The sequence below is a fragment of the Kitasatospora sp. NPDC001664 genome (assembly GCF_053596675.1).
This window is the reverse complement of sequence record NZ_JBSFGS010000007.1, coordinates 273,780-318,447: the sequence shown is the minus strand read 5'-3', so window position 1 is coordinate 318,447 and position 44,668 is coordinate 273,780. Positions and strand designations below refer to the sequence as shown.

Below are 44,668 nucleotides of genomic sequence, written 5' to 3'. Positions count from 1 at the left end.
GACCACCACGAAGACCGAGATGAAGCCCTCCTCGCCGAGGATCCGACGGTCCTTCAGCGAGGCCTCGGCCCCGCCGCACCCCGGCCCCCATCACCGAGGAACCCCTGATGACCACCGTCACCGAACAGCCCGCCCGGCAGGTCCTCCCCGCCGAGGAGAAGCACGCCGAGGAGCTGGCCTTCCTGGCCGCCCACGACAGCGGCCCGCGCCCGCCCGGCTGGGCGCTCACCCCGAGCGCCGTCGTCACCTTCGTCTGCGGCAGCGACGGCGCGCTGACCCTCGCCCCCGCCCGCCGCAAGGGCACGAAGCTGCCCGCCTCGCTGACCGTCAGCCGCAAGTTCGTCGGCGACCGCGCGCTGGTCGAGCGCTGCGTGGTCACCCTGGCCGGGGAGCGCGGACTGCTGCTGGTCGGCGAGCCCGGCACCGCCAAGTCGATGCTCTCCGAGCTGCTCTCCGCCGCCGTCAGCGGCACCAGCGAGCTGACCGTCCAGGGCACCGCCGGCACCACCGAGGACGCCTTCCGCTACGGCTGGAACTACGCGCTGCTGCTGGCCCAGGGACCCACCCCGCAGGCGCTGGTCGCCTCGCCGGTGCTGACCGCGATGCGCAGCGGGAAGGTCGCCCGGATCGAGGAGGTCACGCGCTGCCTCCCCGAGGTCCAGGACGCGCTGGTCTCGATCCTCTCCGACCGGCGGGTCTCCGTCCCCGAGCTGGCCGGAACGCCGGACGCCACCGTGCCGGCCGCGCCCGGCTTCACCGTGATCGCCACCGCCAACCTGCGGGACCGGGGCGTCTCGGAGATGTCGGCCGCGCTCAAGCGCCGCTTCAACTTCGAGACCGTGGAGCCCATCGCGGACGCGGCCGCCGAGACCGCCCTGGTGCGGGAGCGCGCGGGCTCCGCCGTCGAGCGGGCCGGGGCCGCCTTCGGCGTGGACGACGCGGTGCTGGACGCCCTGGTGACGGTCTTCCGCGACCTGCGCAGCGGCCGCTCCGCCGAGGGCTGGGACGTGGAGCGCCCCGGCACCGTGATGTCCACCGCCGAGGCCGTCCAGGTCGCCTCCTCCCTCGGCCTGGCCCGCGCCTACCTCCCCGGCACCTCCGCCGACGCCCTCGACCTGATGCCCGGTCACCTCCTGGGCGCCGTCCGCAAGGACGACCCCGCCGACCACGCGCGCCTCCTCGGCTACTGGGACGGCCCCGTCCGCCGCCGCGCCGAGGACGGCTCGGCCCTGTGGCGCCGCCTCTGGGACCTGCGGGAGAACCTCCGGTGACGACGCCTCAGACCTCCGCCCCCGGGGCCCCGGCGCACCCGGGCGCGGCCGGCGGCCGTGCCGACGCCGCCCTGCGCGGCGCGGCCACCACTCCCGCCCCGCCCTCCACCGCCGCAGGCCCGGGCAGCGGCGCCGCGGCAGCCGACCCGCGGGCGGCGATGGCCGAACTGGCCGACGGCGACGGGCCGCTCCTGATCGGGGTGCGGCACCACAGCCCGGCGCTGGCCGCCGTCCTGCCCGAGCTGCTGGCGGCGGCCGCACCGCAGGTGCTCTGCGTGGAGCTGCCCGCCGACTTCGACCGCTGGCTGCCGCACCTGGCCGACCCCGGCACCGTCGCCCCCGTGGCGCTGGCCGGTGCCGGAGCGGACGGGCGGCTCGGGTTCTACCCGTTCGCGGACTTCTCCCCCGAGCTGGCCGCGATCCGCTGGGCACACCACAACGGGGTCGAAGTACGCTGCTGCGACCTGCCGTTGGGCGATGCCGGCTGGTCCGCCTCCGGGCCGTCCGAGGCCGAGGCCGAACGCCCAGGGCCGTCCTGGGCCGACGGCCTCGTCGCCGGGAACACCGGCCGGGCCGGTGACGACCTGTGGGACCGCACCGTCGAGGTCAGGGCCCCCGGCAGCACGCCCGAGGCCGTCCGCCGCGCCGCCCTGGCCGTCGGCTGGGCGCTGCGCCAGGACTCCGCCGAACGCGGCGGCGTCCCCGCCGTGGACCTCGCCCGCGAGGCCCACATGCGCCGGGTCGTCGCGGCCGCCGCCGAGGGCGGCCGCCGGGTCGCCGTCCTGGTCGGCTCCTTCCACGCCGCCGCGCTCACCCCTTCGGCCTTCCGTGCCGCGCAGGCGGGGTCCGACGCGGACGGTCCGGTCGGTCTCACCTCCGAGCCCGCAACCGGCACCGAGGCCGAGGCCGGCTCCGGCGCGGGCAGCGCCGCACGGCAGCCCGCCGCCCTCCCGCCCGTGCCGTCCGTGCCGTCCGTGCCGTCCGACGGGCCTGAGGTGACGACCTCTCTGGTGCCGTACACCTTCGGCCTGTTGGACGCCCGCTCCGGCTATCCCGCCGGCATCCGGGACCCGCGCTGGCAGCAGGCCGTCCTCACCGCGGGCGGCTCCCCCGAGCTGGTCCAGGAGGCCGCCGCCCGGACCGTCACCGAGGTCTGCCGGGAGCTGCGCGCCGCCGGCCACCCCGCCGGCACCGGCGAGGCCGCCGAGACGCTCCGCCTGGCCGGCGACCTGGCCCGGCTGCGCGGTCTGCCCGCCCCCGGCCGGGGCGAGCTGCTGGAGTCCGTCACCACCGTGCTCGGCCAGGGTGAACTCCTCGGCCGGGGAAGGGCCCTGGCCCGCGCCCTGGAGACGGTGATGGTCGGCACCGACCGCGGCCGGACGGCCCCCGGCACCCCCCGCTCGGGCCTCGGCCCGGCCGTCGAGGCCGAGCTCGCCGAGCTGCGCCTGCCGCACCCGGAGGACCCGGACTCCCGGGAGCTGCGGCTGGACCCGCTGCGCTCCGCCCTCGACCACCGCCGCGAGACCCTGCTCCAGCGCCTGGAGGTCTGCGGCGCCGGCTACGCCGACCGCGTCGAGGTCTCCGGCACCGGGGACGGCTCCGCCCTCACCACCCGCTGGCGGGCGGCCTGGACGCCGGGCGTCCCGGCCCGGCTCGACCTCGCGGGCGTGCGCGGCGTGACGGTCGAACAGGCCGCCACCGGAACCCTGCGCGAACGGGCCAGGCAGCAGGCCGCCGACGGCGGCCCGAGCTGCGCGCAGCTGCTCGACGGACTGCGCGCCGCTGCCCTCTGCGACCTGCCCGCCCTGGTGGCGGAGCGGCTCGCCGAGGCGGCCGAGGCGCTGCCGGCCGCCGCCTCGCTGCCCGAACTCCTCTCCGCCCTCGACCTGTTGGAGGCCCTGCGCCGCAGCCACCTGCCCGGCGCCACCGACACCACCCGCGCCGAGGCCGCCGCCCTCGCCGAGGTCCTGCTGGACGCCGCCGTGCGCGGCCTGCCCGGTCTGGCCGGGAGCGAGGACCTCGCCGACGCCGCCGCGCTCACCGCCCTGGCCACCCGTGCCGCCGAGCACCGCCTGGGCCTGCGCCTGGACGGCGCCCTGGCCGAACTCGCCGCCACCGGTTCGCCGTTGGTGCAGGGCGCGGCGCTGGCCGCCCGGGTGCTGCTGGACCTGGACGGTCCGGAGCTGGTCGGCACCCGCACCGCCGGGTGGATCGACACCGCCACCCACCCGGACGCCCGGCGGCGGCTGGCCAGGCACCTCGCCGGGCTGCTCACCGCGGGCGGCCCGCTGCTCCAGTACGCCCCGACCGCCCTCACCCCGCTGCTGGACCGCGTCGACCAACTCCCCGACCAGGGCTTCCTGGACCGGCTGCCCGCCCTGCGGGCCGGGTTCGACGCGCTCAGCCCGGCCGCGCGCGGGCGCCTGCTGGGCGAGGTCACCGACCGGCTCGGCGAACGGCCCGACCTCACCCTGGCGGCCGCGCCGGAGCTGCTCGCCCTCTGGACCGCCGCCGACACCGCGGCCGCCGCGGCGCTCGCCGGGATCGGGCTCGCGGGCACCGCCGGGGCGCCCGAACTCACCTCCGCCGCACGGGAGTCGACCGACCTGCGGCCGGACCTTTCACTGCCGGCCGGCGCGCAGCCGGCCGCGCGGGGAACCGCCGACGAGAAGGCCCTGCTGGCCCCCGCCGACCGCTGGCGACTGCTGCTCGGCCGCGAGCCGGAGAAGCTGCCGGACGGCGCCCGCCGCTACGCCAACGCCCTGGACCAGCTCTACGGCGCCGGCCGCGGCGAGGGTGCGGACGACCTGCCGGCGGGCGACGGCGGCGGGAACGACCCCTCCTTCCCCACCGCGCGCGAGTGGTCCGAGGAGCTGGCGGCGCTGTTCGGCGCGGAGGTCCGCGAGGAGGTGCTCGGCAGTGCGGCCGAGGCCGGACGGACCGACGTGCTGGCCGAGTTGGACCCGGCCTCGGTCCGGCCCTCGGTGGAGCTGCTGAGCTCGGTGCTCAACCTGGCCGGCGGGATGCCCGAGGCCAGGCTCGCCGCGCTCCGGCCGCTGGTGCGCCGTCTGGTGGAGGAGCTCGCCAAGGAGCTGGCCACCCGGCTGCGCCCCGCGCTGCACGGTCTGGCCAACCCCCGCCCGACCCACCGCCCCGGCGGCAGGCTCGACCTGCCGCGCACGCTGCGCGCCAACCTGGCGCACACCCAGCGGCTGGCCGACGGCCGCACCGTCGTCCTCCCCGAGCGGCCGGTCTTCTCCACCCGGGCCCGCAAGGAGGCCGACTGGCGGCTGGTGCTGGTGGTGGACGTCTCCGGCTCGATGGAGGCCTCCGTCATCTGGTCCGCCCTGACCGCCGCCGTGCTGGGCGGGGTGCCGACGCTCTCCACCCACTTCCTGGCCTTCTCCACCGAGATCGCCGACCTCACCGAGCGGGTGGACGACCCGCTCTCCCTCCTGCTGGAGGTCAAGGTCGGCGGCGGCACCCACATCGCCAAGGCGCTGGCCCACGCCCGCTCCCTGGTGACCGTGCCCAGCCGCACCCTGGTGGTCGTGGTCAGCGACTTCGAGGAGGGCGGCTCGGTCGGCGGCCTGCTGGCCGAGGTCCGGGCCCTGGCCTCCTCCGGCGTGCACCTGATGGGCTGTGCGGCGCTGGACGACACCGGCGCCCCGCGCTACTCGGTGCCGATCGCCCGGCAGCTCGTCGCCGCCGGGATGCCGGTGGCCGCCCTCAGTCCCCTCGCCCTGGCCCGCTGGGTCGGCGACCGTCTCCGCGGGGAGCACCGATGACCGCAGCCGACACCACCGCCCTGCCGCCCGCGGCACCGGAGTTGACGGCCTCCGCCGTGGGCGCCCTCACCTCCCGCCTGACCAAGAAGCTCGACGCCACCGTGGAGCAGTACGCGAAGCTCCCGGTGGAGCCGGCCGAGGGCGGTGGGGTGACGGTCCGCTGCGGCGAGGACGCGGTGGTGACCCTGGCCCCCGGCCCGGACGGGGTGCTCCGCACGGAGGAGCAGGCGAGCTGCGGCTGCCTGCTCGCGCCGCGCTGCCTGCACCGGGCCGCGCTGCTCCAGCTCTGCCCGCTGGCCGACTCCGCGGCTCCCGCGGCGGCCGAGGCTGCCGCCGGGGCGGAGATCCCCGCCCCGGGGAGCTCCGCGGCGGGGACCGGACCGGCCGCCGACTCGGCACGACCGTCCACCGAAACCGCGGCACCGGCCAAGCCCGAGGCGCCCGCCCTGGCAACCGCCGCGCAGATCAAGGCGGCTGACTCCCTGTGGGCCGCCGCCGCGGCGGTCCTCGCCGCCGGACTGCCGTCCGCCGGGGCCGTGCCGCAGGCCGAGCTCCTGCGCGCCGCCCACACCGCCCGCCTCGCCGGACTGCTCCGGGCCGAGGCGGCGGCCCTGCGGGTGGTGCGGGGCCTGCGCGGCGCGCGGGCCCGCACCGTCAGCCGGCCGCTGGCCGACCTGACCGCGGCGCTGCGCGAACTCCTGCTCACCACCGCCCTGGTGCGCACCGGCCGGGGCGACGCGGCGCTGCTCGGCACCGCCCGCCGGGCGTACCAGCCGGGCGGCGCGCTCCGGGTGACCGGGGTGTTCCGCGAGCCGGTGCTGACCGCCACCGGGTACGGCGGCGTGGTCACCCACCTGGTGGACCCGGACGGCCGGTGGTACTCGGTCGCCGACGTCCGCCCGGGCGGACCGGGCCGGGCCCGGGGCGCGGCCACCGCGCCGGTGGCGATCGGAGCGGCCGCCGTGGACCACCGACAGCTCTCCCACGGCGGCCTGCTGATCTCGGGCGCCACCGTCTCCGCGGACGGCCGGCTCGGCTCCGGCAAGGGAGTCAAGGCCAACGCGGTGCCCGGACTCCCGTGGACGGCGGGCCCGTTGGCCGCCCTCTTCACCCGCCCGCTGTCCGAGGCCGCCGCCGAACGCCTCGGCGACGGCCCGCTCGCCGACCCGGCCGACGACTCCCGCCAGCGCCGGCCCGTCGGCTGCGACGTGATCCTCCTCGGAGCCGTCGGCGACACCGTCCTGGCCCGCGCGCTGGCCCCTGCCGCCGCGGCCCTCGCGGACGGAACCGGCCACGGCACAGTGGCTCCCGAAGGTGCCACCCGCTCCGCCCCCGGGACGGCCGGACCCGCTCTGAGCCCGATCGGCTCCGACCCGGCAGGGCCCTCCGCAGGCGACGCCACCACCGGAAGGGGGGAAACGGACGAGCGGTCCCCCGGCTCGCCGGGCGCGCCCGGCTCCGCCCCGCCGGAGGCAGCCGCGGACGGTGCCACCGTCCCCCCGGCCGACCCCACCACGGGCGGCCCTGTTCCCGTCGCGGCGGAGCCCGCCGCAGGCGACCGTGCGTACGGCCCGGTGCTGCGCCTGGCCGCCGCGCACGGGCACCCGGAGTTGTCCCACGTCGAGAACCTGCGCCAACTGGCCGCCCACCCCGGCACCTTGGTCCGGGTCCTCGGCCGGGTCGACCCCGACCGGGTGGCCACCCTGCGGGTACTGGCGGTGGCCCCGGTACCGGGCGAGGGGCCGGAGCTGACGCTCCGTCTGCCCGCGGCCTGGAACGGCCGGGCCGACCTCGGCTACGACCGCCTGGTCGGTGCGCACTTCCCGCCGTCGGCCGGGGCACCGGTCCCCGCCACCGGCCCCGACCCGCTCGGCGACTCGCCGCTCTGGCGGCTGCGCCGCCTGGTCGAGCTCGGGGTGGCCGGCGGCCGCCGGGCCGTCGCGGAGTCCGCCAGGACCGGCGGGGCCCGGACCGACGCCGCCGCCCTCACCCGCTCCGGGTTCGCGCGGGCGGCCGCCCTGGGCACGGCGCTGGCCGAGGCGGCGGACCGCCGCGGACGGGACGTCTTCGGCCGGCTGACGGACGACGCGGGCGACGCGTACGCGGAGGGATGGCTGGCCGCCGCCCTCCATCTGACGCTCGCCGAACGGGAGTTGGTCCGCAGCTCCTGGCACGCCCCGGAGCACTGAAACCCCCCGCGGAGGGGGGCACTCACCCGGGGGTGTCCCCCTTCGCCGCACGCTCTGGTGGGCGAAGGGCGGTGCTCGCCGCCACAGACCGGGTCGGCCGGGCGGTGCGCGAGGCCATCGGCACCCACGTCGCCCCGATCAGCACCATGCCCGTTGGCGCCGGGTTTCCAGTGGTCGGCGGGGCGGTTGCGGTGGCCGTCACGTTGCTTGCCGTCGGTGGTTTCCTCGGCTGCGGCAGCGGTGGGCTGCCGATCACCGGTCGGGGTCACCGCACGGAGGGGGGTGTCGGGCGCACCGCCGCCTTGGGCCCGGCGAACCTGCTCAGCCGCCATCGGCCGGCGACCTCTGCGGCGGAACGGTGTCACGGGGGGCCACGGAGCCCGCACCACCGGGCCTCGGCAGCCGGTACGACGCCGCTCCCGGGGTCGTCCCGGCGCAGGCTCCGCGGAGCAGCGCGGCCCCCAGGGGTGTCAGGGTGTGCAGCACCAGGCTGCGGTGCCGGTCCGAACTGATCAGCCCCGCTTTCCGCAGCACAGCGGTGTGCTGACTGATGCACGCGGCGGACACCTCGAGCAGCCGGGCCAGCTCGGTGGTCGCCCGGCTGCCGTCCTCGATGGTGCAGAGCACGGCCGCCCTGGTCCGCCCCAGCAGCGGCTCCAGTCGTCGGGCGGCCCCCGCCGCGCCCGGACGCTCCTCCCGCGGGATCGGATAGGTGAGGATCGGCGGGAGCGCCGGGTCCAGCAGGGAGACCGGTGTGCGGCTGCGGAACATCGTCGGCACGAGCAGCAGGCCGCGTCCGTTCAGGTGCAGCTCCTGGTCCACCGAGTAGTCGACCTCCAGCACCGGTGACTCCCACCGCATGCTCGGGTGCAGACCGGCGAGCATGGCCTCGATCCCCGACTCGTCCATGACCCGCATCCGGGTGGCGCGCTCCACCCGCACCCGGGTCCGCATCGCCTCCTCGACCGGGGCCACCGCTCCTCGGTAGTACCCGTGCAGCGCGGCACCCAGCCGGTCCAGCGCGGCCGGCCGCCCGTCGGCCAAGTCCCTTGCCCAGGAAGGGAGTTTCGTTTCCGACCCGAGGACCGCGAAGTCCCGGCCGAGGCGGGGTTTGGCGGTGTGCAGCAGCGCCTCCAGCCCCTCGTCGAAACCGAGGGCGCCTTCGGGAGGGGTGAGGAAATCCGGAAAGTAGCCCTTCCGGCGGACCAGGGGAAGAAGCATGCGCAATTCGTCCGCATGCCGCAGCACGATTCCGCGCCGCCGCTCGTCGGCATCCGGCCACCCCGTCCGGCACTGCAGCGCACGCAGGCTCAGAACCGTTTCCCACAGTGGATCGGGACGGTCCGCGACCCTCGTCCGCACCAGATCGGCCCCCGTGAAATGAATGCGCAGAACGCCCAACCCGTACCCCACCCGCCCCGTATTCGTCCCTCGCCGGCCATGCGCGACCCCATTCCCTCCCCGGCCGCGCCGACCCAGCATAGGCGCCATGTCCATGGCGTACGAAGCCCTTTCGTCCGGCCCGACCGGTGGCCGGAACCAGCACATACGGGGGAAGTTCCCACCCATTCAGCACCGGAATCGAAATATCGGGCATCCGGCGCATCGGCACCGATCCCGGTCGGCCGGCCGCCCCGGCCCCACCGCGTGCAGCTGGGTCTTTCAGGCCTGGCTTAAAGGCGTGGAGGATGCTCGACCGCACCTGGAACGCTGGCCCCGAAAGCACCGGAGTTCCGGCCCGACGGCCGGAAACCGGTCCGGAACCGAGCCAGTTCGAGCGGGAGGTGAGTGGCGTTGCGGCCCCGACTCAAGACCGTGCTGTGGGAACGCGCCGGCGAATCGCTGCGGGTGGCCCACGACCGGCGCGACCAGTTGCTGGTGGAGGACCCGACCGGTCAGGTCGAGAAGCTGTTGGAACTGCTGCGCGAAGGCACGCGCACCGTCGAGGAGTTGGCGGTCGAGATGGGCCTCTCCCCCACGGACCTGTCCGAGGCGGTGGCCGAGTTCGACTCCTGCGGACTGCTGGAGGACGCCGACCGGCTCGGCCGGCTCACCAGCGGAGCGGCCGAACGGCACCACTCCAACCTGGCCTTCTTCGAATCCTTCGCCACGCTCGCCCGTAGCCGCGAGGACTTCCAGCTGGCGCTGCGTCAGGCCCACGTCCTGGTCCTGGGCGCCGGCGGGTTGAACGCCAACACCGTCCCGCACTTCTGCGGACTCGGCATCGGACGGCTCACCCTGACGGACCGTGACACGGTCGAGCCGAGGAACTTCGCCCGCCAGTACCTGAACCGCTGGGAGGACATCGGCGCCTCCAAGGTCGAGCGCGCTCGGGCCTGGGTGCGGGCCTACGACCCCGAGGTGGAGGTCACCTCGGTGACCGCCGACGTCGACGGCCCGGAGACGGTGGCACGGCTGCTCGACGAGCACCGGCCGGACGTGGTGATGGCCGGCATCGACCAGCCCGCAGCGGTCGACCTCTGGGTCAACGCGGCCTGCGCCGCACGCCGGATCCCGTTCGTGCGCGCCGGGATGCTGGTCACCGAGGGCCTCGTGTACTCGGTCGTCCCCGGGGTCAGCGCCTGCCTCGCCTGCGGTCCCCGTTCCATCGCCGGGGCGGCGCCCCCGGAGGCCGGGGCGGCCCGGCATCCCTTGGACGGCGCGCCCGCGCTCAACCGGTCCATCGGCCCGGTGGCCGGCCTGCTCGGAGCCCTCGCCGCCTTCGAGGTGCTGCGGCTGCTGACCGGATTCGAGCCGCCGGCCCACGCCGGCCGCCCGCTCTCCGTCGACTTCGCCTCCGGGTGCTCGATGACCCGGGGTGCGTGGACCAGGGACCCCGCCTGCGGGGTCTGCGGTTCCGGGGCGCCCGGCGGTGGCGCCCCCGTTCCCGACCGGAGAGGAGGTGACGAACAGTGAAGCTCAAGATCCAGCGGATCGAGAACACCCGGCTGACCCAGGTGTGCATCCCCGAGGCCCTCGCCACGTGCTGCTGACGTGACGTGAGCCGGTAGCGAACGACGCACATGTCGCGAGGCCGCGCCCCGGCCCCACCCGGGGTGCGGCCTCGCACCAGATCTTCCGGAGCGGACATGGAGACCAACCACAGTGCCGGACTGCGCGAGCGCGTGTCGCCGGTGACCGTGGCCCACGACGGGACCGACCACGTGCTCGGCCGGCCCGACCTCGGCCTGTACGTCGCGGTACCGGAGCCCGGCGCGGCCTTCGTCCTCGCCCTCCAGGCCGGCGCGTCGCTCCAGGCGGCCACCGCACGGGCCGGCGAGGTGGCCGGCGAGGAGGTCGACGGAGCCGACTTCCTCGCGGAGCTCACCGAGATCGGGCTGCTCGACCCGGTGGGCAACGCGTCCGAGCGGGCCGACGGGCGCGAGATCAGATGGATCGAGGGCATCAGCCCGAAGGCCGCCACCTGGTTCTTCGGCCCGGTCACCTGGACCTTCTACGCGAGCTGCGCGCTGCTGTCGGCCGTACTCCTGACCTTCGAGGCGGACCTGCGGCCCTCGTGGGAGAGTCCGTGGATCCTGGCCGATCCGACACTCTCCCTGCTGGTGTTCGTCCTGCTGCGGCTGGCGCTCGGCGCGGTCCACGAGGCGTGGCACTGGATGGCCGCGCGGGCGGAGGGGGTGCCCGCCGCCTTCCGCCTAAGCCACCGCGGCGTCTTCCTGGTCTTCGAGACCGACATCAGCCAGATCGTGTCCGTCCCGCGCCGACGGCGCTACGGACCGATCCTGGCCGGCATGGCCTTCGACGCGGTGGTGCTGGCCGTGGCGCTGGGGCTGCGGCTGCTCCACCACCGGGAGCTGATCCAACTGACGGGCCTGACCGACCGCCTGCTCGGCCTGGTGGTCCTCAACCAGCTGACGGCCATCGCCTGGCAGTGGTTCGGCGTCTTCCTGCGCAGCGACGGCTACGCCGTCCTCGCCAACGCCCTGCGCTGCCACAACCTCAACCGGGTCACCTGGCTCACCGTCAAGCGGCGCATGGTCACCCTGGCCGAGCCGGAGGCGCGGGAGCTCGCATCGGCCGGGGACCGCGACCGGCGGGTGGCCTCCTGGTTCGCGCTGGTCTACGCCGTCGGCCTGGCCGCCACCTGCTGGATGGTCTTCCGGCTCGGCCTGCCGTTCGCCATCGGGATCATCGCCTGGGTGATCCCGAACGTGCTGGCCTTCGCGGTCACCACGGTGGCGTTCTGGGAGGCCACCGGCACGGTGCTGCTGGTCGCCGCCCAGGTCCTGCTGCCCCCGCTGCTGGCCCTGCGCGAGCGGCGGCTCCGGATCGCGGGGGTGCTCCGGTGAACCGACGACTCTCGCAGTGGCTCTGGCGCGCCCTCGTCCTCGCCGTGCTGCTCGCCGCCGCCGTGCCGTTCGCCGTGAACCAGTGGCGCGACCTGGTGGGCGGTGCACGGGGATCCGCCGCCCGGCCGGTGGCCGAGAACAGGGAGGCACCGTGCCTTCCCGGCCGGGCGGTCCCGCTGCTGACCAGCCCTCACATCCCGGAGAGCGAGGCCGATCTCGCGCAGTACAACTCGCTGCCGCCGACCTCGGGACCGCACTTCGCCTTCAGCGTGGCCCCCGGCGTCTACGACTCGCCACTGCGCGAGGGCCTGACCGTGCACGCGCTCGAACACGGCCACGTGGTGATCCAGTACGCCGCCGACACCCCGGAGGCCACGGTCCGCACGCTGAGCTCGATCGCCCGGCGCCACCCCGCGGACGTGGTGCTCGCGCCCTACCCGAAGCTCGGCCACGGCGTCGCCCTGACCGCCTGGGGGCGGATCGACCTGCTCGACGCCTTCGACGACTCGTCCGAGGACCGGGTCACCCGCTTCGTCCTGGCCCTGCGCGGACGGTACAGCCACGAATGGACCCGACCCGACCCGTGCTGATGCGAACGCTCCGCACCCGGTGAGCCCTTGGGGCCGATCGGATGAAGCCGCGAGAGCAATGCGCGGCTCCGGCCCGGCGGCGTGCTGTCCTTCAAGACATGCGATCACATGGTGGCGAAGGGCGATCACTCTCGGTACCGAGCCTGCTGGTCCTCTCGGCGGTGGCCCTGTCAGCCGTGACCGGATCGGCGACGGCCTCGCCCGGCCGGGCCGGGGCCACCCGCATCGCACCGGCGCGGATCGCCGCCGACTCCGGTGCTCAGGGTCCGGTGCTGCGGACGGCGGAGGTCTCCTGGGATCCGGGCGAGGCCCGTTCCCAGCTCTGCGGCCAGGCCCGGGAGACCGACCCGACTCCGGAGACCGTGCTGCGGCTGTTCCCCGACGTGACCGTCGAGGTGACGGGCGGTCAGGTCCGCTCGGGGCCCGCGGGCGAGGTCGACTGGGCGGCGCGGGTCGCCGGGGATCCGGAGGGGTCCGCCGACTTCCACTTCGATGCCCTGTGCTCGGGCCCCGACGCCTCCGCCGCCCTGATGGCCGGTCAGATCTTCACCGGAGGCCACACCTACACGCTGGCCTCGACCACGGCCGGCAGGGTGCGCGTGCAGGAGCTGGACCCGGCGATGAGCGAGGGCAGGCCGGGCCACCCCGACGACGGGGTGGAGGAGCCGCCGGAGGACCCGGTGGTGCCCGCGCCCTCGGTCGCGAAGCCGTCCCTGCGCGAGGACACGTCAGGAGACTGCCAGGGCGCCAAGGACGTGAACACCATCGACATCGCCGTCTTCTACACCAAGGAGGCCGCGGCCAAGGCCGGTGGCGAGCAGAAGGTCGAGGCCCAGGCGAAGCTCGCCGTGGACCTGACCAACCGGGGCTTCACCAACAGTGCGCTGGCGACGCGCGTGCGGCTGGTGCACACAGGCCCGGCCGAGGACGAGCCCGGGCTCCCGGCCGAGAACCCCGACGAGACCGCGCCCTACCGCACATGGGCCGGCGACAACGAGCTGTGGACCAAGTACGCGGCCGACGACATCGCACTGCTGCAGAGCGTGGGCACCGGCACCGGCTCCTTCGTCCAGGACCCGCGCCCCACCAGCGGCAAGCGGATGTTCTTCATGATGAACGTCACCGCCGTCCCCAACCTCACCTTCGGCCACGAGCTGGGCCACAACCTCGGCCTCGACCACGACTGGGTCGCCGAACCCGAGCCCGGCAAGTACCCCTACGCCCACGGCTGGATCCCGCCCAGCAAGAAGTGGCGCACCATCATGGCCTACCCCGGCGGCTGCGCCGGCTGCGAGCGGATCAACCGCTACTCCGACGCCACCGCCACCTACCAGGGCGAGCCCCTGGGCGCGCCCGACACGGCGGCGCAGCCCTCCGACGCGGTACGGATGATCCGCAGGAACGCGCCGGTCGTCGCCGCGATGCAACCCGAGAAGACCCCCGCCGTCTACTGCCGACTGACCGTCAAGTCCACACCCGACACCGGCGGCAGCGCGACGGCCGACGTCCCCGGCCCCTACACCAAGGGCTCCCTGGTCCACGCCACCGCGACCGCCAACCCCAACCACCGCCTGATCGGCTGGTCCCTCAACGGGACCGCGTTGGCGGACACCGACACCTCGGTGAGCGTCCCGGTCGACGCCGACTCGGTCCTGGAGGCTCGATTCGCCCAGGTCGACTGCGCGCTGACCCTCCGGACACAGCCGGCCGACGGAGGGACGGTCACCGCGGACCGCCCGGCGCCCTACCGGTGCGGCTCCACCGTGACCCTGACGGCCACTCCGACACCGGGCTGGACCTTCACCGGCTGGAACAGCGAGACCGGACCCGCCGGACGCGGCCTGGTCGCGACGACACCGGTGCACCAGCTCACCCTCGACCAGGACACCGCGCTGACCGCGACCTTCACGAAGTCCGACGTGGTCGTGCCCACCCCGACACCGACACCGACACCGACACCGACGCCCACGCCGTCGCCCAGCCCCAGCCCGACCCCGACACCCACGCCCAGCCCCAGCCCCACGCCCACATCCAGCCCGAGCCCGGCACCCACACCGACCTCTTCGCCGACGCCGACCGTCCCCAACCCGCCTGTCCCGCCGAGCCCGGATCAGCAGTCCGTCGTCAACCCGCCGACCCCGCCCGGCCCGCCGGTTCCGGCCCGGCCGACCCCGTCCGCGACGGAGAGCGCCAGGTCCGAGCTGCCGTCGACCGGCCTGCCCGTCCCGCTCGTCGCCACCGCCCTGACCGCAGGCCTGGCCATGACGGCCGGTGGCATCCTCGTGGCCCGGCGGCGCCGCAGGGTTCGCGGCTAGGACACCGACCGCACACCGTCTCCGGGCCCGCCAACTCCGTTGGCGGGCCCGGGGACCTGCGCTGTCACGAGCGCCATCCCGGCAGCGGCGGGCTCAGCGCTCGGCGAGCTCCGTCGGTGCCTCCTGCACCGTCCAGCCGTTGCCGTCCGGGTCGGTGAAGGACAGGAAGGAGTTCCACTCCCCGCCCTTGCCGTCGGCCCAGCCGCTCTCGCCCAGGTGCCGCACCGGGCTCACCTCCACGCCCCGCGCGACGAGTTGGGCGTGGGCGGCCTCGATGTCGGTGACGCAGAGCTGGATCCCCTGAAGGGTGCCCGGCACCATCCCGCCCTCTCCTTCCGCGCCCGGCGGCATGCCGGACATCATCACCACCGAACAGCGCGAACCCGGCGGCGTCAGCTGGATGATCCGCACGCCCGGGGCGACTTCGCTGTCCAGGTCCACCTTGAAGCCGATCTTCTCGGCGTAGAACTCCTTGGCCCGGTCCAGGTCGGTGACCGGGACGGGGACGACCTCGAGCGTCCAGTTCACGGCGGTTCTCCTCCTCGCGCTGACGGTTGGCTCCCACCGTCCCGCAGACCGCATCCCGCCGCACGGCGCAACGCCGCACTCCGCACCCGAGAAAGCGCTCTCAACCCGACAGAAGCCCCCACCGCCGCACCCGAACTGACGGAGATTCAGAGCACAGCAGGTCAGAGCCCTGCGCCTGACATTGCCATGACGACCACCCCTCCGTACCATTCAGGCGAGCAAGGCAAGGCCACGTCATTTCAGAGAGCGCTCTCACCCCACAGAGAGGCCATCCATGGCTGCCACACTCCGCAGGCCCCGCCGCCTGCTCGGCGTCCTGCTGCCCGCACTCGCCGCCGTCCTCACCCTGGCCGGCCCCACCGCGGCCCGCACCGAACCGGCCGCCGTCACCCCTGCCCCGGCCGCCGCGGCGGCGGCCGTCACCACCTGGGCGGACGAGTTCAACGGGCCCTCCGGGGCCGCCCCCGATCCGGGCAAGTGGACGATGGAGACCGGGGGTTCGGGCTTCGGCAACCACGAGCTCCAGTACTACACCGGCGGCAACGCCAACGCCGCCCAGGACGGCCAGGGCAACCTGGTGATCACCGCCCGCCGCAACACCAACACCAACCTCGGCTGCTGGTACGGCACTTGTCAGTACACCTCGGCCCGGATGAACACCGCGCAGACCTTCACCCAGGCCTACGGCCACTTCGAGTCCCGGATCAAGATCCCGCGCGGGCAGGGCATCTGGCCCGCGTTCTGGATGCTCGGCAACGACCTCGGCTCGGTGGGCTGGCCCAACAGCGGCGAGATCGACATCATGGAGAACATCGGCCGCGAGCCCTCCACCGTGCACGGCACCCTGCACGGCCCGGGCTACTCCGGTGCCGCCGGCCTCGGCTCCGCCTACAGCCTCCCGGGCGGCCAGGCCTTCGCCGACGCCTTCCACGTCTTCGCCGTCGACTGGAGCCCGGGCTCCATCACCTGGTCGGTGGACGGCCAGGCCTACCGGACCCGCACCACGGCCGACACCAACGGCAACCGCTGGGTCTTCGACCACCCGTTCTTCCTGATCCTCAACCTGGCCGTCGGCGGCGACTGGCCGGGCAGCCCGGACGGCTCCTCCACCTACCCGCAGACCATGACGGTGGACTACGTCCGCGCCTCCACCTCCAACGGCGGCCCCACCCGCACCGGCCAGATCTCCGGCATCGGCGGCATGTGCGTGGACGTGGCCGGTGCCTCCAGCGCCGACCACACCCCGATCCAGCTGCACAACTGCACCGGCAACGCCGCCCAGCAGTGGACCACCGGCGACGGCACCGTCCGCGCCCTCGGCAAGTGCCTGGACGTCGACGCCGCCAACAGCGCCGACGGCACCGCGATCCAGCTCTACACCTGCAACGGCACCAACGCCCAGCAGTGGAGCATCAACGGCGACGGCACCGTCCGCGCCCTCGGCAAGTGCCTGGACGCCGCCGGCGGCTCCTCCGCCGACGGCACCCGCCTGATCCTGTGGACCTGCAACGGCGGCGCCAACCAGCGCTGGACGCTCGGCTGATCCACCCCACCCCCTCGGGCTCCCTGCCCCGTCCCGTCCCTCTCCGCAGCGTCCACCCTCCGCCCTCTTCACCCCCCCCACGCGAAGAACGGACACCGCCACCCATGACGCACCGTCACCACCGCCCGCCGCTCTCCCGGCGAGGCGTGCTCACCGCCGCCGGCGCGGCCCTCGCCGTCCCCGCCCTGGGCGGTCTGCTCCGCGCCACGTCCGCCGCCAGCGCCGCCACCACCCCCACCCTGGCACTGGACCTGGCCAACACCACCGGAAGCAACACCGTCTACGCCTACGTGGTCGGCCGCGACCCCTCGGCGGGCGGCAGCTGGGCCTTCCTGCGCTCCGACGGCGTCTCGCTGTACCGGCCGCCGAACCCGCCCGCCAACCAGACCCCGCTCGGCGTGGACTGCGCCATCGCGCTGAACGCCTCCGGCGCCGGCCCGCGCCGGATCACCCTGCCCCGGCTGGACAGCGGGCGGATCTACTTCTCGGTCGGCGCCAAGCTCACCTTCCTGATGAACCTCGGCGGCGGGCTGGCCCTGCCCTCGGTCTCCAACCCGAGCGACCCGAACATCGACGTCCGGCACGACTTCTGCGAATTCACGTACAACGCGGACCAGTTGTACGCCAACATCACCTTCGTCGACATGGTCGGCCTGCCGATCTCGTTCCGCCTGGAGACCGGTCAGGGCACCCAGACGGTGGCCGGCCTGCCCGCCGACGGCCTGGCCAGGGTGGCCGCCGCGCTGCGCGGCCAGTCCACCGCCGACGGCAGCGACTGGAGCCGCCTGGTGGTCAACCGCAACGGCGCCGACCTGCGCGTGCTCAGCCCCAACCTGGCCATCCGCGGCAACACCTCGCTCTTCGCCGGGTACTTCGACTCCTACGTGGACCAGGTCTGGAGCAAGTACCGCACCACCGACCTGAGGATCGACACCCAGTTCACCTGGGGCACCGTCACCGGCCGGGTCTCCGGCGAGACCCTGACCTTCCCGGGCGTGGGCAGCTTCGGCCGCCCCTCCACCCTGGCGGTCTTCTCCTGCAGCGACGCGCCGTTCACCACCGGCAACGACCTGATGGGCAATCTGAGCGCCCGCCTGGCCGCCGCGTTCAACCGCACCACCCTCCTGGACAACGCGCTGCAGCCCACCAACGAGAACCCGGCCGCCTTCTACACCAAGCCCCGCACCAACCACTACGCCCGGATCCTGCACTCCACCACCGCCGACCGGCTCGGCTACGCCTTCCCCTACGACGACGTGCACCCCGCGGGCACCGACTTCGAGGGCAAGGTCCAGTCGGGCGACCCACGGCTGTGGACCATCACGGTCGGCGGCACCACCGCCGGCCCCGGCCCCTCCCCCAGCCCGACCCCGACCGGAGGCACCGTCAGCGCCTTCTCCACCGTCCAGGCCGAGTCCTTCCGCGCCCAGAACGGCGCCCAGGTGGAGGCCTGTTCGGACACCGGCGGCGGCTCGGACGTCGGCTGGCTGGCCAACGGCGACTGGCTCCGCTACAGCCTGGACTTCGGCTCCGCCGGCGCCACCCGCTTCTCCGCCCGGGTCGCCTCCGGCGCCGCGGCCGGAGTCAGCGGCCTGATCCAGGTCCGCCTGGGCAGCCCGACCGCCACCCCGGTCGGCAGCCTCGCCCTCGCCTCCACCGGCGGCTGGCAGGCCTGGCGCACCGTCCCGGCCGACATCGCCCGCACCACCGGCGTCCGGGACGTCTACCTGACCTTCGACAGCGGCCAGCCGGCCGACTTCGTCAACCTCAACTGGTTCACCTTCGCCTGACGCCCGCTCACCACCCGACCCAGGACGGACGCCCCGCTCTCCCCCCTCGGAGCGGGGCGTCCCCGTGTCGTGGGCGGCTCAGCCGCAGTGGGTCCAGCCGCTGGTCCAGCTGGTGCCCTGGTAGGAGCCGCCCCACTGGACACAGGTGTCCGGGGCACGCTTGACCACCGGGCCCGCGTAGGAGGCGAAGTTCCCCGGGTTGCTGCCCGAGGCGCCGCCCTTGACCGCCAGCGTCGCGTTCATCGGCACCGGCCCGGCCGGCTTGGTGACCACGGTGGTGACGCAGTTGTCGCCGGTGGCGGACTTGTAGAGCAGGTAGACCGTCGCCGCGCCGAGGCTGTGCTGGTCGATGACGTTGAACCCGCTCCCGCAGATCTCCGTCGGGCTGTAGTACTTGCCGGGGCTCTGGGTCGGCGTCGGGGCCGGCGGCTTCGCCGAGGTGGTGCCGGGGGCGGGCTGGGTGACGGGCGGCTGCGGCCCCGAGGTGCTGCCGGGCTGGGTCGGCTGGCCGGGCGGCGCGGTCGCGGGGCGGCTCGGGCCGCCGGTGGCCCGGCCGGTCGCGGAGGGCCCGGACGAGGCACCCGGCGAGGGCGTGCCCGCCGTGGAGGCGGAGGCCGACCCGGAGGGCGACGCCTCCGCCGGCGCGGTGGCCGAGGGCTCCCCGGTGGGTGACGCGGTGTCGCCCCCGGGGATCGAGGCGGTGTCCTCCCCCGCGGCAACCGGACGGCCGCTCCCGCCACCGCCCGTGCCGTCCGTCGCCGCCTGGCCCTTGCCGCCGCCGGGCAGCGCGAGGGCCACCATGCCGCCGACGGCGGCGGTCGCGACCACGCCGAGCGCCACCGTGCGCAGCTGCTTGCGCCGCCTGCGCTGCTCCTCGTGACGGTCCGCCATGGCCTGCCAGTCGGGCTCCGCCGCCGTGGTCACCACCGGCTCGCCGATGCCGTTCGGCCATGATCCCCGTTGCTCCGTCATGGCCCGAAATAATAGAACACCTGTCAGTTCTCCCAGCTCCCCGGCCCTTTGAAGAGCTTGTGCGGACCTCGTGAACCCGGACCGCACCGCCCCGGGCCTCCCCTGCGGGCCCGGGGCGGCGCGGTCCGGCCCCGGCGGGCGTCAGCTCACCGTGACGGTCCTGCTGTAGAACTGGACGCGGTGACCGGAGCTGCGGAAGTCGGCGCTCGCGTCGCCGGCTCCGTTGGGCGCGGCGCCGAACAGCTCGTACGCGCCGTTGAGGTTGCCGGAGTCGCCGCGGGTGAAGGTGACCGTGCCCTGGTACCGGTTGATGTACAGCACCGTGTTGGGCGTTCCCCACTCCAGCATGTCGTCGGCCCGGCTCCAGGTCTGGTTGCCCACCTGACCGTCGACGCCCACCCCGTACCGGGCCTGCCACTTCCGGGTGGCCGCCTCGGTCCTCGGGCCGAACTGGCCGTCCAGGTCCGACTTCTGCAGCAGCTCGTCGGCGAACAGCACTGCCTGCCACATCAGCACCAGGTCGGTGTTCTTGGAGTGGGCGCAGCCGTTGCAGAGCGAGTGCCCGAGCTCGCCGTAGTGGTCGCCCCAGTCGTCGGTGAGGGCGCCGCCGCCGTCGACGAAGCTGTTTCCGTCGGCGCCGCCGTTGCCCGCGAAGGCGGTCCCGGACAGGCCGGCCGTGCCCAGCACGGCCAGGCCGAGCACGGCGGCCAGTCGCCCGGCCCGGCGGCCGGCGATCCCGCGGAGGTGTGCGCGTCGCATGGTGGTCCTCTCGCTGCGATGTCCCGGAGTACGTCCGCATCCGGGTTCCGATGGCCCTCACGCTGGCCGGGGCCGGTAAATTGACGGTTAATCGGCACGCCGCCGGCCGGTCTCCCCGCACCGCGACCACCCACCACCGTCTCGCCCACGCGTAGGGAAGCATGATCAGGTTCAGGGTCCTGGGTCCGTTGTCCGTGCTCGGCCCCGGCGGGGAGGTCCAGCCACTCTCCTCCGCGATGCAGCGCCGTCTGCTGGCCGTCCTGCTCAGCCGCCCCGACCGGCCGGTGTCGGTCGACCTGATCACCGATCAGCTCTGGCCCGGCCCGCCGCCGCGCACCGCCCGCAAGGCCGTCCAGGTCTACGTGCACCAGCTCCGCCGACTGCTCGGCGACGCCGACCGGATCCGCCACCAGGACGGCCGCTACCGCCTGGCCGCCTCCGCGGAGGAGCTGGACTCGCTCGTCTTCGAAGCCGCCGTCCGCGGCGCCCGCTCCGCGCAGGAGGCCGGCCGGTCCGCCGCGGCGCTGGCCGGCTGGGAGGGCGCGCTGGCGCTCTGGCACGGGACCGAGGCCTTCGCCGACCTGGAGGACTCCTCGCTGGTGCTCGCCGAGCGGCGGCGGCTCGCGGAGCTGCGGCTGGAGGCCCTGACCGGGTGGGCCGCTTCGGCCCTGGCGCTCGGCCGGCACCACGAGCTGACGGTGGCACTCCCGGCTCTGCTCGCCGAGCACCCGTACCAGGAGCGGCTGCACGCCCTCCACCTGCTCGCGCTCTACCGGGACGGGCGGCAGGCCGAGGCGCTGGCGGCCTACCGCGCGCTGCACGAGCGCCTGGTCACCGACCTGGGGGTGGAGCCCACGCCGGAGCTGAGACGGCTGCACGGACGGATGCTCCGTCAGGACCGCACGCTGGAGACCCCGGCCGCCGCCGGCCCCCGGCCGGTCCGTCAGCTGCCGCGCGCCGTCCCCGGTTTCGTCGGCTGCACCGTCGAGCTGGCCCGCCTGGACGAGCTGGCCGGCACGGTCGGCAACACCGTGGTGATCACCGCCGTGGCCGGTGCGGCGGGCATCGGCAAGACCTCGCTCGCCGTGCACTGGTCCCACCTGGCCGCCGAGCGCTTCCCGGACGGCCAGCTCTACCTGGACCTGCACGGCTTCGGCCCGTCCGGCACCGCGCTCGCGCCGGAGGAGGCCCTCCGCGCCCTGCTGGAGGCCCTGGGCACCCCGCCCGAGCAGATGCCCCGCGGACTGCAGGCCCGGGCCGCCCGCTACCGGGACCTGCTGGCCGGGCGGCGGATGCTGATCGTGCTGGACAACGCGCGGGACTCCGAACAGGTCCGCCCGCTGCTCCCCGGTTCCCCGCGCTGCTTCACGCTGGTGACCAGCCGCAACGGTCTCACCGGTCTGGTCGCCGGGGCGGGCGCCCATCCGCTCCTCCTCCCGTTCATGGAGGCCGAGGACGCCCGCCGGCTGCTCTCCTCCCGGCTCGGCTCCGCCCGGCTGGACCAGGATCCGGCCGCGACCGCCGCCGTGATCGCGCACTGCGGCGGCCTCCCGCTGGCCCTGGCGGTGCTGGCGGCCCGGGCCGCCCTGCGCGCCGAGCCCGGACTCGGCCCGCTGGCGGCGGAGTTGGCGGCCACGGCGGGAAGCCTTCGGGCCTTCGCGGTGCCGGAGGACCGGAGCACCGACGTCCAGGCGGTGTTCACCTGGTCCTACCGGGCCCTCAGCCCTTCGGCCGCCCGCCTCTTCCGCCTGCTGGGCCTGCACCCCGGGCCGGACCTGAGCGCCGCCGCGGCGGCGAGCCTGGCCGGCCACCCGGTGGCGGCCGAGCTCGCCGAGCTGGTCGAGACCCACCTGCTGCTCTCCCCCGCCCCCGGCCGGTACGCGCTGCACGACCTGCTGCGCTCCTTCGCCGCCGAACTCACCGACGGCGCCGACGGTTCGCGTCCCGGCGCCGAGGAGGAGGGCCGGGCCGCCGCCCTGCGGATGCTCGACCACCACGTCCAGACCGCGCAGGCCGCCGACCGCCTGCTCGCCCCCACCCGCGACCCGGTCGTACTGCCGGCACCGCTGCCCGGTGTGCGGCCCGAGACCGTGGAGGACCCGCTCGCCTGGTTCGCCACCGAGCACCAGGTGCTGCTCGCCCTGACCGCGTACGCGGAGGCGGCGGGCCTGCCGACGGCGGTGGGGCAGCTGGCCTGGGCGCTCGGCACCTACCTCAACCGGCAGGGCCACTGGCACGACTGGGTGTCGGTCCAGGGCGCGGCGCTGGAGGCGCACCGCCGGCTGGGCGACCTGCGGGGGCAGGCCGTCACCGGGATGAACCTGGCCCGGGCCCGCACCCGGCTCGGCCACTTCGACCTCGCCGAGCCCGAGTACCTGCGGGCCCGGGACCGCTTCCACGCCCTCGACGACGCGGTCGGGCTCGGCCACGTGCACCTCAACCTCGGCTGGATGTGCGACCAGCAGGGCGACCGCCACCCCGAAGCGCTGGCCTTCGCCGAACTCGCGGCGGGCCACTACCGCACCGCCGGCCACGAGGTCGGACGCGCCAACGCCCTCAACGCGGCCGGCTGGTACCACTCCCAACTCGGGGACCACGCCGGAGCGGTGGCCCGCTGCACGGAGGCCCTCACCCTCCAGGAGCGGATCGGCGACCGGCGGGCCCAGGCCAACACCTGGGACAGCCTCGGCTACGCCCACCACCACCTGGCCGACCACGCCGAGGCGGTCCGCTGCTACCGCCGGGCCGTGGAGATCCAGGAGGAGGTCGGCGAGCGCTACCAGATCGCCGACACCCTGGTGCACCTCGCCGACACCCTGGCCGCCCTCGACCGGACGGAGGAGCTCCGCGCGGCCCTGGAGCAGGCCCTGACGATCTGCCAGGAGCTGGACCACCCGGACCGCACCGCGATCGCCACCCGCCTGGCCGGCCTCGCTCCCCTCTCTCCGTAGTCCGCCCCTCCCCCTCCCGTCAGGCCGGGGTCAGGGCCACCGGCAGGGAGTCGTAGGCGGCGACGAAGTTGGAGGCCCTGCGGCTCGGCGGCCCGGTCAGGGTGAACCCCTCCACCCGGGCCAGCAAGGCCTCGAAGACCAGCCGCAGTTGACTGCGCGCCAGGGCCGCACCCATGCAGAAGTGCTTGCCGCTGGTGAACGAGAGGTGCGGATTGACCGCCCGGTCGACGCGGAAGGAGTCCGGGTCCTCGAAGACCTCCTCGTCGCGGTTGGCGGAGGGGATCCAGAGGCAGAGCAGCTCGCCGGGCTCCAGATCGGTGCCGGCCAGGCGGGTGGGCCGCACCACCGTGCGGGTGAGGTGCAGCGGCGGCGTGGTCCAGCGCAGCACCTCCTCGATCGCCCGGTCGAGGTGTTCCGGGTGGCGCCGCAGCCACTGCCACTGCCCGGGGTGGGCGGCGAAGGCGGCGACCCCGGCCGCGATGGTGTTCTTGGTGGTCTCGTTGCCGCCGATCGCCAGGTTGAGGCAGTTCAGCAGCACCTCCGACCGGGTCAGCCGGTCCCCGTCCAGTTCGGCCTCCAGCAGGCGCCGGATCAGGCCGTCCTCGGCCAGCTCGGCGTGGTCCAGCAGCCCGGCCAGGTGCATCAGCAGCTGGCCGTTGGCGGTGGCGGTGGAGCGCCGTCGCACCGTCAGGTCGCCCGCCCCGGGGTCGTGTTCGCCGAGCGAGCCGCAGACGGCCCGGCTGGCCCGGTCGGCCAGGGTGGCCCACTCCCGCTCCGGGAGGCCGAGCAGCATCCCGGCCCCGGCGGAGGGGACCCGGGCGGCCACGGCCCCGACGAAGTCGGTCTCGCCGTCCCGGACCGCCTGCTCGACCCACCCCTGCACCCGGTCGCGGAGCAGCCCGTCCAGGGTGCGGGCGGCCGAGCGGGTCAGCCCGCTGCTGACCAGGCGGCGCAGCCGCTGGTGGTGCGGCGGGTCGGTGAGCTCGATCATCTGGCCGGCCGCCGGGTCGCGTTCGCCGAGCGAGGTGTCCAGGGTCATGCCCCACTCGGAGCTGTAGCCGGTCGCGTCCCGCAGCACGGCGTCGACGTCCTGGTAGCGGGTGACGGAGAGGAAGGGCGGTGCCCCGTGCCGCTCCTGACGGTGCAGCAGTCCGCTGCGGCGCTGCTCGCGCCAGAGCCGGTGGGGCGGGTCGGGCAGGAAGGCCCGGGGGTCGGACAGGTCGGTGACGGGACCGGCCTGGAGGAGCTCAGACACGGACGGCCTCCTCGGCGGGCAGGTCGGCGAGCCGCGCCGACGTCGGGTCGGCGGGCCGGACCGCGGTCGGGTCGGCACCGGGGGCGGGGATGAACCCGGAGGCGTGGAAGTAGCCGAGGTAGGCGTCCAGCAGGGCGGCGTCCACCGGCGGGCAGCTCAGTCCGCTGCCGACCAGGTCCCGTTCGATCCGGGCCCGGTCCATCCGGGGCGAGTACCGGGTGGTGGCCAGCTCCTCGACCGTGGCCCCGCCGCCGGCGGCCTCCGTGGTGAACAGCGGGGCGAACGGCGCGAACGGGTGGTCCGGCCGGTCCGCGAGGTGGTCGAGCAGGGCGTCCACCCACCCGTGGTAGTCGACGGTGCGGACGGGGTGGCCGTGCGCCCGCAGACGCTCGACGAAGTCGGCGAGCAGTGCCTCCCGCGGGTTGGTCAGGTGGTAGGTCTGCCCCTCGGCGGGGTGACGGGTCGCCAGGTGCACCACCGCGCCGGCCGCGAAGTCGATCGGCACCAGGTTGAGCGGCAGGTCGAGCTCGGGGGCGAGGCCCAGCTCGGCGATCACGCGGAAGAACTCGCAGAGCGCGGCCGCGCTGTTCCAGGTGTACGAGGTGGTGTCCCCGGAGAGCTCGTACGGGCGGTGCACCGCCACCGGCAGCCCGGCCCGGCCCGCGCCGCGGACCAGCTCCTCGGCCACCCACTTGCTCTCGGTGTAGCCCATCGAGAGCAGCTCGACGTGGGAGAGCGGGGTGGTCTCGGTGACCTCCCGCACGCCGGCCGCGCCCATGCCGTGCACCACCGCCGCGGTGGACACGTGGTGCAGCGGCACGGCCCGCCGGGCCGCCAGCCGGACGAGCTCCCGGGTGCCCTCGACGTTGGCGGCGCGCAGCTTCTCGTACGGGTAGAGGAAGTTGACCTCGGCTCCGCTGTGCAGGATCAGGTCGGCGCCGTCCGCGTGGTAGTCCCACTCCAGCGAGTTCAGGCCCAGCCGGGGCAGCGCCAGGTCGCCGAGCACCGGGCGGACGCGGTCGGCGGGCAGCGGGCGGTCGATGCCGTAGCGCAGCTGTGCCTCGGCCAACCGCCGGTGGGCGTGGTCGGTGTCGCGGGCCCGGACCAGGACGTGGACCTGGGCCTCGGTGCGGTCGAGCAGCTCGCGCAGCAGGTAGGCGCCGAAGAAGCCGGTGGCCCCGGTGAGCAGCACGTGCTGGGGCCTGCGCCAGACGGGGTGCGGCGAGCCGGTGGTGACCGTCGGCCGCTCCCACACCAGGTCCGGCCGCCAGCGGTCGACCGCCGCCCGCGCGGCTTCGCCCTCCCCTTCCCCGGCCCGCGCCGTGCCGTGCCCCGTGCCGTGGCCTGCGCCCTGCGCCGTGCCCTGCGCCGTGCCCTGTCCCGCGTCCTGCTCGGTGACGGCCCGCTCGACTGCGGCGGCGAACGCGCTCGGCACCGGATCGCCCAGCAGCTCGGTCACCAGCTGGAAGTTGTGGCCGTCGTCGATGCCCAGCTCCTGCTGGACCCGGGCGACGAGCTGCACGGCCAGCAGCGAGCTGCCCCCGGCCGCGAAGAAGTCCACCTCCTCCGAGTCCGCCCCGGCCTCCGCACCCGGCAGCAGCGCGGCCCAGACCCGGGCCACCGTCTCGGCCACCGACTCGCCGTCCGCCTGCTCCCGTTCGGCCTGGGCGGCCGGCGCCGGCAGCGCGGCCCGGTCCACCTTGCCGTTCGGCGCCAGCGGCAGCCGGTCCAGCAGGGTGAGGGTGGCCGGGAGCATGAAGGCGGGCAGCCGCTCGGCCAGGTGCGCGCGCAGCCGGGCGGCCGTGGGCGCGGCTCCGGCCCGGATCGCGACGTAGGCGGCCAGACTGCGGGTGGTGCCGTCCTCGACCGCGACCAGCACGGCGTCGGTGACGTCGGGGTGGGCGGTGAGCGCCCGGCGGACCTCCTCGGGCTCGATCCGGAAGCCGCGCACCTTGACCTGGTCGTCGCGGCGGCCCCGGTACTCCAGCGTCCCGTCCGGCCGCCGCACCACGAAGTCACCGCTGCGGTACAGCCGTTCGGGTTCCCCGCCGTCCGTCCCGCCGAAAGTCAGGAACCGCTTCGCGCTCTCCTGGGGATCGTTCAGGTAGCCGGTGGCGATCCCCGGGCCGCCGATGTAGAGCTCGCCCTCCTCGCCGTCCGCTGCCGGGCCGCCGTCCTCGCGCAGCACGTGGCAGACGGTGTCGGCGATCGGGCGTCCGATCGGCACGCCGCCCGCTCCGTCCGGGACCGCGGTGATCAGCTGGGCGGTCGCCACGCAGGCCGCCTCGGTGGGGCCGTAGGCATTCACCAGGCGCTGCGGGCGGCCGAGTTCGAGCACCCGCCGGGCCGCGTCGGCGCGCAGCGCCTCGCCGCCGGTCAGCACGTGGCGCAGCCCGGCGAAGGTCTCCGGCCGCTCCTGGGCGATGCGGTGGAAGATGCTGGTGGTGAGGAACAGCGCGGTGATTCCGCGCTCGCGCACCACCCGCTGCAACTCCGGCGCCGAGAGCAGGACTTCGGAATCGACGGGCACCAGGCAGGCGCCGTTGAGCAGGGTCGGCCAGAACTCCAGTACCGAGGCGTCGAAGGAGAGCGTCGCCGCGTGCAGCATCCGGTCCCCGGGCCCGGGCTCGAAGAACCCGTTCGCCACCGAGAGCCGGGCCACCCCGCGCTGCGGCACCGCCACGGCCTTGGGCCGCCCGGTCGTCCCGGAGGTGAACATCACGTACGCCGCCGCCTGCCCCTCCGGCAGCGCGAAGGGGGTGTCCGCCGCCGCCTCCTGGCCAGCCGTCAGCACCTCCTGGTACCGCAGCACCGGCACCGCCGCCCCGGCCAGCCGTCCGGCCCCGGGCAGCCGGACCAGCGCCACCGCGCCGGCGTCCGCCACCATGCCGTGCACCCGCTCCGCGGGCAGCTTGGCGTCCACCGGCAGGTAGGTAGCCCCGGCGTACGCCACCCCGAGCAGCGCCGCACAGGCCTCCGGCCCGCGCCGGCCCACCACCCCGACCACCGCACCCGGCCCGATCCCGGCCGCCGCCAGTCCGCGGGCGAACCGCTCGGCCAGCGCGCCGAGTTCGGCGTAGGTGTACCGGAGCTCCGGACCCTCCACCGCGAGCTCCTGCGGATTCCTGCGCACCTGCTCCGCGAACAGCTCGGCCAGTGATCTGCTGTACGGACCCGCCGTGTCCGCCGCCGTCGTCGTCGTCATCGCTCGTGCCCCTTCGGTAGGCCCCGCACCTCGATCCCCCGAACGCCGGGAGCGTAGGGCGGCGCCGCCGAAGATGACGAACCGTCAGAGAGCTGCTGTGGAGCGGCAGAACCGCAGGTGGGAAGGGGTTCCGTTCCGCGATGCGGAACCACACTCCCCCAAGTGCACCCTCACGAAGGTCGAACTGGCACCAGGACGATCCGTCTGGTCCGGCCCCTCCCGGCATTCAACGAACTTGACCTGCACCGATCATGACGTGCCGTCAGGCCAGAACGGCGAGGGCCACGGGCTCGGGCAGGACCAGGGTCCCGCCGCAGTCGGGGGCGAAGGCGTCGAGGAGGCTGTGCTGCACCCGGCCGTCCATGATCCGGGCGGCCGGCACCCCGGAGCGCACGGCGTCCAGGCAGGCCTCCATCTTGGGGAGCATCCCGGCGCTCAGACGCGGCAGCAGCTCCGCGAGCTGACCGGCCGTCAACCGCTCGATCACCGTGGAGGAGCGCGGCCAGTCCGCGTACAGCCCGGCGACGTCCGTGAGCACCACCAGCAGCTCGGCCCCCATCGCCACCGCCACGGCCGCTGCGGCGGTGTCCGCGTTGACGTTGTAGACCTGCCCGTCCGCGCCCCGCGCGATCGAGGAGACCACCGGGATCCGGCCGTCCCCGACGAGCGAGCAGAGCAGGCCCGGATCGACCGCCATCACGTCGCCCACCAGCCCGATGTCCACCTGCTCCCCGCCCACCACCGCGTACCGCTTCACCGCCGTCATGGTGTGCGCGTCCTCACCCGTCAGCCCCACGGCGAACGGCCCGTACTCGTTCAGCAGCCCCACCAGCTCCCGCTGCACCTGGCCGGCCAGCACCATCCGCACCACGTCCATCGTCTCCGGCGTGGTCACCCGCAGCCCCGCCGTGAAGCTCGACCGCAGGCCCAGCCGCTCCAGCTGCGAGCTGATCTGCGGCCCGCCCCCGTGCACCACCACCGGACAGAGCCCGGCCTCCCGCAGGAACACCACGTCCTGCGCGAAGGCCGCCTTCAACTCCTCGTCCACCATGGCGTTCCCACCGAACTTCACCACGACCACGCGGCCCTGGTAGCGCGACAGCGACAACGGCACGGCCAGCCTCCTACGGTTCATGACACACGGCACGGGACCGAACGGCGTCCGGGCGGCCCCTTTATCCCGCCGCCGGATGACGCCCGCCCTGCGCCTTGCTGTCGCCGGGGTTCGCACTCCCTGAACAGACGGAATCAGCCCGCGCCCGCCGTCGCCCTGAGTACGCTCGCACCGACGGGACGGCGGTGGGGAGGGCGGAGTTGGGACGTTCACGGCCTTGGCGGGCCACCAGCGGAGCGGTCACGGCCCCGTGCCGGGGCCGTCTCACCACAGCCGAACGGCCGAACGGCCGCACCCCGTGAAGCGGCCAGGCACCCCACCGCGCCCCGGCCGCATCACCGCCTCCGGAGATCACGCGATCGCGGCGCAGACCTTCATCGGGAACGCCTACACCGGCGACAACCCGACCGTCATCAACCTGCCGCCCTCGGAACTGCGCCCACCCGCAGAGGTCGACGCCCCACCGCACCTCGCCCACCTGCCCGCCCGGCACGCCTCCTTCGTCGGCCGCGAACGCGAGCTCGCGCTGCTCGACGCGGCGCTGGACGGCACGGGCACCGCCGTGGTCCAGGCCCTCCACGGACTCGGCGGCGTCGGCAAGAGCACCCTCGCCGCCCACTGGGCCGCCACCCGCGCCGGCACCGACAACCCCGTCTGGTGGATCACCGCCGACAACCCCGCCAACCTCGACGCCGGCCTGGCCCGCCTCGCCACCGCCCTCCAGCCGGCCCTCGCCCTCCTCCCGGCCGAGCAGCTCACCGAGCGCGCCGTCCAGTGGCTCGCCACCCACACCGGCTGGCTCCTGATCCTCGACAACGTCGACGACCCGGCCCACCTGGCGCCCCTGCTCGCCCGCGCCACCACCGGACGGATCCTCATCACCAGCCGCCGCGCCACCGGTTGGCACCACACCGCCGTCCCCGTCCCCCTCGACGTCCTCTCCCCCGAGGAGTCGCTCGCCCTCCTGCGGCGCATCGTCACGGCGGCGGGGACCCGCACCGCCGCCCTGGACGGCGCGGCCGAACTCTGCACCGAGCTGGGCCACCTGCCCCTCGCGGTCGAGCAGGCCGGGGCCTACATCGCCGAGACCGGGATCAGCCCGGCCGCCTATCTGCACCTGCTCGCCGAGGACCCGGCCCTCATGTACGGAGAGGCGGCCGAGGGCCACGACGGCGAACGCACCGTCGCCCGCGTCTGGCGCCTCTCCCTCGACCACCTCACCGAGCACACCCCGCTCACCGGGGACGTCCTGAGCCTCCTCGCCTGGTGCGCCTCCACCAACATCCCCCGCGCCCTGCTGACCCCGCTCGACACCGCACCCGCCGTCCACCGCGCCATCGGCCGCCTCGCCGCCTACAGCCTGATCACCGTCAACGGCGACACCCTCGCCGTCCACCGCCTCGTCCAGTCCCTCGCCCGTACGCCGGACCCCGACGATCCCCACCGCCTCCCCGAGCACATCGGCGAGGCCCGCGAACTCACCACCCTGCTGCTGGCCAGGCTCCTCGCGCCCGGCGACCCGAAGGTCCCGTCCACCTGGTCCACGTGGCGCGCGGTGATGCCGCACGTCGACGCCCTGGCCCAGCACGCGCACCCCGACACCGACACCGAGGAGACCGCCCTTCTGTTCTCCGGCATCGGCCTGTTCCTCTTCGACCAGGGCGACACCCGCCATGCCACCGACTACCTGGAACGCGCGTACCACGCCCGGACACGGCTGCTCGGGGACGACCACCCGCACAGCGTGATCTCACGCAACAGCCTCGCGGAGATCCACCTGTCCCTCGGCGACTTCCGGCACAGCATCCGCCTGTCCGAACAGAACCTCGACATCCTGACCCGCTCCCTGGGCGCGAGCCACCCCGACACCCTCTCGGTCCTCAACAACCTCGGCCAGGCCTACGAATCGATGGGTGACTTCACCCATGCCGTCCCGCTCCTCGAACGGGCCCTCGCCATCTCGGTGCAAACGCTCGGCGACGACCACCCCGACACGCTCGTCTCGCGCAGCAACCTGGCCAGTGCCAACGGTTCCGCCGGAGACCTCGCCGGTGCCGTCCGTCTGCACGAGCAGACCCTCACCGCCCGGGTCCGTGTCCTGGGGGACGACCACCCCCAGACCCTCAACTCCCGCAACTCCCTCGCCTCCGCGTGCCTGAGCGCCGGGGACCTCGACCGCTCCCTCGTCCTGTACGAGCGGACCCTCGAGGACCGGGTACGGATCCTCGGGTCCGACCACCCCGACACCCTGCTCTCCCGCGGCAACCTCGCCCGCGCGCACCAGGACGCGGGGAACCTGGATCGCGCCCTGGCCCTGAGCGAACAGACGGTCAGCGCGATGATCCGGGTCCTGGGCCCGGCCCATCCCCGGACGCTCGTCTCCCAGCACAACCTGGCCAGCACCTACCGCGATTCAGGGGATCCGGCCCGCGCCCTGCCCCTCTACGAACGGACCCTCGCCTCCCAGACCCACGTCCTGGGGAACGACCATCCGGACACCAGGGCCACACGCGACGCCCTCGCCGTCGCGTACGTGTTGGCCGGGGAACTGTCCAGAGCCGTTCCCCTCCTCGAACAGACACTGGCCATCCGGCTCCGTCTCCTCGGTGAGGAGCACCCGGACACGGTGCTCGCCCACACCGCCCTCGCCATGACCGTCGAACGCCTCGCCCGGTTCCGCTCCGAACCGGTCACCGGGGCCTCCTGACGGTCCCTCATCGGTACGGCAGGCCATACCCGTTCGTCTGTCGGCCACGGCCACTACAGTGCCGCGCATGCGATCACTGATCACCGTCATCCGCGAGAACGACGACATCGCCGAACTCCTCTCCTGGCCGGGTGACTTCGACCTGGACCACGGTGACCACGTCGAGCCGGTGCACCTGGCGTCCGGGGCGGCGTTGGAGGCCTTCGCGGCGGACGGCGCCGGGGGCACGTACTTCTTCTGCGGCGACGGCGGTGAGGAGCGACCGGTGCTCTACGCCGACTCCGAGGGCCAGGCGGCCCTGCTCGCGATCGGGCTGCCGGAGCTGCTGCGGCTGCTGCTCGTCGCGCCGTGGTGGCGCGACTGCCCCGAGTTCACCGCCGAGGAGAGCGCCGAACGCGCCGCCGAGTACCTGGAGGACATGCCGGACTTCGCGGAGCGCCGGGACCGTGCCGCCGCCGCGCTCGGCCTCACCCTCCCGACCGACGTGGCCGCCCTGAGCCGCCTGCGCGAGGTCGCCGCCGGCCCGGGAGCGGACTACGTCCTGGTGTTCACCCCGGAGGGCACGGCCTACGAGCCGCTGATCACCACCTGAGTCCGACGCCGACCAGAGCCTTCGTCCGACGGCCTGATGACCTTTCGGCGAACGACACGGACAAACGTCGGAACCCTACAAACCGTCAGCACAGGACGCGGTAGGGAAGAACACCAAGGGATGAACTGCGGCTTGGCAGAGTGGCATTCGGCCGGGGAGGCACTCTCCCTCCGGCCTGTGTCGTCCCCACAGAAGGAGCCTTGCCATGACCGCCTTCGAAGACGTCATCGTCACCGGCCTCGGCGCCACCACACCCCTCGGTGGGGACGTGCCGACCACCTGGGCCGCGATGCTGGCCGGACAGTCGGGGATCTCGGCCATCGAGGAGGAGTGGGCCGAGGGCTTCCCGGTGCGGATCGCCGGGAAGCTGGCGGTGGAGCCGTCCACCGTGATGGACCGGGTGCAGGCCCGGCGCTTGGACCGGTGCGAGCAGATCGCGCTGATCGCCGCGCGGGAGGCGTGGGCCGACGCCGGGTCGCCGGAGGTGGATCCGGAGCGGCTCGCGGTGGTGATCGGCACGGGGACCGGCGGGGCGCTGACCCTGCTCGGGCAGCACGACGTGCTGCACGCGAGCGGTGTGCGGAAGGTGTCGCCGCACACCGTGCCGATGCTGATGGCCAACGGCCCGGCCGCCTGGGTGAGTCTGGAGCTGGGCGCCCGGGCCGGAGCGCACACGCCCGTCTCCGCCTGCGCCTCCGGGGCCGAGGCCATCGCCCTCGGGCTGGACCTGATCCGTCTCGGCCGGGCCGACGTGGTGGTGGCCGGCGGGGCCGAGGCCTGCATCCACCCGCTGCCCCTCGCGGGCTTCCACTCGGCCCGGGCGCACTCCACCCGCAACGACGAACCGGCCCTGGCCTCACGGCCGTTCGACCTCGGCCGGGAGGGCTTCGTGATCGGGGAGGGCGCGGCCGTGGTGGTGCTGGAGCGGGCCTCGTTCGCCGCCGCCCGGGCCGCGCGGCGGAACGCCCGCCTGGCGGGGGCCGCCGTGACCTCCGACGCCCACCACATCACCGCCGGCCACACCGACGGCCAGGCCCGGGCCATCCGCCGGGCGGTCGCCGAGGCGGGCCTCGCCCCCACCGACATCACGCTCGTCCAGGCGCACGCCACCTCCACCCAGCTCGGCGACCTCACCGAGGCCCGCTCGATCGCCACCGCGATCGGCACCCACCCCGCCGTCACGGCCGTGAAGTCGATGACCGGTCACCTCTTCGGCGCGGCAGGCGCGTTGGGTGCCGTGGCCACGGTCCTCTCGCTCCGGGACGCCATCACCCCGCCCACCGTCAACCTCAGTGACCCCGACCCCGAGATCCCCCTGGACATCGTCACCGGCAAGCCCCGCGAGGGCGTCCAGACCGCCGCCCTCGCCAACGCCTTCGGCTTCGGCGGCCACAACGTCAGCCTGGTACTCACCCCGTGACGGCGGCCTGACGCTACGCCAACCGCTCCAGCAGGCCCGCCAGTTGCTCCCGTTCGGCGCAGCTGAGCGGGGCCAGCACGGTGTCCTCCACCGCCACGAGCTCGGCGGTGAGCTCGGCCAGCAGCGACTCGCCCGCCGGGGTGAGGGAGACCTCGACCCGGCGGCGGTCGCGCAGCGAGCGGGTGCAGACGGTGCAGTCGGCGGCCATCAGGTCGTCGACCACCTTGACGATGTCGCTGGGGTTGATGTCGAGGCGGGCGGCGAGCTCTCCCTTGGAGAGGGAGCCGCCCGCGAGGGCCTCCAGGACGGCGACGTGCCACAGGCGCAGGCCGCGTTCGGCGACCCGGGCGGCCAGGCTGGCGCGGGCGTTGCGGCCGGCGGCGGATATCAGGGAGGTGGTGAGGCCGAGCAGTCGGGTCGTCATCGGTCCGGGTCCTGGTGATCGGTAACAACGGCGGCAGCGGGCTTGCGGGCGGCGCGGACCACCATCGGTGTACCGGTCTCCGGGTCGGGGACCACCCGGCAGCGCAGGCCGAAGACCCGCTCGACCAGCTCGGCGGTGAGCACCTCGGCCGGGGGCCCCTCCGCCGCGACCGCGCCGTCGGGGCCGAGCACCACCAGGTGGGTGGCGTAGCGGGCGGCCTGGTTGAGGTCGTGGAGGACGGCGACCACGGTGTGGCCGCGCTCCTCGTGGAGTTCGGCGCAGAGGTCGAGGACCTCGAACTGGTGCGAGATGTCCAGGTAGGTGGTCGGCTCGTCCAGCAGCAGGATGTCGGTCTGCTGGGCCAGCACCATGGCCAGCCAGACGCGTTGGCGCTGCCCGCCGGAGAGATCGTCGACCGGCCGGTCGGCGAGGTCGAGGACGCCGGTGCGGCGCATCGCCTCGGTGACGGCGCCCTCGTCCTCGGCGGACCACTGGCGCAGGAAGCCCTGGTGCGGGTAGCGCCCCCGGGCCACCAGCTCGGAGACCGAGATGCCGCTGGGCGCGTTGGCGGACTGCGGGAGCAGGCCCAGCCGGCGGGCCACCTCGCGGGTCCGGTAGGTGGCGATCGAGGCGCCGTCGAGCAGGACCGTGCCGCCGGTGGGCTTGATGAGCCGGGCCAGGGCCTTGAGCAGGGTGGACTTGCCGCACGCGTTCGGGCCGAGGATCACGGTGAAGGAGCGGTCCGGGATGCTGACGGTCAGTGAACTCGCGACCGTGCGTTGGTCGTAGGCCAGGGTGAGGTCCTCGGCCCGCAGCCGGGAGCCGTCGTGCACGGCAGGGACGGTGGAGGCCGTGGGAAGGGTGGTGGAGGTGACGGTCATGTGCCGCTCTTTCGGGTTTCGCCGATCAGCAGGAGACAGAGGTAGAGGCCGCCCAGCGTGCCGGTGGCGATGCCGACCGGCATGGGGGCGGGGGCGAAGACCCGCTGGACCGCGAAGTCGCTCGCGGCCAGCAGCAGGGCTCCGCTGAGGGCGGCGGGCACCAGGCCCCCGCCGGTACCGCCGCGGCCGCCGACCAGTCGGCGGGCGAGCTGCGGGGCGGCCAGCGCGACGAACCAGATCGGGCCGGTGACGGCGGTGCCGACGGCGGCCAGGGCGACGCCGAGCAGCAGCAGGACGGCCCGGGTGGGGCCGGTGCGCATGCCGAGCGCCCGGGCGGTGTCCTCGCCGAGGGCGAGCATGCCGAGCCGGCGGCCGTACCAGAGGGTGGGCGGCAGCAGGATCGCGACGCCGATGGCGAGGGCGGTGACCTGGGGCCAGGTGCGGCTGTTGAGGCTGCCGATCAGCCAGCTCTGGGCGGCCAGCGCGTCCTCCAGGCTGGCGCGGGTGATCAGGTAGGAGTTGACGGACAGCAGGATGGCGCTGGTGCCGATGCCGATCACCACCAGACGGAAGCCCGGCAACCCCCGCCCCGAGGCGAGGAGTTGGACCAGCAAGGCGGTGGCCAGGCCGCCCGCGAGGGCGCCGAGGGCGGTCTCGGTGAGGCTGCCGTGCCGGACCACGATGACCAGCAGGGCGCCGGTGGCGGCACCGTTGGTGAGGCCGATGACGTCGGGGCTGCCGAGCGGGTTGCCGGTCAGACCCTGGAGGACGGCTCCGCTGACCGCCAGGGCTGCGCCGACCAGTAGGGCGAGCAGCAGGCGGGGCAGGCGCAGGGTGTTGACGACGAAGTCGGCGGCGCCGGGCTCGCCGGTGAGTGCGCCGTAGACCTCACGCGGCGTCAGGTGCACCTCGCCCACGGCCAGGGAGAGCAGGCAGACGCCGAGCAGCAGGGCCGCGAGGCCGGCACAGACGGCGACCGTCCGGGGCACCACCCGGACCGACCACCGTCCACGGCGCAGCACCGGATGGCCGATCGCCGGGCGGCCCACTGCCCGTGCCTGCACGGCGGGCTGACGGCCGCTCACAGCAGCACCAGCCCGCGGCGGCGGCACAGGCCGAGGAAGAGCGGGCCGCCGAGCACGGCGGTGACGATGCCGACCTGGATCTCGCCGGGCGCCCCGGCCACCCGCCCGGCCACGTCCGCGGCGAGCAGCAGCAGCGGGGCGAGCACGGCGGAGTAGGCCAGTACCCAGCGCTGGTCCGGGCCGACCAGGAAGCGGGCCACGTGCGGGACGGCGAGGCCGAGGAAGGCGATCGGCCCGGCGGCCGCGGTGGCGGCGCCGCAGAGCAGCAGGACGGCGAGGCCGCCGAGGGCGCGGGTGCGGCCGACGGCGACGCCCAGGCCGTGGCCGACCTGGTCCCCGAGGCCGAGCGCGTTCAGGGCCCGGGCCAGGGCGACGGCGATCAGACCACCCGTCAGGACGAAGGGCAGCACGGCCAGCAGGACGTCGTAGCGGCGCCCGGCGAGCGAACCGACGGTCCAGAACCGGAACTCGTCGAAGACCTCGGGGTCGAGCAGCAGGACGGCGGAGTCGAAGGCGAACAGCACGGCGGTGAGCGCCGCTCCGGCCACCACCAGCCGTTCGGGGGTGGCTTGGCCGCGGCCCGCCGCGCCGAGCAGGTACACGGCGAGGGTGGCCACGGCAGCGCCGAGCAGGGCGAACCAGACGTAGCCCAGCACGCTGGAGACGCCGAGGAAGCCGATCGCGACCACGACGCCGGTGGCGGCGCCGAGGCTGACGCCGAGCAGGCCCGGGTCGGCCAGCGGGTTGCGGGTGAGGGCCTGCATCAGGGCGCCGGCGGTGCCGAGCGCGCTGCCGACCAGGAGGGCGAGCAGGGTGCGCGGGATGCGGTAGTCGTGGACGACGGTGGCGGCGTTCGAGCCGTCGGGGTGCCAGAGCACCCGCCAGGTCGTGCTGACCGGGACGCCCCGGGTGCCGATCCAGAGACTGAGCAGGCAGAGCAGCAGGAGCACCCCGGCGGCCAGGGCCAGCCCGAGAGTGCGCCGCAGGGCCGCCGACGGTTCGACATTCATAGTTAGGTAAGGCTAACCTGTCTCCTCGGTAGAGGTCAACACTCGAACCAACACCTGACGCACCGTCAGAACCACTGGTCACAGCGGACGTTGGGCCACCATCGCAAGATCACCCGAAAGGACGTCCATGGCCACAGCAGGACCGAGCGGAGGCGCCGTCCTGCGCGGCGCGCTCCGCGGCCAACGCCGCCTGCTGACCGGCGCGGCGCTGCTCGGCATGGGACACCAGACCTGCGAGGCGCTGGTGCCGGTGGTGATGGGCGCGGTGATCGACCGGGCCGTGGCCACCGGCTCCGTCCCCGCGCTGCTGCGCTGGCTGGCCCTGCTCGCCGTGCTCTTCCTGCTCCTCTCCACCTGCTACCGCACGGGCGCCAGACTGGCGGAGCGCGCCGGCGAGCAGGCCGCCCACCGGCTGCGCCTGGCCCTCACCACCCGAGTGCTGGACCCGTACGGCGGCGCCGAGGCCGGGCACCTGCCCGGTGCGCTGGCCGGCATCGCCACCGGCGACGCCAAGCGGGTCGGAGTGGTGGCCACCGTGCTGCCGTTCGGCGTCGCCGCGCTGGCCGGACTGGGCGTCAGCGCCGCGCTGCTGCTGCGGATCTCGGTGCCGCTCGGCCTGCTGGTGCTCCTCGGCATACCGCCGCTGCTCTGGCTCGGCCACCGCATCAGCCGCCCGCTGGAGCGGCGCAGCGGCGTGGAGCAGGACCGCGCCGCCCGCGCCGGTGGCATCGCCGCCGACCTGGTCACCGGCCTGCGGGTGCTCAAGGGCATCGGCGCCGAGGCGGCGGCGGTGGCCCGGTACCGGACGGTGAGTCAGGACTCGCTCGCCGCGGCGCTGCGGGCCGCCCGCAGCCGCGCCGCGCACGACGGGGGGCTCCAGGCGCTGACCGGGCTCTTCATCGTGCTGATCGCCCTGGTCGGCGCGGTGCTGGCGATGGACGGACGGGTCAGCGTCGGCGAGCTGATCGCCGCGGTCGGTCTGGCGCAGTTCCTGCTCGGCCCGTTCCAGGTGCTCACCTGGGCCAACGGCGAGTTCGCCCAGGGCCGGGCCTCGGCCGGGCGGATCGCCGAGGTGCTGGCCGCCCCGCCCGCGGTGCCGCACCACCGCGCACCGCACGCGGCCACGCCCGGTTCCGGGCCCTGGTCCGCCGGCCCCGGCGGGCTGCGGCTGAGCGGCGTCGGCTACGGCGCCCTGCGCGGGCTGGACCTGGAGGTCGCGCCCGGCGAGCTGCTCGGCGTGGTCACGGACGATCCGGCGGCCGCGGCCGACCTGCTGCGCTGCCTCGGCCGCGAGGCCGACCCGGCCGCCGGAACGGTCGAGTTGGACGGCACCAGCCTGACCGCCCTCGACCCGGCCGAGCTGCGCCGCTCCGTCCTGGTCGCCCACCACGACGCCGTGCTCTTCGCGGGCACCCTGCGGGAGAACCTCCTCGGCTCGCCCGACGGCGAGCTGACCGGGGCCGTGCTCGCCGCATCCGCCGCCGACGAGGTGGCCGCCGCCCTGCCCGCCGGGCTGGACACCGAGGTCAGCGAGGGCGGCCGTTCGCTCTCCGGCGGCCAGCGGCAACGCGTCGCCCTGGCACGGGCGTTGGCCGCCTCACCGGCCGTACTCGTCCTGCACGACCCGACCACCGCCGTGGACTCCGTCACGGAGTCCCGGATCGCCGAGCGGCTGCGCGCGCTGCGCCACGGCCGCACCACCGTGCTGGTCACCACCAGCCCGGCCCTGCTCGCCCGCGCCGACCGGGTGGTGGTCCTCACCGACGGCGCCGTCACCGCCGACGGCACCCACCAGACCCTCACCGCCGACCCCGCCTACCGCACCCTGGTGCTGGCATGACGACCACCGCGGAGGACCCGACCGTGACCCCGACCCACGCACCCGCCGACCGCGAACTGCTGCCGGTCGCGGGCGGCGCCGAGACCTGGGCCGTGCTGCGGCGCCTGGTGCTCCGTCAGCGCGCCCTGACCGCGGGGGCGCTGACCGTGCTGGTGCTCGGCACCGCCGTCGGTCTGCTCACGGCCCCGCTGCTCGGCCGCCTGGTCGACCTGGTGAGGGCGAAGGCCGGCACCGGCTCGCTCACCCTGCCGCTGGTCCTGCTGGTGGCCGTCGCGCTCGGGCGCGGCGCGGCCATCGCGTACGGCAGCGCCCTGGTGGCCCGGCTGGGCGAGGGCGTGCTCGCCACCGTGCGCGAGGAGTTCGTCGAGCGGGCGCTGCGTCTGCCGCTGGAGCGGGTGGAGCGGGCCGGGGTGGGCGACCTGACCTCCCGGGTCACCGGGGACGTCGCCCTGGTGGCGCGGACGGTGCGCCAGGCGCTGCCCGAGTTCGCCCGCTCGGTGCTCGCCATCGTGCTCACCCTGGTGGCACTGGCCCTGCTGGACTGGCGCTTCGCGCTCGCCGTGCTGGCCGCCGCGCCCGTGCACTGGCTGACCATGCGCTGGTACCTGCCGAGGGCCGTCCCGGTCTACGCGGCCCAGCGGGCCGCCGCCGGGGCGCTCCAGCAGCAGCTGCTGGACGGTGTCGGCGGGGTCCGCACCGTGCGGGCACTGCGGCTGACGGAGCACCAGGTGGGCTTGGTGGAGAAGCGTTCGGACGACTCCGTGCAGCTCTGGATGCGCGGCACCCGGCTGGTCACCGGCTTCTTCTCCCGGCTGAACCTGGCCGAGTTCATCGGGCTGGCCTCGGTGCTGGTGGCGGGGTTCCTGCTGGTGGACGCCGAGGAGGTGAGCCTGGGCACGGCCACCGCCGCCGCCCTGTACTTCCACGGTCTCTTCAACCCGATCAACGCCGCCCTGGTGCTGGTCGACGACGCCCAGTCGGCGGGCGCCGCCCTGGCCCGGCTGGTCGGGCTCGCCGCTCTCCCCACCGAGCCGGAGCCCGCCGACGCCCCCGGGCCCGCCGACGCCTCCGTCGCCGTCACGGCCCTCCACCACGCCTACCGCGACGGCCACCCGGTGCTGCACGAGGTCTCCCTGACGGTCCGTGACGGCGAACGGGTCGCGCTGGTCGGGGCCAGCGGGGCGGGCAAGACCACCCTCGCCAAGCTGGTGGCCGGGGTGCACCGGGCCTCCTCCGGCAGCATCCGGCTCGGCGGCGCCGAGCTCGCGGAGCTCGGCCCGGCCGGGGTGCGCGGCGCCGTCGCCCTGATCAGCCAGGAGGTGCACGTCTTCGCCGGCCCGCTCGCCGACGACCTGCGCCTGGCCCGGCCCCGCGCGACCGACGCCGAGCTGCGCACCGCGCTCGCGGCCGTCGGCGCCCTGACCTGGGTCGACGCCCTCCCCGAGGGCCTCGCCACCGTGGTCGGCGACGGCGGCCACCGCCTGACGACCGCTCAGGCCCAGCACCTCGCCCTGGCCCGGCTGGTCCTCACCGACCCCCCGATCGCCGTCCTCGACGAGGCCACCGCCGACGCGGGCAGCGCGGGCGCCCGCGAGCTGGAGGCCGCCGCCGACGCCGCCCTGGCCGGCCGCACCGCCCTCACCGTCGCCCACCGCCTCACCCAGGCCGCCACCGCCGACCGCGTCGTCGTCCTCGACGGCGGCCGGGTGGTCGAGACCGGCACCCACGCCGACCTCGTCCAGGCCGACGGCCCGTACGCCGCCCTCTGGTCCGCCTGGTCCGCCGAACGCACCCCGGCCGAACGGCCCGCCTGACGTGCCATGATGCCCGTATGCGACTGACGAGCGGCGGGACGAGCCTCGACCTGCGGCCCGTGCGCTACCAGTTCGGGGCCACCAGCGGGGAGTACTACGACGACAACTGGCTGGTCGTCGCCGGCCGGGTCACCGACCCGGCCGGCGGCTGGTCCTTCGAGGACCCCGCGCTCCTGACGGACGAGGCCGAGGAGCTGACCGGCTGGCTGCGCGCGGCCGCCGACGGGCGGATCCCCGTCGCCCACCGCAACCGCGACGACGAGTGGTCCCCTCGGCTGGAGTTCCTCGAACCGGTGCTCTCCTTCAGCGTGGCCGCCCGCACCGCCGGCACCGTGACCGTCCGCCTCACCGTGCACCTGGAGGCCGCCCCGCCCTGGAGCCGGGACGCCGACGGCCACCGGGTGCCCTACGACGTGTGCTTCGACCTCACCGAGGACGGGCTGATGACGGCGGCCGGGGAGTGGGAGCTCGAGCTCCTGCCCTTCCCCGGCCGCTGACTCACTGCGCCGTGCCCGCCAGCAGCCAGCGGCGGACCGGGACTTCGAGGAGCACCCGGGAGCTGTCGGGGCGGTACGGGGCGGCGACGTCCCAGTCGTACTTGGCCGCGAAGGCCGCCACGATCTCGGGCGGGAACTCGTCCTCCTGACGGACCGTGACCTCGCCCTCCGCGACCACCGGTCGGTTGCCGCCTTCCAGGGCGAGGGAGACGGACGGGAAGCGCAGCGCGTTGCGGACCTTGACGGAGAGGGCGTCCGAGCCGATCCACCACACGCCCTCCCGGTAGACGAACCAGATCGGGGTCACGTGCGGCGTACCGTTCGCGCGGACGGTGCAGAGCCAGGCGTTGCGCTCGACCGCGAGGCGTTCGATCACCGACTCGGGCAGCTCGGGCAGGGGTGTGTCGTTCTTCATGCCCCCATCCCACCGCCCGGGACGGCCCGCCCGCTTCGGGCCGCGGCCCTACGACCAGCGTCCTAGGAACCGGTCCCGGGAAAACCACACGCATTCACAAGATCATCGGTGATAGACAGTCACCCGTGACACAGAACCTCGCCTTCCCCGTGCTGCTCGAGCTCATCGAGGAGCGCGCGGCCGCGTTCCGCGCGGCCGTCGCCGCCGCTCCTGACCTGGACGCCACGGTCCCCACCTGCCCGGACTGGTCGCTGTACGACCTGGCCCACCACCTCGGCGGGGGCGAGCGCCTCTGGTCCCACAACGTCGCGGCCGGCCCCGCCGAGGGCCCGTCACCCGAGGGCCTGGCCGCCAAGGCGGAGCCCGCCCCGCGCGAGCTCGACGCCCTGCTGGCCTGGCTGGCCGCCGGCACCGAGCAGCTGGTCTCGACCCTGCGCGAGCACGGCGAGGACTCCCCCTGCTGGACCTGGTGGGAGGGCTCCGCCAACCCCCGGACCGCCGGCGGCGTCGCCCGCCACCGGGTGCAGGAGAGCGCCGTCCACAGCTACGACGCGCAGCTCACCATCGGCGCCCCGCAGGCCCTGCCGGAGCGGATCGCCCTGGACGGCGTCGAGGAGTTCCTCGCGACCTGCGTGACGACCTCCACCCCCTGGCCGCACCGGCCCGTCACCGGTGACTTCGTGGCCACCGAGGGCCGCACCTGGCGCCTGAGCCTCGGCGCCGCCGGGGCGTCCGCCGTCGCCCTCGCCCCGGGCGCGGAGCACGCCGCGCCCACCGGCTCGCTCCGCGGCACCGCCTCCGACCTGGTCCTGACCTTCTACGGCCGCGTCGAGATCGAGTCGGTCAAGGGCGACGGCGAGCAGGAGCCCTTCCACCAGCTCAAGGACTGGGACCCGGAGGCCTGACCCGGCCCACCGCCTGACACCCCGGAGCCCCGTCGGCGCGCCGCCTGACGCCCGCCGCCCGCCGCCCGCCGCCTGACGCACCGTCGGACCGTACTCCGCCCCGGCACCCCGTCCTCACGGGATGCCGGGGCACCGCCGCGTCCGGGCACCGCCGCGTCCGGGCAGCCGGGAGTGCCCGTGTGCCTCCTCCGCGCGCGGGCACGGCTCTGAGAGGCTGACGCGCGGACGGGTGATCAACTCGCTCCACCGGAACCGCCCACCGCACCACCAGACCTGCGAGAGTCGATGACCGCCATACTGATCGTGCTGTTCCTGCTGTTCGCCTGGGCCCTGATGGCCGACCGCCTGGCGCGCTGGAGCGTCACCGGCCCGCTGGCCTTCGCGCTCGCCGGGATCGTGCTCACCACCGGTGAGGACCCCACCGTCGCGATCGACCTGGACGCGCACGGCTTCCAGCTCGCCACCGAAGTCGTGCTCGCCGTCCTGTTGTTCACCGACGCCACCGAGTCCAAGGACTACGACCGCTCCCGCACCTCCGGCGAGTGGCGCCTGCTCACCCTAGCGCTCCCGGCCTCGATCGGCCTGGCCACCCTGCTCGGCTACGTCTTCTTCCCCGGCCAGAGCTGGTGGCTGCTGGCGGTGATCGCCCTGGTGGTGATGCCGATCGACCTGGCCCCGATCTCGGCGCTCCTCGCCGAGGCCCGCATCCCGCTGCGCGTGCGCGCCGCGCTCAACCTGGAGGCCGGTCTCAACGACGGCCTGATCTCCCCCGTCTTCCTGTTCTGCCTGGCCAACCTCACCTCCGCCGCCGACACCTCGGTCGGCTCGCTGCTCTGGAGCACCGTCAAGGGCGCGGGCCTGGCCCTCTTGGTGGGCTGCTTCTGGGGCCTGACGGCCAGCCGGCTGGCCCCGGTGGCGGTCGCCAAGGGCTGGACCGGACCGGAGTCACTGCCGTTCGCCACCCTGGCGCTGCCCTTCCTCGCCTACAGCTCCGCCGTCCTGATCGACGGCAACGGCTTCGTGGCCGCCTTCGTGGCCGGGGTCTGCTTCGCCCCCGCCGCCCACACGCTCGGCCCGGCCACCGTCCACCTGGTGCGCGACACCAGCCAGTTGATGGCCTTCGCCGTCTGGTTCACGCTCGGCGCCCTGGCCGCCCAGGAGTTCGCCGACGGGGTGTCCTGGACGGTGCTCGGCTACGCGCTGCTGGTCCTCACGGTGGCCAGGATGGTGCCGGTGCTGCTCTCCCTGGGGCGGCTGCGGTTCTCCTGGCCGGAGCGCGCCGCGATCGGCTGGCTCGGCTCGCGCGGCGTCACCTCGATCGTCTTCGCCGTCCTGGCCGCCACCCACCTGGACGACGAACGGGGCTTCTTCGTCATCGACGTCATGTGCACCACCGTGCTGCTCAGCATCCTGCTGCACGGCGCGACCCTGCACCCGGTGGCCCGCTGGTTCCAACGCCGCGACAACCCCTCCGCCACCTCGGCCTGACGGCCCGTCAAGCCGGTCGGTCGAGGGCCACGAGACGGTCGACGCCGAAGCCGCCGATCAGCAGGCGCTCCTTGCGGTTTCCGGTGAGGCGCCGAGTCCAGTCGGTGAAACCACCGTCCCCGACCTCCACCGGCCCCTCCGCCGTGACGAGGTGGACCTTGTAGCAGAGGCCGGAGTAGTAGCCGCGCCCCGTGGCCCGGTCGGGGTCCTCGACCACGTCCAGGCCCGGGGTGCCGGCCAGCTCCGCCCGGACGTGCTCCACGAGCGCGGCGCCGGCCCCGTCCAGGGCGGTGAGCCTGACCTCGACCGGTCGGCCCGCCAGGGCCTCGGCGGCGAAGCGGAGGTGTTCGAGCAGGTGCTGGCGCTCGAAACCCTGGCCCCCCGTGTCCCGGCCCGCCGTCACCAGGGCGAAGAGCTGGAAGTGGGCGAGCATCCCCGCCCCCTCGAACCGCTGGGCCCGGACCACCCGCTGACTGCCCGCCAGCCGTACCGGCTCCGCGGACCGGGTCCCCGTCCGCCGCCGGGCCGCCTCCAGGGCCAGCCCGTTGGTCGGGTCCGCCGCCACCTCTGTGCCGCGTACGGTGGCCACCACCTTCCGGGGGTCGACGGGCCCGACGGCGCTGTGCGCGGCCAGCGGGACGAGCGGCGCCAGCGTCACCACCTCGAAGCCCTCCGGCAGCGCCGCCACCAGCCGGTCCTCCGCCCGCCGCAGCTCCCGGTACCCGACCGGGGCCGGCGCCACGAACCGGTCGTCCCGATACCGCCGCATCACCTTGGCCGGCCCGGTCCGCTCGGCCCGCCGCCGGTAGACCTCCAGCATCAGCGTGGTGAGGTCCGCTCCGCTCAACTCCTCCGCCAGCAGCGCCAGCACCTCCGGCCCGCCCGCCCGCTCCAGCACCCGCCGCAGCGCCGGCCCGTCCACACCATGATCACCCGTCATACCGGCCGAGTATGCCCGGGGCCGCGTCTCCCCCTCCACCGACTTACCGGGGACCGACCGGCACCACCCT

31 protein-coding genes are annotated in these 44,668 nt (G+C 74.9%); 18 read left to right on the top strand and 13 right to left on the bottom strand.

The genetic code is table 11. The features are described from left to right. Nucleotides 1–107 precede the first annotated feature (107 nt). From ACWCYY_RS13100 to ACWCYY_RS13090, 3 genes are all read left to right on the top strand, one after another. On the top strand, nt 108–1,271 hold the full coding sequence (locus ACWCYY_RS13100; RefSeq protein ID WP_345288200.1) for an ATP-binding protein: 1,164 nt from the start codon (nt 108–110) through the stop codon (nt 1,269–1,271). Between the two features lie 158 nt (nt 1,272–1,429). Further along, nucleotides 1,430–5,059, top strand: coding sequence for a DUF5682 family protein (locus tag ACWCYY_RS13095; protein ID WP_449796069.1), 3,630 nt, complete (start codon nt 1,430–1,432; stop codon nt 5,057–5,059). Beyond that, nucleotides 5,056–7,248, top strand: coding sequence for a hypothetical protein (locus ACWCYY_RS13090; protein WP_449796061.1), 2,193 nt, complete (start codon nt 5,056–5,058; stop codon nt 7,246–7,248). The genes ACWCYY_RS13095 and ACWCYY_RS13090 overlap by 4 nt, the downstream gene beginning before the upstream one ends. Nucleotides 7,249–7,569: 321 nt before the next feature. On the opposite strand, the gene ACWCYY_RS13085 is transcribed toward ACWCYY_RS13090, so the two are convergent. Next, nucleotides 7,570–8,469 carry an ArsR/SmtB family transcription factor gene (locus ACWCYY_RS13085; protein ID WP_449796060.1) on the bottom strand — a complete coding sequence of 300 codons (900 nt, stop codon included), beginning with the start codon at nt 8,467–8,469 and terminating at the stop codon, nt 7,570–7,572. A 573-nt stretch (nt 8,470–9,042) separates the two neighbouring features. Here ACWCYY_RS13085 and ACWCYY_RS13080 point away from each other — a divergent pair. From ACWCYY_RS13080 to ACWCYY_RS13065, 4 genes are all read left to right on the top strand, one after another. After that, entirely contained in the window at nt 9,043–10,164 is a 1,122-nt protein-coding gene (locus tag ACWCYY_RS13080; RefSeq protein ID WP_449796059.1) for a ThiF family adenylyltransferase, read from the top strand. 173 nt (nt 10,165–10,337) lie between these two features. Next, the gene (locus ACWCYY_RS13075) at nt 10,338–11,558 is read left to right on the top strand and encodes a hypothetical protein (RefSeq protein ID WP_380149684.1); all 1,221 of its coding nucleotides are present in this window, start codon (nt 10,338–10,340) and stop codon (nt 11,556–11,558) included. Beyond that, complete coding sequence (locus ACWCYY_RS13070; protein ID WP_380149683.1) at nt 11,555–12,148, top strand: DUF3105 domain-containing protein; 594 nt, start codon at nt 11,555–11,557, stop codon at nt 12,146–12,148. Before ACWCYY_RS13075 ends, ACWCYY_RS13070 begins: the two co-directional genes overlap by 4 nt. A gap of 176 nt (nt 12,149–12,324) precedes the next feature. Next, nucleotides 12,325–14,463, top strand: coding sequence for an InlB B-repeat-containing protein (locus ACWCYY_RS13065; RefSeq protein WP_449796058.1), 2,139 nt, complete (start codon nt 12,325–12,327; stop codon nt 14,461–14,463). 93 nt (nt 14,464–14,556) lie between these two features. Here ACWCYY_RS13065 and ACWCYY_RS13060 read toward each other — a convergent pair whose 3' ends face one another. Further along, nucleotides 14,557–14,991, bottom strand: coding sequence for a VOC family protein (locus ACWCYY_RS13060; protein ID WP_449796057.1), 435 nt, complete (start codon nt 14,989–14,991; stop codon nt 14,557–14,559). Nucleotides 14,992–15,265: 274 nt separating this feature from the next. Between ACWCYY_RS13060 and ACWCYY_RS13055 the strand changes: the two genes are divergently transcribed. After that, nucleotides 15,266–16,534: a family 16 glycosylhydrolase gene (locus ACWCYY_RS13055; RefSeq protein ID WP_449796056.1), complete on the top strand. Its 1,269-nt coding sequence runs from the start codon at nt 15,266–15,268 to the stop codon at nt 16,532–16,534. Between the two features lie 104 nt (nt 16,535–16,638). Beyond that, nucleotides 16,639–18,324 carry a glycoside hydrolase family 64 protein gene (locus ACWCYY_RS13050; protein ID WP_345284046.1) on the top strand — a complete coding sequence of 562 codons (1,686 nt, stop codon included), beginning with the start codon at nt 16,639–16,641 and terminating at the stop codon, nt 18,322–18,324. 78 nt (nt 18,325–18,402) lie between these two features. Here ACWCYY_RS13050 and ACWCYY_RS13045 read toward each other — a convergent pair whose 3' ends face one another. Both ACWCYY_RS13045 and ACWCYY_RS13040 read right to left on the bottom strand, forming a co-directional pair. Beyond that, complete coding sequence (locus ACWCYY_RS13045) at nt 18,403–19,296, bottom strand: hypothetical protein (RefSeq protein ID WP_449796055.1); 894 nt, start codon at nt 19,294–19,296, stop codon at nt 18,403–18,405. A 141-nt stretch (nt 19,297–19,437) separates the two neighbouring features. After that, nucleotides 19,438–20,055, bottom strand: coding sequence for a peptidoglycan-binding domain-containing protein (locus ACWCYY_RS13040; RefSeq protein ID WP_345284043.1), 618 nt, complete (start codon nt 20,053–20,055; stop codon nt 19,438–19,440). A gap of 161 nt (nt 20,056–20,216) precedes the next feature. Here ACWCYY_RS13040 and ACWCYY_RS13035 point away from each other — a divergent pair, with 161 nt between their 5' ends. Further along, complete coding sequence (locus tag ACWCYY_RS13035; protein ID WP_449796054.1) at nt 20,217–23,006, top strand: BTAD domain-containing putative transcriptional regulator; 2,790 nt, start codon at nt 20,217–20,219, stop codon at nt 23,004–23,006. Between the two features lie 19 nt (nt 23,007–23,025). Here ACWCYY_RS13035 and ACWCYY_RS13030 read toward each other — a convergent pair whose 3' ends face one another. The 3 genes from ACWCYY_RS13030 to argB form a co-directional block, all read right to left on the bottom strand. Next, nucleotides 23,026–24,261, bottom strand: a complete 1,236-nt coding sequence (locus ACWCYY_RS13030; RefSeq protein WP_380149681.1) for a cytochrome P450 — start codon at nt 24,259–24,261, stop codon at nt 23,026–23,028. After that, a complete protein-coding gene (locus ACWCYY_RS13025; protein ID WP_449796053.1) occupies nt 24,254–27,466 on the bottom strand; it encodes a non-ribosomal peptide synthetase in 3,213 nt (1,070 codons plus the stop codon). The genes ACWCYY_RS13030 and ACWCYY_RS13025 overlap by 8 nt, the downstream gene beginning before the upstream one ends. 262 nt (nt 27,467–27,728) lie before the next feature. Beyond that, the gene (argB, locus tag ACWCYY_RS13020; protein ID WP_449796052.1) at nt 27,729–28,580 is read right to left on the bottom strand and encodes an acetylglutamate kinase; all 852 of its coding nucleotides are present in this window, start codon (nt 28,578–28,580) and stop codon (nt 27,729–27,731) included. Between the two features lie 298 nt (nt 28,581–28,878). Here argB and fxsT point away from each other — a divergent pair, with 298 nt between their 5' ends. The 3 genes from fxsT (at nt 28,879) to ACWCYY_RS13005 (ending at nt 33,299) form a co-directional block, all read left to right on the top strand. Beyond that, the gene (gene fxsT, locus ACWCYY_RS13015; RefSeq protein WP_449796051.1) at nt 28,879–31,287 is read left to right on the top strand and encodes an FxSxx-COOH system tetratricopeptide repeat protein; all 2,409 of its coding nucleotides are present in this window, start codon (nt 28,879–28,881) and stop codon (nt 31,285–31,287) included. A gap of 67 nt (nt 31,288–31,354) precedes the next feature. Further along, nucleotides 31,355–31,879, top strand: a complete 525-nt coding sequence (locus tag ACWCYY_RS13010; RefSeq protein WP_449796050.1) for a hypothetical protein — start codon at nt 31,355–31,357, stop codon at nt 31,877–31,879. A 205-nt stretch (nt 31,880–32,084) separates the two neighbouring features. Beyond that, nucleotides 32,085–33,299: a beta-ketoacyl-[acyl-carrier-protein] synthase family protein gene (locus ACWCYY_RS13005; RefSeq protein WP_449796049.1), complete on the top strand. Its 1,215-nt coding sequence runs from the start codon at nt 32,085–32,087 to the stop codon at nt 33,297–33,299. 13 nt (nt 33,300–33,312) lie between these two features. Here the strand turns inward: ACWCYY_RS13005 and ACWCYY_RS13000 are convergent, their stop codons facing one another. Genes ACWCYY_RS13000 through ACWCYY_RS12985 form a run of 4 tightly spaced genes read right to left on the bottom strand, consistent with a single transcriptional unit; the run spans nt 33,313 to nt 36,699 of the window. Then, entirely contained in the window at nt 33,313–33,723 is a 411-nt protein-coding gene (locus tag ACWCYY_RS13000) for a MarR family winged helix-turn-helix transcriptional regulator (RefSeq protein ID WP_449796048.1), read from the bottom strand. After that, a complete protein-coding gene (locus ACWCYY_RS12995) occupies nt 33,720–34,604 on the bottom strand; it encodes an ABC transporter ATP-binding protein (protein WP_449796047.1) in 885 nt (294 codons plus the stop codon). The genes ACWCYY_RS13000 and ACWCYY_RS12995 overlap by 4 nt, the downstream gene beginning before the upstream one ends. Next, nucleotides 34,601–35,689 carry a FecCD family ABC transporter permease gene (locus ACWCYY_RS12990; RefSeq protein WP_449796046.1) on the bottom strand — a complete coding sequence of 363 codons (1,089 nt, stop codon included), beginning with the start codon at nt 35,687–35,689 and terminating at the stop codon, nt 34,601–34,603. The genes ACWCYY_RS12995 and ACWCYY_RS12990 overlap by 4 nt, the downstream gene beginning before the upstream one ends. After that, nucleotides 35,686–36,699 carry a FecCD family ABC transporter permease gene (locus ACWCYY_RS12985; RefSeq protein WP_449796045.1) on the bottom strand — a complete coding sequence of 338 codons (1,014 nt, stop codon included), beginning with the start codon at nt 36,697–36,699 and terminating at the stop codon, nt 35,686–35,688. Before ACWCYY_RS12985 ends, ACWCYY_RS12990 begins: the two co-directional genes overlap by 4 nt. 127 nt (nt 36,700–36,826) lie before the next feature. On the opposite strand from ACWCYY_RS12985, the gene ACWCYY_RS12980 reads away from it, so the two are divergent. Genes ACWCYY_RS12980 through ACWCYY_RS12970 form a run of 3 tightly spaced genes read left to right on the top strand, consistent with a single transcriptional unit; the run spans nt 36,827 to nt 40,850 of the window. After that, nucleotides 36,827–38,539: an ABC transporter ATP-binding protein gene (locus ACWCYY_RS12980; protein WP_449796044.1), complete on the top strand. Its 1,713-nt coding sequence runs from the start codon at nt 36,827–36,829 to the stop codon at nt 38,537–38,539. Further along, nucleotides 38,536–40,353 carry an ABC transporter ATP-binding protein gene (locus ACWCYY_RS12975; RefSeq protein WP_449796043.1) on the top strand — a complete coding sequence of 606 codons (1,818 nt, stop codon included), beginning with the start codon at nt 38,536–38,538 and terminating at the stop codon, nt 40,351–40,353. The genes ACWCYY_RS12980 and ACWCYY_RS12975 overlap by 4 nt, the downstream gene beginning before the upstream one ends. Before the next feature lie 17 nt (nt 40,354–40,370). Then, nucleotides 40,371–40,850, top strand: a complete 480-nt coding sequence (locus ACWCYY_RS12970; protein WP_449796042.1) for a WapI family immunity protein — start codon at nt 40,371–40,373, stop codon at nt 40,848–40,850. Between the two features lies 1 nt (nt 40,851). On the opposite strand, the gene ACWCYY_RS12965 is transcribed toward ACWCYY_RS12970, so the two are convergent. Further along, nucleotides 40,852–41,265, bottom strand: a complete 414-nt coding sequence (locus ACWCYY_RS12965) for a pyridoxamine 5'-phosphate oxidase family protein (RefSeq protein ID WP_449796041.1) — start codon at nt 41,263–41,265, stop codon at nt 40,852–40,854. Between the two features lie 125 nt (nt 41,266–41,390). Here ACWCYY_RS12965 and ACWCYY_RS12960 point away from each other — a divergent pair, with 125 nt between their 5' ends. Both ACWCYY_RS12960 and ACWCYY_RS12955 read left to right on the top strand, forming a co-directional pair. Then, complete coding sequence (locus ACWCYY_RS12960; protein ID WP_449796040.1) at nt 41,391–42,170, top strand: maleylpyruvate isomerase family mycothiol-dependent enzyme; 780 nt, start codon at nt 41,391–41,393, stop codon at nt 42,168–42,170. A 285-nt stretch (nt 42,171–42,455) separates the two neighbouring features. Further along, nucleotides 42,456–43,658, top strand: a complete 1,203-nt coding sequence (locus ACWCYY_RS12955) for a cation:proton antiporter (RefSeq protein WP_449796039.1) — start codon at nt 42,456–42,458, stop codon at nt 43,656–43,658. A gap of 7 nt (nt 43,659–43,665) precedes the next feature. On the opposite strand, the gene ACWCYY_RS12950 is transcribed toward ACWCYY_RS12955, so the two are convergent. Then, complete coding sequence (locus ACWCYY_RS12950; protein WP_449796038.1) at nt 43,666–44,598, bottom strand: hypothetical protein; 933 nt, start codon at nt 44,596–44,598, stop codon at nt 43,666–43,668. Between the last annotated feature and the right edge of the window lie 70 nt (nt 44,599–44,668).

Coding starts and splice junctions, on each gene's coding strand:
- ACWCYY_RS13100 (WP_345288200.1), top strand. CDS start 108: ATGACCACCGTCACCGAACAGCCCGCCCGGCAGGTCCTCCCCGCCGAG.
- ACWCYY_RS13095 (WP_449796069.1), top strand. CDS start 1,430: ATGGCCGAACTGGCCGACGGCGACGGGCCGCTCCTGATCGGGGTGCGG.
- ACWCYY_RS13090 (WP_449796061.1), top strand. CDS start 5,056: ATGACCGCAGCCGACACCACCGCCCTGCCGCCCGCGGCACCGGAGTTG.
- ACWCYY_RS13085 (WP_449796060.1), bottom strand. CDS start 8,469: ATGCTTCTTCCCCTGGTCCGCCGGAAGGGCTACTTTCCGGATTTCCTC.
- ACWCYY_RS13075 (WP_380149684.1), top strand. CDS start 10,338: ATGGAGACCAACCACAGTGCCGGACTGCGCGAGCGCGTGTCGCCGGTG.
- ACWCYY_RS13055 (WP_449796056.1), top strand. CDS start 15,266: ATGGCTGCCACACTCCGCAGGCCCCGCCGCCTGCTCGGCGTCCTGCTG.
- ACWCYY_RS13050 (WP_345284046.1), top strand. CDS start 16,639: ATGACGCACCGTCACCACCGCCCGCCGCTCTCCCGGCGAGGCGTGCTC.
- ACWCYY_RS13045 (WP_449796055.1), bottom strand. CDS start 19,296: ATGACGGAGCAACGGGGATCATGGCCGAACGGCATCGGCGAGCCGGTG.
- ACWCYY_RS13040 (WP_345284043.1), bottom strand. CDS start 20,055: ATGCGACGCGCACACCTCCGCGGGATCGCCGGCCGCCGGGCCGGGCGA.
- ACWCYY_RS13035 (WP_449796054.1), top strand. CDS start 20,217: ATGATCAGGTTCAGGGTCCTGGGTCCGTTGTCCGTGCTCGGCCCCGGC.
- ACWCYY_RS13025 (WP_449796053.1), bottom strand. CDS start 27,466: ATGACGACGACGACGGCGGCGGACACGGCGGGTCCGTACAGCAGATCA.
- ACWCYY_RS13010 (WP_449796050.1), top strand. CDS start 31,355: ATGCGATCACTGATCACCGTCATCCGCGAGAACGACGACATCGCCGAA.
- ACWCYY_RS13005 (WP_449796049.1), top strand. CDS start 32,085: ATGACCGCCTTCGAAGACGTCATCGTCACCGGCCTCGGCGCCACCACA.
- ACWCYY_RS13000 (WP_449796048.1), bottom strand. CDS start 33,723: ATGACGACCCGACTGCTCGGCCTCACCACCTCCCTGATATCCGCCGCC.
- ACWCYY_RS12995 (WP_449796047.1), bottom strand. CDS start 34,604: ATGACCGTCACCTCCACCACCCTTCCCACGGCCTCCACCGTCCCTGCC.
- ACWCYY_RS12985 (WP_449796045.1), bottom strand. CDS start 36,699: ATGAATGTCGAACCGTCGGCGGCCCTGCGGCGCACTCTCGGGCTGGCC.
- ACWCYY_RS12980 (WP_449796044.1), top strand. CDS start 36,827: ATGGCCACAGCAGGACCGAGCGGAGGCGCCGTCCTGCGCGGCGCGCTC.
- ACWCYY_RS12975 (WP_449796043.1), top strand. CDS start 38,536: ATGACGACCACCGCGGAGGACCCGACCGTGACCCCGACCCACGCACCC.
- ACWCYY_RS12970 (WP_449796042.1), top strand. CDS start 40,371: ATGCGACTGACGAGCGGCGGGACGAGCCTCGACCTGCGGCCCGTGCGC.
- ACWCYY_RS12965 (WP_449796041.1), bottom strand. CDS start 41,265: ATGAAGAACGACACACCCCTGCCCGAGCTGCCCGAGTCGGTGATCGAA.
- ACWCYY_RS12955 (WP_449796039.1), top strand. CDS start 42,456: ATGACCGCCATACTGATCGTGCTGTTCCTGCTGTTCGCCTGGGCCCTG.
- ACWCYY_RS12950 (WP_449796038.1), bottom strand. CDS start 44,598: ATGACGGGTGATCATGGTGTGGACGGGCCGGCGCTGCGGCGGGTGCTG.